This is a genomic window from Myxococcus llanfairpwllgwyngyllgogerychwyrndrobwllllantysiliogogogochensis (genome assembly GCF_006636215.1).
Taxonomy (GTDB): Bacteria; Myxococcota; Myxococcia; order Myxococcales; family Myxococcaceae; genus Myxococcus; species Myxococcus llanfairpwllgwyngyllgogerychwyrndrobwllllantysiliogogogochensis.
In genome coordinates this window covers 1-49,636 of the sequence record NZ_VIFM01000059.1, presented here as the reverse complement: position 1 = coordinate 49,636, position 49,636 = coordinate 1, and the positions used below count along the sequence as shown (strand labels likewise).

At 69.0% G+C, this 49,636-nt stretch carries 39 protein-coding genes and 1 pseudogene; 20 read left to right on the top strand and 20 right to left on the bottom strand.

Annotated elements, in window-relative coordinates:
* Positions 1-528, top strand: a pseudogene (locus tag FJV41_RS52275) (hypothetical protein); the annotation flags it as partial.
* Positions 529-818: 290 nt separating this feature from the next.
* The gene (locus FJV41_RS17125) at positions 819-1,586 is read left to right on the top strand and encodes a MerR family transcriptional regulator (RefSeq protein WP_141643568.1); all 768 of its coding nucleotides are present in this window, start codon (positions 819-821) and stop codon (positions 1,584-1,586) included.
* Between the two features lie 6 nt (positions 1,587-1,592).
* Here FJV41_RS17125 and FJV41_RS53695 read toward each other — a convergent pair whose 3' ends face one another.
* From FJV41_RS53695 to FJV41_RS17090, 6 genes are all read right to left on the bottom strand, one after another.
* Positions 1,593-4,349 carry a YfhO family protein gene (locus FJV41_RS53695; RefSeq protein ID WP_246137250.1) on the bottom strand — a complete coding sequence of 919 codons (2,757 nt, stop codon included), beginning with the start codon at positions 4,347-4,349 and terminating at the stop codon, positions 1,593-1,595.
* Positions 4,346-5,854, bottom strand: a complete 1,509-nt coding sequence (locus tag FJV41_RS17110; RefSeq protein WP_141643567.1) for a hypothetical protein — start codon at positions 5,852-5,854, stop codon at positions 4,346-4,348. The genes FJV41_RS53695 and FJV41_RS17110 overlap by 4 nt, the downstream gene beginning before the upstream one ends.
* A 554-nt stretch (positions 5,855-6,408) precedes the next feature.
* Positions 6,409-6,717: a hypothetical protein gene (locus FJV41_RS17105; protein WP_141643566.1), complete on the bottom strand. Its 309-nt coding sequence runs from the start codon at positions 6,715-6,717 to the stop codon at positions 6,409-6,411.
* A 399-nt stretch (positions 6,718-7,116) separates the two neighbouring features.
* Positions 7,117-8,058: a hypothetical protein gene (locus tag FJV41_RS17100; RefSeq protein WP_141643565.1), complete on the bottom strand. Its 942-nt coding sequence runs from the start codon at positions 8,056-8,058 to the stop codon at positions 7,117-7,119.
* A gap of 183 nt (positions 8,059-8,241) precedes the next feature.
* Positions 8,242-8,652, bottom strand: coding sequence for a methylglyoxal synthase (locus FJV41_RS17095; RefSeq protein ID WP_141643564.1), 411 nt, complete (start codon positions 8,650-8,652; stop codon positions 8,242-8,244).
* Positions 8,653-9,405: 753 nt separating this feature from the next.
* Positions 9,406-10,158, bottom strand: a complete 753-nt coding sequence (locus tag FJV41_RS17090) for a hypothetical protein (RefSeq protein ID WP_141643563.1) — start codon at positions 10,156-10,158, stop codon at positions 9,406-9,408.
* Between the two features lie 1,794 nt (positions 10,159-11,952).
* On the opposite strand from FJV41_RS17090, the gene FJV41_RS17085 reads away from it, so the two are divergent.
* Genes FJV41_RS17085 through FJV41_RS52270 form a run of 5 tightly spaced genes read left to right on the top strand, consistent with a single transcriptional unit; the run spans position 11,953 to position 17,343 of the window.
* The gene (locus tag FJV41_RS17085) at positions 11,953-13,278 is read left to right on the top strand and encodes an amidohydrolase family protein (RefSeq protein WP_141643562.1); all 1,326 of its coding nucleotides are present in this window, start codon (positions 11,953-11,955) and stop codon (positions 13,276-13,278) included.
* Positions 13,279-13,292: 14 nt separating this feature from the next.
* The gene (locus FJV41_RS17080) at positions 13,293-14,267 is read left to right on the top strand and encodes a class I SAM-dependent rRNA methyltransferase (protein ID WP_141643561.1); all 975 of its coding nucleotides are present in this window, start codon (positions 13,293-13,295) and stop codon (positions 14,265-14,267) included.
* A gap of 36 nt (positions 14,268-14,303) precedes the next feature.
* Positions 14,304-15,587 carry a serine/threonine protein kinase gene (locus FJV41_RS17075; RefSeq protein WP_141643560.1) on the top strand — a complete coding sequence of 428 codons (1,284 nt, stop codon included), beginning with the start codon at positions 14,304-14,306 and terminating at the stop codon, positions 15,585-15,587.
* Position 15,588: 1 nt separating this feature from the next.
* Positions 15,589-16,386, top strand: a complete 798-nt coding sequence (gene truA, locus FJV41_RS17070) for a tRNA pseudouridine(38-40) synthase TruA (protein WP_141643559.1) — start codon at positions 15,589-15,591, stop codon at positions 16,384-16,386.
* Between the two features lie 21 nt (positions 16,387-16,407).
* Positions 16,408-17,343, top strand: a complete 936-nt coding sequence (locus FJV41_RS52270; protein WP_181790704.1) for a hypothetical protein — start codon at positions 16,408-16,410, stop codon at positions 17,341-17,343.
* A gap of 65 nt (positions 17,344-17,408) precedes the next feature.
* Here FJV41_RS52270 and FJV41_RS17060 read toward each other — a convergent pair whose 3' ends face one another.
* Together FJV41_RS17060 and FJV41_RS17055 are read right to left on the bottom strand one after the other, a co-directional pair.
* A complete protein-coding gene (locus tag FJV41_RS17060; RefSeq protein ID WP_141643558.1) occupies positions 17,409-19,010 on the bottom strand; it encodes a Na+/H+ antiporter in 1,602 nt (533 codons plus the stop codon).
* A gap of 99 nt (positions 19,011-19,109) precedes the next feature.
* Positions 19,110-19,991 carry an ATP-grasp domain-containing protein gene (locus FJV41_RS17055; protein WP_141643557.1) on the bottom strand — a complete coding sequence of 294 codons (882 nt, stop codon included), beginning with the start codon at positions 19,989-19,991 and terminating at the stop codon, positions 19,110-19,112.
* Between the two features lie 364 nt (positions 19,992-20,355).
* Between FJV41_RS17055 and FJV41_RS17050 the strand changes: the two genes are divergently transcribed.
* The gene (locus FJV41_RS17050; protein ID WP_141643556.1) at positions 20,356-20,934 is read left to right on the top strand and encodes a hypothetical protein; all 579 of its coding nucleotides are present in this window, start codon (positions 20,356-20,358) and stop codon (positions 20,932-20,934) included.
* Positions 20,935-21,003: 69 nt separating this feature from the next.
* On the opposite strand, the gene argC is transcribed toward FJV41_RS17050, so the two are convergent.
* From argC to FJV41_RS17015, 7 genes are read right to left on the bottom strand one after another with little or no spacing between them, the layout of a single operon-like run.
* Entirely contained in the window at positions 21,004-22,071 is a 1,068-nt protein-coding gene (gene argC, locus FJV41_RS17045) for an N-acetyl-gamma-glutamyl-phosphate reductase (RefSeq protein ID WP_141643555.1), read from the bottom strand.
* Entirely contained in the window at positions 22,068-23,129 is a 1,062-nt protein-coding gene (locus FJV41_RS17040) for a P-loop NTPase family protein (RefSeq protein WP_141643554.1), read from the bottom strand. Before FJV41_RS17040 ends, argC begins: the two co-directional genes overlap by 4 nt.
* Before the next feature lies 1 nt (position 23,130).
* Positions 23,131-24,324, bottom strand: coding sequence for an argininosuccinate synthase (gene argG / locus FJV41_RS17035; RefSeq protein ID WP_141643553.1), 1,194 nt, complete (start codon positions 24,322-24,324; stop codon positions 23,131-23,133).
* Between the two features lie 26 nt (positions 24,325-24,350).
* Complete coding sequence (gene argH / locus FJV41_RS17030) at positions 24,351-25,700, bottom strand: argininosuccinate lyase (protein WP_141643552.1); 1,350 nt, start codon at positions 25,698-25,700, stop codon at positions 24,351-24,353.
* A complete protein-coding gene (locus FJV41_RS17025) occupies positions 25,693-26,754 on the bottom strand; it encodes a M20/M25/M40 family metallo-hydrolase (RefSeq protein WP_141643551.1) in 1,062 nt (353 codons plus the stop codon). The genes argH and FJV41_RS17025 overlap by 8 nt, the downstream gene beginning before the upstream one ends.
* Positions 26,751-27,677 (bottom strand): acetylglutamate kinase, encoded by a 927-nt coding sequence (argB, locus tag FJV41_RS17020; protein WP_141643550.1) that lies wholly within the window; start codon positions 27,675-27,677, stop codon positions 26,751-26,753. Before argB ends, FJV41_RS17025 begins: the two co-directional genes overlap by 4 nt.
* 51 nt (positions 27,678-27,728) lie before the next feature.
* Positions 27,729-28,739, bottom strand: coding sequence for an N-acetylornithine carbamoyltransferase (locus tag FJV41_RS17015; RefSeq protein WP_141643549.1), 1,011 nt, complete (start codon positions 28,737-28,739; stop codon positions 27,729-27,731).
* 170 nt (positions 28,740-28,909) lie between these two features.
* Here FJV41_RS17015 and FJV41_RS17010 point away from each other — a divergent pair, with 170 nt between their 5' ends.
* From FJV41_RS17010 to FJV41_RS16965, 10 genes are all read left to right on the top strand, one after another.
* On the top strand, positions 28,910-29,344 hold the full coding sequence (locus tag FJV41_RS17010) for an arginine repressor (RefSeq protein WP_141643548.1): 435 nt from the start codon (positions 28,910-28,912) through the stop codon (positions 29,342-29,344).
* A gap of 232 nt (positions 29,345-29,576) precedes the next feature.
* Positions 29,577-30,134, top strand: coding sequence for a Uma2 family endonuclease (locus tag FJV41_RS17005; RefSeq protein WP_141643569.1), 558 nt, complete (start codon positions 29,577-29,579; stop codon positions 30,132-30,134).
* Positions 30,135-30,233: 99 nt separating this feature from the next.
* On the top strand, positions 30,234-31,472 hold the full coding sequence (locus tag FJV41_RS17000) for a vWA domain-containing protein (protein WP_141643547.1): 1,239 nt from the start codon (positions 30,234-30,236) through the stop codon (positions 31,470-31,472).
* Positions 31,473-31,481: 9 nt separating this feature from the next.
* Positions 31,482-32,189 (top strand): response regulator transcription factor, encoded by a 708-nt coding sequence (locus FJV41_RS16995; RefSeq protein WP_141643546.1) that lies wholly within the window; start codon positions 31,482-31,484, stop codon positions 32,187-32,189.
* Positions 32,186-33,943 (top strand): sensor histidine kinase, encoded by a 1,758-nt coding sequence (locus FJV41_RS16990; RefSeq protein WP_141643545.1) that lies wholly within the window; start codon positions 32,186-32,188, stop codon positions 33,941-33,943. The genes FJV41_RS16995 and FJV41_RS16990 overlap by 4 nt, the downstream gene beginning before the upstream one ends.
* Positions 33,944-34,311: 368 nt before the next feature.
* On the top strand, positions 34,312-34,863 hold the full coding sequence (locus tag FJV41_RS16985) for an ECF-type sigma factor (RefSeq protein WP_141643544.1): 552 nt from the start codon (positions 34,312-34,314) through the stop codon (positions 34,861-34,863).
* A 266-nt stretch (positions 34,864-35,129) separates the two neighbouring features.
* Entirely contained in the window at positions 35,130-37,319 is a 2,190-nt protein-coding gene (locus FJV41_RS16980; protein WP_174485710.1) for a hypothetical protein, read from the top strand.
* A 129-nt stretch (positions 37,320-37,448) separates the two neighbouring features.
* Positions 37,449-39,365, top strand: a complete 1,917-nt coding sequence (locus FJV41_RS16975) for a HEAT repeat domain-containing protein (protein WP_141643543.1) — start codon at positions 37,449-37,451, stop codon at positions 39,363-39,365.
* 51 nt (positions 39,366-39,416) lie between these two features.
* A complete protein-coding gene (locus FJV41_RS16970) occupies positions 39,417-41,189 on the top strand; it encodes a hypothetical protein (RefSeq protein ID WP_141643542.1) in 1,773 nt (590 codons plus the stop codon).
* Between the two features lie 50 nt (positions 41,190-41,239).
* Positions 41,240-41,959: a hypothetical protein gene (locus FJV41_RS16965; RefSeq protein WP_246137248.1), complete on the top strand. Its 720-nt coding sequence runs from the start codon at positions 41,240-41,242 to the stop codon at positions 41,957-41,959.
* A gap of 103 nt (positions 41,960-42,062) precedes the next feature.
* On the opposite strand, the gene FJV41_RS16960 is transcribed toward FJV41_RS16965, so the two are convergent.
* The 5 genes from FJV41_RS16960 to FJV41_RS16940 all read right to left on the bottom strand — a co-directional run bounded on the left by FJV41_RS16960 (position 42,063) and on the right by FJV41_RS16940 (position 47,730).
* On the bottom strand, positions 42,063-43,805 hold the full coding sequence (locus tag FJV41_RS16960; protein ID WP_141643540.1) for a DUF885 domain-containing protein: 1,743 nt from the start codon (positions 43,803-43,805) through the stop codon (positions 42,063-42,065).
* A gap of 22 nt (positions 43,806-43,827) precedes the next feature.
* Positions 43,828-45,144 carry an amidohydrolase gene (locus tag FJV41_RS16955; protein ID WP_246137247.1) on the bottom strand — a complete coding sequence of 439 codons (1,317 nt, stop codon included), beginning with the start codon at positions 45,142-45,144 and terminating at the stop codon, positions 43,828-43,830.
* Between the two features lie 103 nt (positions 45,145-45,247).
* A complete protein-coding gene (locus tag FJV41_RS16950) occupies positions 45,248-46,336 on the bottom strand; it encodes an SDR family oxidoreductase (protein WP_181790701.1) in 1,089 nt (362 codons plus the stop codon).
* Between the two features lie 82 nt (positions 46,337-46,418).
* Complete coding sequence (locus tag FJV41_RS16945) at positions 46,419-46,991, bottom strand: TetR/AcrR family transcriptional regulator (protein ID WP_141643537.1); 573 nt, start codon at positions 46,989-46,991, stop codon at positions 46,419-46,421.
* Positions 46,992-47,046: 55 nt separating this feature from the next.
* Positions 47,047-47,730, bottom strand: coding sequence for a spermidine synthase (locus FJV41_RS16940; protein WP_141643536.1), 684 nt, complete (start codon positions 47,728-47,730; stop codon positions 47,047-47,049).
* 159 nt (positions 47,731-47,889) lie between these two features.
* Between FJV41_RS16940 and FJV41_RS16935 the strand changes: the two genes are divergently transcribed.
* On the top strand, positions 47,890-48,480 hold the full coding sequence (locus tag FJV41_RS16935) for a hypothetical protein (RefSeq protein ID WP_141643535.1): 591 nt from the start codon (positions 47,890-47,892) through the stop codon (positions 48,478-48,480).
* Positions 48,481-48,637: 157 nt separating this feature from the next.
* Positions 48,638-49,636, top strand: a 999-nt coding sequence (locus FJV41_RS16930; RefSeq protein WP_141643534.1) for an eCIS core domain-containing protein, incomplete at its 3' end; no start/stop codon positions are given.

The following is a 49,636-nucleotide window of genomic DNA, read 5'->3' as shown; positions in this document are numbered from 1 at the left end:
GGGGTGCTGGCGGAGCGGCGGGGGCTGCATCATCCCGGTGCGTTGATTGCCTCCGAGCCCTTCACCGGCCACGCGTGGTTCAACCGCGCGGAGGACCAGATGCTGGGCAACCTCGTGTTCGCCACGCCGCGCTTCGACGGAAACCTGTACGTCGAGCCGACGGATGCGCGACTGGCGCAGGGGCCCGAACCCTTCACCTACGCGCCGACCCGCGCGCTCGTCATGCTGGCGGAACAGGCAGGAGGCGTGACGGTGGAGACGTTGCCGGCGCTGGAGGGGAAGATGTCCAGCGTGGTGCTCGCCAAGGGGGAGCATGCCCTGACGGCCACGCGCGCAGAGCCCGCCATCGTCTACGTGGCGGAGGGTTCGGGCTCCCTGGATGCGGCGGACGAGCGGCCGGTGAAGCCGGGCCAGCTCTGGGTGCTACGCCGCGACGCGACGGTGCGCGTGGCGGAGGGGGCCTCGCTGATGATGTATGTCTTTCGTCCTCCCGTGGACGCTCCGCCAGACGTGGCGCACGCGCCCTGAGGCGCCCGAGGCTTCGTTGCCTCGCGATGAACGCCCGAGACTTCGCGGTGGATGGCCCGAAGGTCCACTCCACAACGGCCGGTGCCGAGGCGCGTTGCATGAAGGACTCGAGGGGCGCGACTCGCACGGAGACCGTGCTCCCAACCCGCCCGATGATGTTCGGAGGGCCGCCCGAGCCCCCATTTGAGGGAGCCCGTGACAGGTTGCCCGCTTCATTCGTGGCGTCTCGACGTGGCGGGGTTGACCCTCACGCGGCGTGAGGCCTTAGACATCTCATCCGAGGTGAAGAGATGGCTCTGACGGTCAGCCAGGTGGCCCGATTGGCGAAGGTCAGTGTTCGGGCGCTGCATCACTACGACGAGCTCGGCCTGCTGTGTCCTTCGGGGCGCAGCGAGGCCGGGTATCGGCTGTATACGCAGGCGGACCTGGAGCGGTTGCAGCAGGTGCTCTTCTTCCGGGAGCTCGCCTTCCCGCTGGAGGAGATCCGCCGCATCCTGGGTGACCCTCGCTTCGACCTTCGCGCGGCCTTGCTCATGCAGCGGCAGTTGCTGACCGAGCGGGCCTCGCGGCTGGACGCACTCCGCCACGCCGTGGACGCGGCGTTGGACGCACTGGACCAGGGGAAGACGATGGACAGCGAGAAGATGTTCGAGGCGTTTGGGGACTTCGACCCCTCGAAGTACGAGGCCGAGGTGAAGGAGCGCTGGGGCGACACGGAGGCCTACAAGGAATCGGCCCGGCGGACCTCGCGCTACAAGAAGGAGGACTGGAGCGCCATCAAGGCGGAAGGGGACCAGCTCATGAAGGCGCTCGCGGAGCACCTCGGCGCAGGACGCGCGCCGACAGAGCCCGACGTGCTGGCGCTCGCGGAGGCGCATCGCCAGTACATCTCGAAGTGGTTCTACCCGTGCTCATACGTCATCCACCGGGGGCTCGGGGAGATGTACGTGAGTGACTCCCGCTTCACGGAGAACATCGACAGTGTGAAGCCCGGGCTCTCGCGGTACCTGCGAGACGCCTTCGTGGCCAACGCGGAACGCAACGGCGTGGAGTCGTGACGTCCGTCACGCCCGGGCGACTGGACGTCGTCTCGCCCTGAGCCACACGAAGCCGAGCCCCGCCCAGCCGAGCAGGGACAGCAGGAGTCCCGCGCGGAAGCTGAGCGGGGTGTAGTCGAAGCGGACGTGGTGCTCACCGCGTGAAAGGCGCACGGCTCGCAGCGAGTGGTCCGCGCGGTGGATGGGGGCGTCCTTGCCGTCCACTGTCGCGCGCCATCCCGGGTAGTAGCTGTCCGAGACGATGAGGTAGCTGTCGTCGCAAGCCCTCACGTCCAGTGCCAGGTGCTGGGCTCCGCTGCTGGAGGGCCGCACGGAGCCTTCGCAATCGGGACGTTCGAGTGGCTCGCCCGAGGCGAGAAAGGCAATCTCCCGGAAGGGCTGGTCGGCATCCAGCACCGCCTCCAGGGCTTCGTCATCCGTGACGACGCGGGCGCGCTGGACGAGGAAGGCTCGGGGCAGGGCGGTGCGCGAGCGGGAGAGCGTGGTGCCGTCCTCGGCGCGGTGGAGCAGCTCCAGGTCGTCGAACGGGGGCGGGCCCTGGCGGAGATAATGTGTGACTCCAGCCAGGTCATAGACGCTGCGCTCTCCGGCGAGGTGGAAGCGGTCCGAGCGCACGGGCTCGGGGGCGCCGTAGCCTTCGAGTGCGGGCAGTCGCTCCTCGACGAACCTGTTCGGCATGAGGCGGTCGAGGCTGCGCTCGATGGTGTTCGTCACCACGGCGCGAGTGGGGTCCTCGGGGCCTTCGATGTCCGCGCTGATGCGTCCCTGAAACGGCTGGGGCAACAGCGTGCGTAGGGAGAAGGGCTGTCGCAGCGAGTCCCAGGGCGTGTACTTGGGAATCCCCAGCAGCGAGTGTGCCGCCGCGAGTTCGAGGACGGCGAGAGCCGCGAGTCCATGGCGAACGCGGCGCGGGCGCGCGAAGGACCACGGCAGGAGGAAGAGGATGAGGGTGGCGAGCCCGAGCGCGAAGGGCACCCAGGGTGCACCGGCCTCGGCGGAGGCGCGCATGGGGAGCATGCGCACCACGGGGCCGATGGCTGCGATGGCTGCGCCCATGGCGACGAAGGCGATGGCGGCCTTCAGTCGGGAGGGAGGCAGCTTTCGTGCGAGCCGGCCCAGCGCATCCAGCCCGAAGGCCGAGAGCACCGCGAGGCAGAAGGCCGCGCCCACGAAGTACTTCGCGGGGTAGCGGAAGAGCGAGAACGGCGGCACGGACTGGAGGACCCAGGCCGAGGGAGGAAAGTGCCGCCCCAGACTCAGCATCACCAGCGTGAGGGCCCCTACGATGAAGGGCCGTGCGCGACGCGGGCCATGGAGTCCGCCGACGATTGCGAGCGCACAGGGCAGGGTGCCGAGAAACAGGTTGAGGATGAACCACTGGTCCTCGCCCCAGTACCTGTCACGAGGCCAGTCCGCGAGCGGCCACACAGAAGACAGCACTTGCGGCCAGGATACGGACCAGGCGAGCTGCTCGGCCCAGCCGCGCTGGGAGCGCAGGGAGTTCCGAGCGAACTCCGCCGCAGGGAACAGCGCCACCGACGCGAGCACGGCGGACAGGATGAAGCCCCCGGTGATACGCGCCACCGCGAGTCCCCGGGCCTGGAGGCGGGTCCGTGCGTCGCGCGTGCTCGAAGGCGCTACCGACGAAGGAACGCCGTGGAGCTGAGAACGGGGGACCGCTTCGCGACCCATCGATGGATTCCGCGCGGCCGTACCGTGCTCGGCGATGTGCTCATGCGCGAGGAGGTGAGGTTGTTCGAGTCCCGCGTCCGAGGGCCTCGCGGCTCTGGCGGCAATCAACTGTTCCGCACGGAGTGGTCGATGGCCCTCCTCCGTCAGTTCCGAGGTGGCGCCGAACAGAGGCTGGCTCGACCGCGCGACTTCGGAGTGATGCGACGCTGCCGCGGTCAGTACCGCGTGGGGCTGAAGGGCTCGGCTCGCTGCTTCAGAATCGGAGCGGACCTGGGTCCCTTGCTCGCTCGCGGTCGATGTGTCGGCGTGTGGCCCCGCCAACGTCGCGACCGAAACAGGGGGAGGCGTGCCAATGGGTAGCGGCTGAGCGGCTGCATGCGCCTCGGGCGTGGGCAACCCACGTGTCGCCGAGGGCCCTTCATGCGCCCGACGCCTCGACGAATCCGTGAGGAATGCCACCAGCACCGCGACGATTCCCTGCCACAGCGTGGTCTCGGGCGAGCCCGCGAAGAGAGACAGGGCAGAGAAGATGGAGAGGCGAGCGAGCGGACCGGGTCCGGGCCGGTGCGCGAGGTCATGCGCCGCGAGGAGGATGAACCCGCTCCATGCTGCCGCGTCCACGACGTTCTGCTGGATGCCCAGGTCCGTCATCATCGGTGACAGGCCGAACATCGCCCCCGCGACGAGTGACGCGGGCCACGAGGCTCGCAGCTTCCTGGCGAGCAGGAACACTCCCACCGAGGCGAGCGCCGCGTGCGCGATGTGCAACACCGTCATCGAGACGATGGGACCGGAGACGAGCACCGCCACCCATCGCGGTGGATAGAACACCTGCGAGTAGAGCGTGGCCGCGAACGGTTGCCCCAGTCGCAGGTACGGCGTCCACAGCGGCAGTTCGCCCGCGCGCAGGGACTCCAACAGGAAGGCGGAGTCAGGGAAGAAGATGCGGAACACGTCTCGACCGGCGAGCAGCTCTCCGCGCAGCACCGGGCTGTAGGCGAAGGCGAGCATCGCCACGAGCCCCGCGACGGCGAGCCCCGCCTTCTTCACTTCCGTCCGCCGCGCGGTCATGGATGGCCCGTCGCGGTGGTGCGCTCACGAATCCACAGCACGTAGTTGCCGTCACGAGCCTCCTCGCGCCAGCCGCCGAGCACCTTCAGGTTGTCGAGCAGGATGTTGCCGGGGTTCTCGATGTCCCAGAGCAGGTAGTCCGGGTCATAGCGCGTCAGGGCTTCTTCCCAGCCGGGCTCGCCCCAGACGAGCTTGTCGTAGTCCTCGTGGACCGACATGGGAAACGGGTCGTTCCGGCTGTCGATGAACACCTTGTAGTCGGCGCCCGCGAAGAACGAGATGGGCCCGCCGATGACGAAGGGGTTGAGCACCTTGCCCGGAGGATGTTTGCGCAGCGCCTCGAAGACCGGGATGGGGATGACGGAGCGCTTCACGCCCTGCTCGAACGGCAGTGGGCTCTGCGCATGAATCAGGACAAGTCCCAGCAGCGCCAGCGTGGGCCAGAGCCCGCCGCTGGCCTTGTCGTTCCAACCAGCCGTCAGTCCATCGAACCGTGACCAGAAGCGCTTCCACGCTCCGACCGGCGCGTCCGTTGCCACGGCGGTGTCCCGGCTCAACGCGACATGCTCCAGGAGGGCGAGCGCCAGCAGCACGGCGGCGAAGGGGGCATGGCGCTGCACCTTGATGGCGGCGAGGCCGAGCACGAAGGTGGGGAGGAGGATGGCCACTTTGCGCACGCGAGCCTGTCCCACGGCGAAGCAGGCCGCGCCGCCGAGCGCGAGGTAGGCCCAGCTCGAGGCAAGGTCCAGGTTGAGCGGGCGCCACTCGACGATGGTCTGCGTGGACGGCAGCAGCGAGTGATGGAGCGGGTACAGGTAGATGTTGAGCCCGTCCGGACCCAGTCCCGCCATGAGGAACGCGGCGACGCTGAAGCCGATGGCGCGCAGCGAGCGCCGGCGCGACTCCGGGGTGCCCTCGTCCAGGGCCTGTCCGACAGCGGTCGCGCCGAGCAGCGCGGGGCCGAGCAGCCAGCTCCCGTGGACGTTGGCCCAGACGGCGCCGAGGAAGGGGAACACCCAGAGGATGCGGTCATTGCCCGCGCGCCAGGACTGGATGGCGAGCACCGCGAGGGTGAAGAGCAGGTGGCCCAGATGGTAGGGGCGCTCTTGAGGCCACGTGGGCGCGTAGACGACGAGGAGGGCCGCGAGCGTCGCCACGGCGAGCAACCCACGCCGCCCCGAGGCCGCGCGCTCCAGGACGGTCCACAGGAGCATGAGGTTGAGGGCGACGAGGCCGGCGACCAGGAGAGCGGGCCCAGCGGCGCCGAGCCAGCGGACCAGTGCGACGCAGAGGACGCCGAAGCCCCACTCATGAGGGACCCAGCCGGCGGTGCCCGTGACGCTGAAGGGGTCGATGCGAGTGAAGCCGTTCTTCAAGACGAACTGTCCACCGGCGAGGTGGAAGAACAGGTCGAAGTTCTTGAGCGGCGACATCCCGAGCCGCACGGTGAGCACCAGTGCCGCCAGGGCCGCTGGACCGGGAAGGAGGAGGGACCGCGTTCTCATGTGGGCCGCAGGCTACTTCGCTCCTGGCGCCCTGCGAAGGCATGCCTGCAGGGAAGGACAGGGGGCGAGTAGGGTCCTGGGCGTGGCAGGGTGCTGCCTGTGCCGCGAAAGCCGTCGGGATGCGGCAGGACGAAGTCCCCGGGGCTCCTGCGAGGAGCGGTCCGAGATGGAGATCACATGAGTCGTGCCTATCGGCTGTCGTGGAGTGCGGTGACGCTGCTCTTGCTGACCTGGGGGGTGGCAGGCTGCAAGTGTGAGGCGAATGGGAGCGACCCCGACGCGAAGATGCTCGCGGTCATCGGCACTCGTTGCGCGGCTCCGAGCGATTGTGGCCCAGGCCTGGTGTGCGCCGGCGGGACGAACTTCGCTCACACGGATGGGGGCTCGACCTGTGAGCTTGCCTGCAACCCGAGAGGAAATGACTCTTGTCCTGAAGGGTGGAGCTGCGTCATCACCAGAGATGGCCCTGGCTCCACTCTTCCAGGACATTGCCGCGACATTCGTCCGTGAAGTTGCACGTGGGAGGGACTCGATTCGCGAGGTCTGGGGTGGGTTCAGTCCACGCGTCCAGTGAGTCGTTGTTCCAAGAGGGTGTCGCCAGCCAGTTGTGCGTACCGGTGAAGGCGCTGCATGATTGCAATGTTGGTTCGTTCATCACGAATCAACCAATCAACAGCGTCCGTCAGCGACTCATGTGCGAGGTCATTCTCGACGGCCAGCGCCAGCAGTGCATAAGCCAAGGTTCGTGCGGCGTCGGGGTCACCCTGGCCAAGGGCGATTCGGATCTCACGGGCGAGCGACTGCACTCCTTGGCGAGGCTCGACCATCGCTTGATGAATCAGTTCACGAACGTCCAGGGTCATGGGTCGCTCAATCCTATGGGAGGGCTCCAGGCTACTTTGCCCCTGGGACGCCTGCGAAGAAGGATGGTTGCTGGGGCGCAGGAGGAGACTGAGGCATCGCCGGTCCCGAGGCCTGGTGGGGCAGCGGGGTCAGTGCTCGCAGGTGCTCTGTTCATGGTTCCAGGCGCCACCCGAGTCGAGGCACGTGTCGATGCGCCACCACCGCCCGCAATATGGCACTCCGAGCGACACAGTCAGCCCCAGGAGCACAGCCATGGTGGCATATCGCCAACGGGTCGCGAGCCAATCACCGAGGGTTCGTGGGTTCATGATCGTCAGGTGCTTCGAGATAGGGAAAGGGCATTGGAGCGAGGACTGGGGCTTGTCGCAAGCCTTTGGCTCTAGTTTGCGAACACTCCCCTAGCGCATGTTCAACGCGGCGTTCAGGGCCGCCGCAGCCGCGCAGGCCCAGCGCCGGCCGATGGCGACATAGCCTGGCGCGTGGATGAAGGGCGGAAGATCCTCCTGGGACCTGCGGTCGACGTCCATGTTCAGGGGCCAGGCGTCCTGCGAGGCTCTCGCCAGTCGCACCGCCCGCCACGACGCGCCCGCAGCCTCCAGGACACTCAGGTAATCGTCCCGCACCAGCCAGCGTGCGGCATTCTCCAGGATGACGGGCCGCATCGCCCTCGTCGCCGGTTGGACGGGGTGCCACTGCTTGGCCCGCCGGCGATATTCCTTCAACTCCTCCTGGCGCAGCGCGATGAGCCTCTCCCGAAAGGAGTCCTCCGTGTCCTCCAGGAGCTCCAGCGTGGTGCGCCCTTGCTTCGCGTAGAACATGTCCGTCGCGTCATCCGCTCGGGCCCTGGCTTCCACGAACGCGACATAGTCCCGGGTGGCCGCAAGCAGCTCCCGCTCCGCCTCTTCCAGAGGGGTGATCGTCGCCGGCCGCGACTCCTCAGGCACCTCGACGAAGCACTCCTCATAGGGTCCGCTCAGGCCTCGCGGGTCGAGGCTCGAATGCTTGTAGCGGTACCAGGCGACGCGATCCGGGAAGACGAGGGCGAACTCCGGCAACGGGGGCTGCCGTGGTGGCGGCGTGTGGAGCGCCCAGTCACCGGGATCGACGGTGCACAGCGTCCGGATCGCTTGCAGGCCCCGCACCCGCTGGAGATCCAGCCATGCATAGAACGAGGGCTCGAAATCCCCCTCGCAGGCGAAGCCGCGAAAGACGTCCCCCTCCCTCTTCGTCACGCCCACCCACGGGTCGTCGAGCACTGCCGCTCGCAGGTCGCGCCCCCCGAGCCGCGCATTGCCGACGATGACGGCCTGCCATGCATAGAGATGGACCGAAACGAGCATCCCCCTACCTTCCCGAGCCCGCACGCCGGTGACAAGCCCCCACGCGTCGTACGGTTCCGGTAGTCGCGGAGGTCACTGTCGCGTGAGAAGGTTCAGGTGGCGCCCCGCCCCCACGGCCCAGCGCGCCGGGCGGCGGCAGGTCCACCTTCACCAGGTCCATGGATACAGGACCGCTGACGCGGTTCATGCGGATTCCCTTCCTCCGTTGCTCATTTGTGCCGCGCGTTGCTCGAGTTGAGTCAACACCAGATGTGCGGACGCCACGTTGGTCGCGCACGGCGTATTGTGCACTTCGCAGGCGCGGACCAGGGCGTTGATGTCCGGTTCGTGCGACTGCGGGGTCATCGGGTCGCGCAGGAAGATCACGCAGTCGATCTCACCTTCCACCAGCAGCGAGCCGATCTGCAAGTCGCCGCCAAAGGGGCCGGAGTGCTTGCGGTTTACTTCCAGCCCCAGCTCGTTGGTCAGGCGGCCGCCGGTGGTGCCGGTGGCGGTCAGCGTGCAGGTTGAGAGGAAGGCTTTGTATTCAGCGGCCAGGGCGAGCATGTCGTCTTTTTTCGTGTCGTGAGCAATCAATGCAATGCGGAGTTTCATTCGGGATTCCCTAGGTTTCTAGACGGCGGATAGAGCCAGGCCCGCACAAGGGCGATGTTGGATATCCCCGCGATACCCAGAACCTACCCACCATCCATCTCGGCTCAACCCCTAACATCGTCCTCCGCGAATTCGCGAGTTATCACCTGCTCCTCTCGCACAAAAAAGACATCGACACTGTCCCTCCGGACAATGGGCCTCATGTTCACGAAGACAGCGGATATGCGGGATAGACGCCCTGTTGAAGGGAGAGGGTGGAGCGGGGTTGAGGAAGTCCCCTGAGAGATGCTCCCGGCCGGCGTGAGCGGGCTGACCTGCGGGGCCGCATGTCCCCCCAGTGAGCCCCGCAAACGGGGACGAGAGCGGGGCAAGACGGGACGGGCGGCACAACGAACCGACGTGAGCCCAAGGCGATAGTGGATAACGCGCGCATGCCCGGATCGAGCATCCTCGGCCCATCGCTGAAATGCCTGAGGGGTCGAAGGGTACGCGCTTCGATGCACTCACCTCGCGAAGCAACGGGCACGGCCGTATGTGAAAGGCCCGTCGAGTTGGCCTCCGCGGAGGCGGTGACGGTGGCTCGCATCAAGCAGGACGAGGAAGCCTCGCGTGTCGTCACATTGACTCGGCGATTCTGTGAAGTCGCGCGCTCGCGAGGCGCTTCACAGGGCGCAAGACCCACGAGGTCTTGCAGGCCCTGTGAAGGTTTCACCATTGCGCTCCAGGCCCGCTACCGTCTTCGGGGTACCTCGGTCAGTTGAGCCACTTGCTCGAGGGAGCGAGCTTCACGATCGCGGCCTCGATCTCGCCATCCAGGTCGCTGCGCAGTTGTTCGCGATCAGCATCCACGGTGGCGGTCGTGGTCGTCTCGGTGACCGTGGTGCGGTTGCGGTTACCCACCCGTCGCGTGCTCACGCTCTTCGTGGTGTTGCTCACCTGGTCGCGGCGGCCTTCGCTGGTGAACGAGATCGGGAAGCCTCCGATGGGCTTTCCGTCGGCGAGGTCGAAGGCGACGACGTCGCCCTCGAAGGAGCGCCCCTTCACCTCACGGGTGCGCAGCACGAAGACGTAGGCGAGGTTGGCGCAGGCATCGAGGTACTCGATGGCGACGTTGGCGTGCACGTTGGCGGCGGTCTGCATGCCGTAGGTGCCCTTGGAGAGGAGCTGGCCGCAGGCCTGAATCAGCCCCGCCTGCCTCACCCGCATATTGTAGTGCGGAGGCTCGTCCTTGAAAACCGAGAGGTCGTCGAGGTCCTCGGCGTAGACCACGGTGCCGGTGCGCAGCGGCGTGGTCGTGAGGAAGGCCATGACGAGGGGCGCCGCGCCGAGCGTGAGCGAGCCCTCCTTCACCGGCGGCAGCGCCCGCGCCTGGTCCGCGATGGATGTCACCTTGGCGAGCTTTGGGGCCACGGCCATGCGGCGCTGCTCGATGGCCTTCTTGGCCTCACTGCCGCAACCCGCGGCCAGGACCGCCGCCAACAAGAGTGCTTTCTTCGTCACGCTCAATCTCCTGTCTGCTGCACCGCGGGACCGGCGGGATGTCGGATGAGCAAGATGACCTCGCTGGTGCGCGACCTTGAAGATCCGCGTTCCACGACGCATGGCTCATGCGACAACTATAGGCAGCCCCGCCGCCGCTCGGATAGGGCTCCAGGAACACAAACCAGCCCGTTGTCTTCTTGTCTCGTGCAGCGTCCTGGACTCCTTCCCGCCGCCGACCTCGCCCCGCTACGCGAAGTCGCTTCGTCACCCACGGCGAAGCAGGGAGCCGTCCGCCGCGTCCGCTTCACTCCAGCACTCGCCTGTTCCTCGAATGAAATTCGCTTCGAGACAGCTTTCGAAGACATGAGCCCAGGCTCGGCGTTCAGATGGAGGCCGACGGAGCATATCGAATGGACGCACGGTCTAAATCATGGCGACGTCATGGTTCGACGTTGCTTGCGTGGAACGTGTTTCTCTCGGTGCGGTGGAGGTCAAGGGTTAGGATGGCCTCTCACGAGAAGCCCCAGGGAATGGAGCGGAAATGTCTGTCCGGAGAAGCCTCATTCACGGCGCATGGGCGGTGATGCTCATCTCGGGTTCTGCCCTGGCCGAGGACGCTTCAGGAAAGAGTTGCGTGCCCGTCCACGTGGCGGGTCGTGTCCTGACAGAAGTCTGCTCGGAACCATGGGGAAGCGCGGCCGGGACTCCCCCCACGGGAACAGCGGTGCTGGCGGGGCGGTCAGGGAGTGTCTGGCTCGAGTTTCTCTCGGTCGGGCAACTCGCTCTGATGTTCTGGGGTCGTGCTGAGTCCAGCGCTTCGTGCGAATCGCGGTCCGAGGTGCTTGCTCATCTGCGGCGTGAGACGGGTGTTGTCCTGAAGGGCCCCCGCATCGAGCATTGGGGTAACTGGCCCAACTTCTCCTGGAGGGAGTGCCATGACGGTGCTGTGGCTGGAGACAGATTGAGCGTTTGCTGCGAGCGGAGGGCTGGCGCCAGCAAACGTGGCGTCGTCACGCTCCAGGTCTTACTGCGGACCCGCCACCATGAGCGATGGATGGAAACTCAGCCTCAATCCCAGGGGGAGCAGGTCATCCCTTGAGTGTCATGACCAGGGGGAGGACCGTGATTGGGGACATGAAGATTCTTCAGGGCATGGGACTTCTCCTCGTGCTGGCTCTATGGGGGTGTTCACACTCGGTGGTGCCTCGCGATGTCGCGCATGCCAGGAAGATATCTGAGTGCCTTGTGTCTGCTGGCCGTGAGGAACTTCTCGACCCGAATGATAATTGGGAGCTCTCGCCTGAATGCCGCGAGACATGGTGGGCCGCCGCCGCGGAGATCGAGGAACTCTCAACCTGTCAGGTCGATGACGACTGCTCGCTCGTTGCGTTGCAGCCTGTTCCGTATGATGCGTGTTGGCTGGTCGGTTCGAAGAAGGTGGTGAATGAGGAACTGCCACGTATCAGCCATCTCGTACACGCTGCTTGTGGCTACTACTGCGTCATGTGCTCGGACTCGCCTCGAGTTCGCTGTGTCGCAGGGAGGTGCAGGGCACCGGGATACCCTCGGATACCCGTCCCCTCTGAGACGGAATGTGATGCGCCGCCTCCCTGATTCGTTGGCGGGTACAAGGCCCCCACTCCTCAGCGGGGACGGAACCGAGGCGGTGGGTCGTGCGGTCCATGGACCCCTTGGCTCGGCGGAGCGGGGCGCCCTGCCCTGAGTCGCCTCCTCTGGCAAGTCCTCGTTGCCGACCCCGGATTCCTGGACTTACCCCGCTCCCACCCCCATTGACCCGTGCTATGACAGTTGCCGGACATGGAAGGTCGCCTGCTGCTGAAAAACTGCGCTGTGTTCCGGGCGGATGGCCGGGTCAGGCGCGGTATGGCCGTGGTCGTCGAGGGTGGTGTCATCCGCCGCGTTGCTCCGGACGCGCAGGTGCCTGTCCTTCCAGGTGACTGGGAAGTGGCCTGTCGAGGCCGCCTCGTCGCCCCCGGGCTGGTGGACAGCCACTCGCACCTCGTCAACGGCCAGCTCCTGCCGCCCAATGGCCAGTTCCTCCTCCTGCCGCCTCGCGAGCGACTGGAGCGCATGCGCCGCGTGGCCCGCCTCGTCTCCTCCGAGGACATCGAGGCCCTCACGCGCTTCGCCGCCGCCCGCGCGCTTCGAGATGGTGTCACCCTCGTCGTGGAACACCTCGCCTGCGCCGACGTGGCCGGTGGGCTCACCGCCCAGGCCCGCGCGGCCGAGAGCGTCGGCCTCCGACTGGTGACGAGCCACGCCACCCACAGCATGGATGGCGCCGCTCAGGCTGATGCATGGCTCGACGCCAACGCGGACTTCGCCCGCCGCTACGCGAAGCACCCCCTGGTGCGCGGGGCCCTGGGCTTCCACGCCTCGTATACCTGCGAGGATTCGCTCCTCTCGCGCATCTCCCGGCTCAGCGCGGAGCTCGAAGTCCCCACCGTCTTCCACCTCGCGGAGAACGAGGACGACCTCAGCACCACCTACGCTCGTCACGGTCAGCGGGTGGTGCCCCGGCTCGACGCGCTGGGCCTGCTGGGTCCTCGCGCAATCGCCGGCTACGCACGGGCGCTGGACAGCTCCGAGGCCGCGCGCCTGGAGCAGACCGAAACCTTCGTCTCGCTCGCGGCCCGTGGCGTGCGGACCCTGGAGCGCGGCACGGACCCGATGGAGGCCATCCTCCTGCGGCTGCACCTGCTTGGACTGGGCACGGGCGGCCACGGCACCCTTCAGGACGAGCTGCTCGCGGCCCTCGTGGGCGTGCTGCGCATCTCCCGCGCCGGGCACCTGCCGGACGTGGACAGCACCCTCGCGCACCTGCTCGTCAGCGGCCCCGCGGAGCTGTGTACCCGCCTGTTCGGCCTGCCCTCGGGCACCGTGGAGGAGGGCAGCCTCGCGGACCTCGTCGTCTACGACTCCGTGCCCGCGGCCGACCCCGAGACGGGCTACTCGCCGTATCTCATCGGCCAGCTCGCCCGCTCGCCCGCGGCCTGGACCATCGTCGATGGACGCGTCCGTGTGCGCGAAGGCCAGCTGTTGGGCTCCGACTACGTGGACCTGTCCCGCGCCGCCACCGAGGCGCTCGAGCGCGTCTGGTCTCGCGCCCGACTGGGAAGCTGATACAGGGAGGGCCCATGCCCACCCTCGTGGACACGCTTCGGACCGCGCAAGCCCGGCGCGGCCCCCTGTTGACCGACGCTCGCACCACCGCCTTCCGCGTCCTCCACGGCGAGGCCGATGGCGTCCCCGACGTGACGGCGGACCGCTTCGGTGGCCTGTATGTCCTCAGCCTCTACCGCGACTTCTCTCCCACGGAGGAAGAGGCACTGCTCGACGCCGCGATGACAGCGTGGGCGCCGACGAGCCTGTATCTCAAGCGCCGTCCCCGCGAAGCACGGGTCCTCGCCAACGTGGCGAAGGAGACGCTGGCCCCGGAGACCTCCGCCCGGGGCGAGCCGGTGGAGTCCCTCACGGCCCTGGAGAACGGCCTGTCCTTCCTCATCCGCCCCGGACAGGGCCTCTCCGTGGGGCTGTATCTGGACATGCGCGACACTCGCGCGTGGCTCTTGAAAGAGGCGCGCGGCCTCACCGTGCTCAACCTCTTCGCCTACACCTGTGCATTCGGAGTGGTGGCGAAAGCGGGCGGCGCGAAGCGGGCGCTCAACCTGGACGCGAGTCGCCGCGTGCTGGAGTGGGGTGAGGAGAACGCCCAGCTCAATGGCCAGCCCGTGGACCGCTATGACTACGTGGCCGGTGATGTCTTCGACTGGCTCAAGCGTCTGGCGAAGAAGGGCGAGACGTTCGACCTCGTCATCGCGGACCCTCCGTCGTTCTCCAACACGAAGGAGGCCCGCTTCTCCGCCGCCCGTGACTATGCCCGGCTGGCTGAGGCCACCGCGCGCGTCGTCGCCCCCGGGGGACGGCTGGTCGCCTGCTGCAACCACGCGGGCCTGCCCGCCCGGCGCTTCGAGGCCATGGTGTCCGAGGGCCTCTCCCTCGCGGGGCGGCAGGGCAGGGCGGTGGATTCCTCGGGTCCTTCTTCCCTCGACTTTCCGAGCCCTCCGGGCCAGGAGCCGGCCTTGAAGGTCCACGTCGTCCAACTTCGTTAGCGCCAGGGCCTCTGGCGCGGGTAAGGTCAGGACGCCATGTCTCCCGCCGCACCGCAGCAGCGCGAAACCGGTCGCTTCGGCAAGTACCGGCTCATCGACCGCATCGCCGTCGGAGGGATGGCGGAGATCTTCCTCGCGCACCAGGAAGGCGAGGACGGCCGCGAGTCGCCCGTCGTCATCAAGCGCATCCGCCCGCACCTCTCCAAGCACGCGGCCTTCGTGAAGATGTTCCTCAACGAAGCCCGGCTCGCCTCCCAGCTCAACCACCCCAACGTCGTGCAGATTCACGACCTGGGGAAGATCGCGGAGAGCTACTTCATCGCGATGGAGTACGTGGCCGGCCGGGACATGCGCCGCGTCGTCCCCAAGGCGGAGGCGCTCGGGATTCCCTTCCCGTTGGTGTACGCGGTGAAGATTGCCTCGTGTGTCTGCGCGGGCCTGCACCACGCGCACACGAAGGCGGACCTGTACGACAGCCCGCTCAACATCGTCCACCGGGACGTGTCGCCAGAGAACATCGTCGTCGCCTTCGACGGCTCGGTGAAGATTCTCGACTTCGGCATCGCCAAGGCCGCCAACCAGGTGGGCCAGACGCGCACGGGCGAAATCAAGGGCAAGCTCAGCTACATGAGCCCGGAGCAGTGTCTGGGCAAGGCGCTGGACTGCCGCAGCGACGTGTTCTCGCTCGGCGTGGTGCTCTACGAGTGGCTCACGGGCTTCAAGCTCTTCACGGGCGAGTCCGAGGTCGCCGTGATGCGCAGCATCACCGAGGGGAAGATCTACGCGCCCTCGTACTTCCGCGAGGACCTGCCCGAGCGCGTGGAAGTCATCCTGATGAAGGCGCTGGAGCGAGACCGCGACAGGCGCTACCAGACGGCGGCGGAGATGCAGAAGGACCTGGACGCGTTCCTGGACGCGTACGACTTCACGCCCACGCCGCTGCACCTGGCCAACTTCATCAAGCAGCTCTTCGAGGAGGAGCTCCAGGAGGAGCAGCGCCGGCTGCGCAGCCGCAACGCCACCGCGCCCACCGCCGAGGAGGCGCTGGAGCTGTCGGAGGTCGTGGCATCCCTGGACCCCGGGATTCCTCCGGCCCCGGTGTCCGAGCCACCTCCCGCCGTCACCGCGCCGCTCACCATCCCCCCGGGCATCGCCGCCCTGGCGCCAGGGGGCCCTGACGAGCGCACCGAGCCGCGCATGCTGGCCGTGCCCCTCTCCTTGGACGTGCTGGAGGCGGTGGAGGCGGTGGCCCGCCGCAACGGTGTCCCCGCGGGGCGCATGGTGGCGGAGCTCCTCGAGTCCTGGCTCAAGTACCGCTGACATGCCTCGGCTGAAGCTGACGCTCGAATACGAGGGCACTCGCTACGTGGGCTGGCAGGTGCAGCCCAATGGGCGCTCGCTCCAGGCGGTGATGGAGGAGGCGCTGTCGCGGCTCTTGAGCGAGCCCGTGTCCGTACGGTCCGCCGGGCGCACGGACTCTGGCGTCCACGCCACGGGGCAGGTGATCTGCTTCGACACGGAGCGGGTGCTTCCCATGAAGGCGTACGTCATGGGGCTCAACGGCCTGCTGCCGCACGACGTGGCGGTGGTGGACGCGGTGGAGGCACCCGAGGGGTTCGACCCGCGCCGCTGGTCCCGAGGCAAACGCTACCGTTACCGTCTGAACAATCGCCGCACGCGCTCCCCGCTGCACCGCACGACGCACTGGGAGGTCTTCGCGCCGCTGGATGTCGAGGCGATGCGCAGGGCGTCAGCGCACCTGCTCGGCCGGCATGACTTCTCCGCGTTCCGGGCCGCGGACTGTCAGGCGAAGCACGCGGTTCGCGAGGTGCGGAAAATCACGGTGGAGGGGGAGGCCGGGGGCGCCATCTCCATCGTGGTGGAGGGCACGGCCTTCCTGAAGCACATGGTGCGCAACCTCGTGGGGACGCTGGTGGACGTGGGCAAGGGGAAGCGGCCCGAGGCGTGGGTGGCGGAGGTGCTGGCCTCGCGCAACCGGAAGCTCGCGGGACAGACGGCGCCGCCCCAGGGGCTGGTGCTGGAGCAGGTCTTCTACGCGGATGGCCCGCCTCCTCGGACTCCGGGGGGGGAAGCGGACGTTGACGAGGACGAGGGCTGAACTGGGGTAGGCTGCCTGCCCGTGAGCCCCAAGCCGAGTGTCCTCGAGCCGCTGCGTGTTCGAATCCGCCGTTTCCAGTTCATCGTTGGACTGGGTTTCATCTCGCTTGTCCTGGGCTCGGCCCTCAGCGTGTCGCTGACGCTGCGGCTGAATCTGCGCGTGCAGGCGCTGCCCTTCCACTCGTTGAAGGTGCTGGTGGCGGTGCTGCTGGAGAACGTGTGGTTGGTCGGCGTGCTGCCGGTGCTCTGCTACGGCGCGGGCCGGGTGATGGAGCTGAAGCCCTGGCAGACGGCGGCTGGCGCGGCCGTGTCCGGCGCCGTCTTCGTGCTCGCGCTGGGCTACGTCCAGGGCGGCGTGGACTCATTGTGGCTGGGTGGGCTGGGCTCGGTGCTGAACGTCGCGGTGTTCGGGGCGGGCATCGTCGTCAGTGCGCGCGCGCTGAAGGCCGGAAGGGCCGCCGCCGCGCAACAATCCGAGAAGACCCAATCCAAGGCCGAGGAGCGCAAGTCCGAGTACGACGAGTTCCTCCGAGCGGCGGAGCAGGGCGGCGCGCGGCTGGAGCAGCGCGAGGCCGAGTCAGCCGCCGGGGCCCGAGTCGATACGTCCGCCGAGGCGCCCGGAGCATCCGCGAGCGTCGAGACGTCGAGTCCCGGCCCGGGCGAATCCGCTGCGAGCGCCGAGGGAAGCGTGGACACGTCGATTCAAAACCCGGTGTCGTCCGCATCAGGGGCCGAAGCACGGGTGGACCCATCGGTCGATGGTTCGTCATCGAGCGCCGAGGGACGTGTGGACACGTCCGTGTCCGCGGTGGAGTCCCTCGGGGCCGCGACCGCGAGCGCGGTGCAAGCGGTTCCCTCCGAGGTGGAGCGCCCGGACCCGGTGATTCGCCTGCCCGAGCAGTCGCTCTCCGAGGTGCCGCCCGCGACTTCGGATACCTCCAAGACGCCAGCGGTCTGAAGGCCCGTAGAGCCCGCGTCACGGGAGCCCGCGAAGGCCGCCCGTGACGCGAGGCCCGCCTGACGTCAGGTCCCGACGGCCCCGGCGGGCGTGGCGGGCACCGACGTGTGGATCTCCGCGGCGTCGGCATGGGCGATGCGCTCATCCAGCTCCGCGGTGAGTCGCTCGAAGGCTTCCTTGCCGATGGCGGCGGATTGGTACGCCTTGAGCAGCGACTCCTTCTCCACGATAAGCATGCGGCGGACGGCCTCCTGGTGCTCCTCCTCGTGGAAGCGCATCGACTGCTGCTTGAGCTGCGCCAGCTCCGTCTCCGTCACGCGCTCCTTTTCCTGGTAGTCCTTCTCCAACTGGGTCAGCACGTCGGCGGGAATCTCACGCGTGCGACGCAGGGCCTCGAGCGCGGCCATCGCGGCGTGGATGGCGCCCAGCCGGCCGCGCGCCAGTTCGTACTGCTCCTGGTACGCGTCCTTCAGGCCGGTGATGCCCAGCTTGCGCAGGAGCGGCGCCATGGAGAGGCCCTGGAAGACGATGGACAGCACCACCACGCCGAACGTCATGTTCACCAGGAGCTCGCGGTGGTCGAAGTCCGCCGGAAGACTGAGCACCAGCACCATGGAGATGGCGCCACGCAGGCCGCTCCAGGTGAGCACCGCGCTCCAGGACCAGGGCATGCGCTCCGACGTGAGCCTCAGCAGCGCGGACACGCCGTACACCACCACCGCCCGTCCCACGATGACCGCCACGTAGGCCGCCAGAATCGGCTTCCACGACGCCAGCAGCGACGACAGGTTCACCTCCAGGCCGATGAGGAGGAACACCACCGAGTTGAGCGCGAAGGACCAGTACTCCCAGAAGCTCTCCACCGCGACGCGCGTGGTGGGGCTCATGCCCTCGTGCGTGGCCCAGTTGCCGCAGAGCATGCCGGCCACCACCGTCGCGATGACGCCCGAGTAGTGGAAGTTCTCCGCGATGACGAACGAGCCGTACGCCGCGATGACAGTGCAGGTGATTTCCACCATCGCGTCATCCACACGCTTGATGACCCGCGCCGCCGCATACCCCACCGCGCTGCCCACCAGCACGCCCATGCCCGCGACCTTGATGAAGTCCATCACCGCGCCGCCCACGGTGAACTGGCCTCCCATCGCCACTCCCACCACCAGCGTGAAGAGCACCACGGCGGTGCCGTCGTTGAGCAGGCTCTCTCCCTCCACCAGGATGAGCAGGCGCTTGGGTGCGCCGAGCGTCTTGAACAACCCCACCACGGCAATCGGGTCCGTCGAGACGATGACCGCCGCGAACACCATCGCCGGAATCATCCCGAAGCCGCTCACCACGTTCATTCCCTCGACCCACTCCGAGAGGATGAGCGCCGTCAGGCCCGCCGAGGCCGCCACGCCCGGAATCGCCATGGCGTGGATGGTCAGCTTGTTCTTCCAGAACTTGCGGAACTCGACGTGGAACGCCGCCTCGAACAAGAGGCCCGGCAGGATGATGGCGAAGAGCAGTTCCTTGGTGAGATGCGGCGGCTCGAACAGATGCACCGCACCCAACGTCAGCCCCGCCACCACCAGGGCCACCGTGTAGGGAATCTTGAAGTACCGCGCCGCGATGGCCACCGCGGTCGCGACTGCGAAGATGAGGACGAAGGCCAATTCGAAGTGCATCGTTCCTTGCCTGTTTTGACGTCAAACCTTTGCGCACCATAACCCAGGAGCGCGTCGCGAAGGTTGCTCCTGGGTGGGGCCGGCGTGGCGGGTGCCTGGCTACCCGGCCCCCAGCAGGGGCTCGAAGAGGGCGCGAGGGTCCAACCCCGGAGGCAGGCCGGAGACGCCGCCGTCATTCACCTCGACGACGGCCCAGCCGCCGTCCTCCAGCATGGCGACGTCGAGGGAGAAGAAGGGCGAGTCGATGCGGCGGCCCAGGGGCTCGAAGGCGGTGAAGTCCGGAACCTCGACGTCGAACTCGTAGTACGGCTCGGCCGCGAGCAGGCGGCCGTGTCCGAAGAAGAGTCGGAACTCCAGGTGCGCGGGGCCGGTGGGCGTCCTGCCGTAGACCTTGAGGGGCAGGTACTTCCGGACGACGAGTCCCCGCTCGAAGCGCTCACCGCGCTCCTCCACGAGGTTTGTGCACGTTCGCTCGAAGTCCTCGCGCGTGGCGCCAGCCGGGACGAAGCAGGCCTCCTCCCAGCGCTCCTTGGCGGACTTCACATGGTCCTTGAGGATGTACGGAGCAGGCCCGAGCTCCTGGGCGGCGCGCCAGGCCTCCTGGGCGTCCGTGTCTTCGGTCCAGACTGAGCGCGCGGTGTAGCGGGCGATGCGGGGGTACCAGTTCGGCAGGTACATTGCGGCGGCGTACTGCGTGGGGGTGGTCAGCAGCCGGTGGCCGCGCTCGGAGAGGGCCTCGTCGAGCGCGCCGTACTCCTCTTCTGTGAGCATCCACCCCCGGTAGAGCAGCCGGAGGGTTCCGTGTTCCGGTACCGCGTCGAGCGCGCGCTCCAGGTTGCCATGGAGCAGGGCGGCCAGGTCCACCTGATACGTGTCGAGGCCCAGGGACTCCGCGGCTTCGGCCTCCACGTCGAAGGTGTCGTACTGAGAGGGATTGCGACCGAAGACGAGGGCACTTGCAGGACGGGAGCGTCGAGGCATGGGCACCGCTTTCGTGGAGGGCACACGGCGGGGATTGCCGGGCGGGCCTCCTCCGACGCGAACTCGAGCGCGGCCTGACGTGCTCCCGGCGGGACGCTCGCCCGAGAATGGGCGGTGCCTGGGAGGAAGTGAGGGCGTTGAGTGAAACAGACGCAAGCACCAGGTGAAGCCTGACAGCGCTGATTGCGGGCAATGCCATGGCCCGCACTCTTGGCGCGGCGTTGGTGTACCCGTACCCTCGGGTTCAATTGCTGACGTCATTCCCAGTCGCCAGAGTGGCGCCGGGCTGGATGACAGTCATTGGGAGGGCGTCTGCCTTCGCGTGGGTGTCTTGGCCGGCCTGAACCCAGTCATTGGAGACATCATGAACATGGACGATGTGGTTGCCGGTGGAAACGTGCGCCGTCTCGGGAGCGTGCTGCTGAGTGGCGCGTTCCTGGCGGTCCTGCTCTCTCCGGTGGGCGCGGCCCTCGCCGCCGAGCCGGTGAGCGTCATCTGTGAGTTGGGGACGTCCACCCGGACCTTCTCGCCGGCGGCGACGATGAATCCGCAGAACATCAACGTGTCGACGGCGTCCGCGTTCAGCAACTGCCTGACGGTGCTCGGACAGGTGGTCCTCAACGGCAGCGTATCGACGGGCCCCAACCTCCAGACGGGGCTGACCTGTTCGAGCCCGCTGACGACGGGGGCCGGCGAGGCCACCATCACCTGGAACACCGGAGAGACGTCCCGGTTCGACTACACCTCGGTCGAGGTCGGCGTCGTGGGTCTGACGACGGTGGTAACCTATGCGGGCACGGTGCTGCACGGGAAGTACTACGGCTCCACCGCGACCTGGTCGATTGTCTACACGACGGCGCTGTTGAACCTGGCCTGTCTGAACCCCGCGGGTGTGTCCTCGCTGGGGGGCATCGCTCAGCTCACCATCACCCGCGTCCTCTAGCCCTCGCGGCGAAGCAGGCCGTGGGCCACCGCGCCCGCTCCGAGGCCACCGGAGCGGGTGCGGCGTCGTTCACGGGTAGCAGGCGGCCTGACGCAGCCCGGTGTCCTCGGGAAAGCCGAGGGACACGTTGAAGTTCTGCACGGCCTGGCCGGCCATGCCCTTCACCAGGTTGTCCAGCGCGGCCATGACGGCCACGGAGCGGCCCTTCGTCGCCACGGAGATGTCGCAGAAGTTGCTGCCGGTGACGGCGGCGACGCGCGGCGTGCCCTCGACGATGCGGACGAACTTGGAGCCCTCGTAATAGCGGCGGAACTTGTCCGTCAGCGACTGCGTCACCACCGCGCCGCCGTGCTCGGGCCACTCGAACTGCACGGTGGCGAAGATGCCGCGCACCATGGGCGCCGAGTGCGGCACGAAGGCCAGCCGGTGGCGCTGCGCGCCGTGGGCCACCAACATGACCTCGACTTCGGCCTCGTGCTGGTGCTCCAGCGGCTTGTACGCGCGGAAGTCATGCGCGCGCGTCGGGTGGTGCGTGCCCTCGCCCGGCAGCGAGCCGGAGCCGGAGGAGCCCGTCACACCCGAGACGGCCAGCAGGCCCAGTCCTGGCGTGGACGCGATGGGCAAGAGCGCCAACTGCACCGCGGTGGCGAAGCAGCCGGGGTTGGCGATGCGCCGGGCGCCCTTGATCTCCTCGCGCTTCCACTCGGTGAGGCCGTAGGTGAAGGTGCCCAGCAGGTCCGGCGCGGGGTGCGGCTTGCCATAGGCGCCCGCGTACCGTCCCGGGTGGTCCAACCGGAAGTCGGAGGACAGGTCCACGAGCAGCAGGCGGTCGGCGAGCCCCACCTCGGCCCACTTCTTCTCCAGGCCGAGGAACTGCGTGGCCAGCTCACCGTGACCCAGCGCGCTGAACAGCACGGGCTGCTGCGAGTCCGCGAGCCAGCGCCAGTCCGGCTCCGCCTCGAACTTCGCGTCGACCAGGCCGCGCAGATGCGGATGCACCTTGTGGACGGGCTCGCCCGCGTGGTGCCGGGACACGACGCGGATGCCGGCCACGGCCGGGTGCCCGGAGAGAATCCGCAACAGCTCGCCTCCACCGAAACCGGAGGCCCCCAGGATGTAGATATGCGCCCGCGTCATGACTTCCTCCCCGCGCCCAGCTTCGGCGAGAGCTTCTCCAGGATGAGACCACCCAGCGCCGCCGGGTCCGCGCGAGCGTTTCGCGCCGGCACGCCGACAACCTGCTCCACGAAGCGCACGCCCACCGCGTTGTCCGTGGCCGGACCGGCCAGCACGTCCACGTCGATGCCGTACGTCTCCTTCAGGTGCCGCACGCCGCCGGCCGCGCCCACCGGGTCGTTGGCGCACATCACCCACGCGCCCGCGAGGGCCTTGAGCTCCGGGTCCGCCAGAATCGCCTGGACGCCGTACTCACCCATGATGCCGTCGCCCGTCTCCGCGACGATGACGTCCACGTCGGACACCGCCAGCTCGGAGAACAGCACCCTGGCCACGCGCGCCGCCGTGCGCGGCCCCGTGCAGACGATGCCCGCGTCGGTGAAGTCCATCACCACGTCCGCGCCGGAGTCCTGCATGCTCAGCGTGTCCCGCATCAGCGACACGCCCGTGAGCTTCGCGCCGCCCACGCGGTAGCCCGCCTGCGCAAGCCTGCGCACCATGGCGCTGGCGGCGAACGTCTTGCCCGCGTTCATGCACGTGCCCACCACGTAGACGACGGGGCACTTCACCGCCACGTTCGTGCCCTTGAGCGCGCCGGACATCACGTGCGCCGGCTGCCCGTTGCGCGACATCAGCTCCGGGAACTCGAGCACCTGGCCCAGCACTTCCGCCTCGAAGGGCATGCCCACGCCGGGGTTGTGCGACGTGCACTTGCCGATGACGCCGCCCATGTTCAGCACGTGCAGCCGCTGACCCACGGTGACGGACTCCGGCACCACGCCCTCGTAGCCGTGCAGCGCGTTGCGGTGCCCCAGGGCGCCCACCATGATGTCGCCCGCGTGCAGCGTGACGAGGCGCCCGTGGACGTCCTCGAGCTGGTTGTAGACCGTCTTCTCACCGTGGATGCGGATGGCGATGACGGCGCCTTCCTCGGCCTTGACCTCGGGCGTGAGGTGCACGGTGCGCCCCAGGCCCAGGTTGCGGGTGACGCTTCCCACCTTGTCGACGAAGACCTTCATGTCAGCCTCCCTTCGCCCGGTGCGAGAGCATCTGCGCGACGCCGTACAGCTTGGCGAAGCCAGCGGCCTCCGAGCCCGTCCACAACACGTTCGCTTCCCCGTACGTCGCCACCTTCGCGTCCATCAACGAATAGGGCGAGCGCACGCCTTCCACCACGATGGAGCGAGGGTGCAACACGAGCCGCACCTCGCCCGTCACCCGGTCCTGCGAGGAGGTGAGGAACGCCTCCAGGTCCTTCACGAGCGGGTCGAAGAAGTGCCCCTCGTGCAGCAGCGAGCCGTAGAGGTTGCCCACGGTCTCCTTCCAGAAGAGCTGCTTGCCGGACAGCACCAGCTTCTCCAGCTCGCGGTGCGAGGTGATGAGCAGGTGCGCGGCCGGCGCCTCGAAGCCCACGCGGCCCTTGATGCCGAGGATGGTGTCGCCCAGGTGGATGCCCCGGCCGATGCCGTACTGGCGCCCCAGCACGTTGAGCGCCTCCACCAGCTCCACCGGCCCCAGCGCCTTGCCGTCCAGCGACGCGGGGATGCCTTGCTCGAAGCCCACCGTCAGGGGACGAGGCTTCAAGTCGGTGGGAATCTCCCCGGAGGGGAAGGCCGCCTCGGGCAGCGCGCTCCACGAGTTGAGCGTCTCGCTGCCGCCCACGGACGTGCCCCACATGCCCTCGTTGACGGAGTAGGAGCCCAGCTTCGGCGGCATGTGGATGCCGCGCTCGGCCAGGAAGGACAGCTCTTCCTTGCGGCTCAGGCCCAGCGTGCGGATGGGGGTGAGCAGCTCCAAATCACCGGCCAGCGAGCGGAACGCCACGTCGAAGCGCACCTGGTCATTGCCCGCGCCGGTGCTGCCGTGCGCCAGCGACTGCACGCCCTTCTCGCGCGCCACGCGGACGACCTCCACGGCCTGGCACGCCCGCTCCGCGGACACGCTCAGGGGGTAGAGCTGCCCGCGCAGCACGTTGCCGGCGATGAGGTAGCGCAGGTAGCCCTGGAAGAGGGTGCCTCGCGCGTCCACCTTGATGTGCTCCACGGCGCCCAGCTTCGCGGACAGGGCCGCGATGCTCGCGAGCTGCTCGGGCGGGAAGCCGCCCGTGTCCACGGTGACGGTGGTGACGGCGTAGCCCTGCTCGCGCAGGTACACCGTGCAGAAAGCGGTATCGAGTCCGCCGGAGAAGGCCAGCACCACGTTCTTCTTGCTCATGTCGTCACTCCTCACGGGGAAGGCGTTCATACGTCCCACACGCGCGCGGTGGCCGTGGCCAGGGCGCGGTGGGTGTCGTCGAGCCAGGCGCGCGCGGCGGCCAGCTCCTCACGGGCCTGGGGCAGCCCCAGGTTTCCGGCGCCACCCAGGTGGGTGGCCGTCAATGCCTCGCGGTCCGGGTGGAACGTGCCGTCCGAAAGCTCCCGGCCCACCTGCCGGTAGGCGTCGCGGAAGGCCTGTCCTCCGGCCACCAACGTGTAGGCGTGGTGGGCCGCGTACAGCGTGTCGTCGCAGGCGCGCGCGGCGGCGTCCGCCTTCACCTGGAGCACCGGCACCAGACGGGAGAGCACGTCCAGGAGCGCACGGCTGGAGGCCAGCGCCGCGAAGGTGGGGCGCTTGAGCAACTGGAAGTCGCGGTGGTAGCTGGAGGGCAGGCCGCCCGCCACCGCTTCCACCTGGTGCGCCAGTCCTCGCAGCTCGCGGCATCGCCCGCGCGCCAGCTCGACCACGTCCGGGTTCTTCTTCTGCGGCATGATGGAGGAGCCCGTGGTGAACGCGTCCGGCAGCCCGAGGAAGCCGAACTCGTCCGTGCTGTAGAGCTGCACGTCCCACAGCCACTTCTCCAGCGTGCCCGCGACGCTGCAGGCCCAGCCCAGCACCGCGGACTCGTGACGGCCGCGTCCGTTCTGCGCGTCGATGGGGCTTCTCTGCACCCGACTGAAACCGAGCAGCTGAGCGACGTATTCGCGGTCGATGGGCAGCGGCACGCCGAAGCCCGCGGCGGCGCCGAGCGGGCAGCGGTCCAGCCGTCCCCACACGCCGCGCAGCGCCTCCAGCTCCTCCAGCAGCCCCTCCGCGAAGGCCATGCCCCACATGCCGAACGTCGACGGCATCGCGCGCCGCAGATGGGTGTAGCCCGGCATCGCCACATGGGCGTGCGCCTGCGCGAAGTCCAGGAAGGCCTCCGCCAGCTTCACCGCGCCCGCGCCGAGCGCGAGGACCTCTTCACGCAGGAGCAGGCGCACCGCGAGCAGCACCTGGTCATTGCGCGAGCGCGCCAGGTGGATGCGCTTGCCCGGCTCGCCCACGCGCTCCACCAGCGCGGCCTCCAGCGCCGTGTGTCCGTCCTCCTGCTCGGGGCGGATGGTGAAGTGGCCCGCGCGCGCCTCGTCGTGCAGCGTCTTCAGCGCGCCGACGAGCGCCCGGGACTCCTCGGGCTTGAGCAGGCCCACCTTGCCCAGCATGCGCGCGTGCGCGGCGCTGCCCAGCGCGTCGTGCGGCGTCAGCGCCAGATCCACGACGGGGTCGTCGCCCACGGTGAACCGGTGGATGACCGCGTCCAGCGCGGCGCCCTTGCCCCACAGAGTCTCAGCCACGGGCCACCTCCTCGAAGTAGCCGCGCAGAAGGCGCGTGTAGAAGGCGGCGCCAGCTTCCAGCTCCGCCAGGGTGATGAACTCGTCCGCCAGGTGGCTTCTCAGCGTGTCGCCCGGGCCCACCTTCACCGTGGGCAGCTCGCCCAGGAAGGCCCAGTCGGACGTGGTGCTGGAGCCCACGGGCTCTTCGCCCGACGCGGCGATGGCCGCCCGGACGATGGGCTGATGCGACAGCGTCGCCTTCGGCAGATACCGCGCCGAGTGCACCTTCACCTCGCTCTTCAACACGCCACCGAGCTGGGTCGCCACCTGCGCGTGGTCCATGCTCGGCGTGGTGCGCAGGTCCACGAAGAACTCGCAGGCGTCCGGCACCTGGTTGCGCGCCAGCCCTCCGGAAATCTGCGTCACCTGGGCCCGCGCCTCACCCAGCAGCGGGTGGGACGGGAAGCGCAGCTCCGCCAGCGTGGAGATGTCTCCGGCCGCGACGTGGATGGCGTTCACCGCCTGCGCGTTGTGCGCGTGCGCGACATGCGAGCTGCGGCCGTGCGCGGTGCAGCGCAAGAGGAGCATGCCCCGCTGGGCGGTGCAGGGCTTGAGGCTCGTGGGCTCGCCCACCACCGCGGCGTCCAGCGGCCCCAGGTCCGGCAGCAGCGTGCCCAGGCCCTGGCCTCCGGTCTCCTCCTCGGCGGTGAAGGCGAAGACGATTTCTCCACCCGCGGGCGGACCTTCCTTCAGGAGCGTCCGGGCCGCGACGAGCATCCCCGTCACGCAGCCCTTGGCGTCGTTGCTGCCCAGGCCGTACAGGCGGTCCTCACGCCACTCGGGCGCGTGGGGCGCGTACGTCCACCCGGCGCACGGCTTCACCGTGTCCAGGTGCGAGTTGACGAGCAGCCGGCGTGGCCCGCTTCCCACGGAGAACCACACGTTGTGGCCCTTCCGCTGGACGCGCGCACCCCAGCCCGCCGCCCACCCGGACACCGTGTCCGCGATGAGTCGCTCGTCACCCGAAACGCTGGGGATGGCCACCAGCGCCTGGAGCAGCTCCGCCGCCTTCATCCCCCGTTCCCCGCGTTCTTCGGCGCCTTCTCGCGCACCACCATCGTCCCGCTGCCCTCGTTGGTGAAGACCTCCTCCAACAGCGCGTTGGGTGCCACGCCGCTCACCAGATGCACGCTGCCCACGCCGCCCACCAGTGCGTGGCGGATGGCGTGCGCCTTGGGACGCATGCCGCCGGAGATGGCGCCCGTGTTCTCCATGGTCGCCAGGTCCGTCAGGTTCGCCAGCGTCACCAGCGACGTCGGGTCATTCAAGTCGCGCAGCAGGCCCGGCACCTGGACGAGGAAGAAGAGCTTCTCCGCCGACAGGGCCACCGACAGCGCCGCCGCCACGGTGTCCGCGTTGGTGTTGTAGACGGCGCCGTCCGCGCCGCCGGAGAGGGGCGCGATGACGGGCACGTAGTCGGCCGAGCGCAGGTGCTCCACCACGCGCGTGTCCACCGCCTCGATGTCGCCGACGAGGCCGTAGTCCACCAGCCGGCCCTCGGTGGCTCCCGGCTCCGTCACCATGACGGGAGGACGCTTACGCGCCTTGATGAGCCCGGCGTCCACGCCGCTCAGGCCCACGGAGGGCACGCCCGCCGCCTGCAGGTCCGCGAGCAGGTCCGTGTGCAGCTTGCCGGCGAGCACCATCTTCGCCGCGTCCAGCACGGGCGCGGACGTCACGCGACGGCCCGCCACCTTCTCCACCGGCAGGTGGAGGGCGTCACACAGCGTGTCCAGTTCGGGCCCGCCGCCGTGCACGACGACGGGGCGGATGGAGAACGTCCACAGCAGGGCAATCTGCTCGCACGCGGAGCGGCGCAGACGCGGGTCGCTCAGCATGGCGCCGCCGAGCTTCACGACGAACGTCTTGCGGCGGAACTGCTGCACATAGCGCGCGGCGTTGCGAAGCGCGGAGTACGGGTCGGGTGACAAGGGCACGGGAGACCTCGAAATGAAGAGAAGGGGAGAGGCGCGCCTGGGTGGCGCCGCTCAGCGGGACTGCGAGCGCATCCAGTGGAGCAGGGCGCGCTGGACGTGGAAGCGGTTGCCCGCCTCGTCCACCACACGACTGCTGGAATGGTCCAGGACCTCATCGGCGACCTCCACGTTGCGACGCACGGGGAGGCAGTGCAGGAACGCGGCATCCTTCGCCGCGCTCGCCATGGTGCGCAGCGTGGGCATCCACCCGGAATACGACGCGAGCAGCGCGGTGACGTCGTTGGGGGAGAAGGCCGCGGCGGCCGTCGGGCCCCACGACTTGGCGTAGACGGCGCGGCTGCCGGCGAGCGCCTCGTCCTGGTCGTGGGTGTAGGTGATGCTGCCGCCGGTGGCCTTGGCGTACGCCTCCGCCTCCGCGCGCACCGCGGGGTGCAGCTCGAAGCCAGGAGGATGCGCCACGCGCACCTCACAGCCGGCCGCCGCCGCGCTCAGGAGGAACGAGTTGGGAACCGCCTTGGGCAGCGGCTTGATGTGCGGTGCCCACGTCAGCGTCACGGGCAGCTTCTTCGTGGTGCCGAACGTCTCGCGCAAGGTCAGCATGTCCGCCAGGCCCTGGCACGGGTGCTCGCGCGCGGACTCCATGCTGACCACGGGAACGGTGGCCCACTTGCGGAACGCGTTGATGATGGGGTCGACCTCGTCCTCCTCGTCGCCGCCACCCTGCGAGAAGGTCCGCACGCCCAGCATGTCCACGAAGCGCGAGAGGACGGGCGCGGCCTCCTTGAGGTGCTCGGCCCGGTCCAGGTTCATCACCGCGCCCTCGCGGTGCTCCAGCTTCCACACGCCCGAGCCGACATCCAGGATGATGGCGTTGCCACCCCCGCGCAGCATCACCGCCTCGAACGAGGTGCGCGTGCGCAGCGACGGGTTGAAGAACACCATCCCGAGGATGCTCCCCTCCAGATGACGACCCGGAGGCGTCTGCTTCCAGGCCGCTGCCTGCGCGAGGATGGCCTCTACACCCGCGGGGCCGAGATCCTTGATGTGCGTGACGTGCTTCATGGGCCTGCGCTCCCTGGCCTGGACCGGATGCATAGGTGGATGAATATGCACCAGCATGCGTGCATTTCCGCGAATGGGGCGCGGATATTATGCAGAAAGACGCGACGCGCAAGGGTAATGTTCCCGCAATCTTTCATGCGGGTTCCTTGCATGGAAATTCACGCGCATGCATGGTGGTGGGAATGAACCTGGACGACGAAATCCTTCGGCTCATCTCGGAGCGGGAGATCAGCGATCAGGCGGTCTTGCAGGAGCTGCTGGAGGCGGAAGGGCAGGCCCCGAGCCAGTCCACGCTGTCGCGGCGGCTGAAGAAGCTGGGCGTGCAGAAGGTCGGCGGGCGCTATCAGCGCGCGTCGATGGAGCCGGTGGTGGCCACCGAGCGGCAGCGCGTCAGCATCATCGAGGCTCCGCCGAACATGCTCGTGGTGAAGACGGGGCCTGGCTACGCGCCCGCCCTGGCGTTGGCGTTGGACCGAGAACCGGAGGTGCCGGGGCTCGCTGGCACGGTGGCTGGCGACGACACCATCTTTGTCGCCGTGACGGACCCCGCGCGGCTGCGCGAGGTGCGCTCCGTCGTGGAGCGGCTGATGCTCCGGAGCGCCTGAGTCGGCGGTGCCTGGTCCGTGGCGCTCACTGGCCGCGTGATTGCACGACGTGCACGTGCGTGGCCCGAGCCGGGTGGCGGTGTAGCGCCCCCTTGCGTCCGCCGTCCAGCCGATACAACCTGGGAGGGCGGTAGCGGCATGGACACCCTCACGCGTCAGACCCCGATGTTATTCCCCTCGCATGACCATGGAACTGGGGTTGGGCGGCGAGGCCTATGGATATGGGGACGTCATGGACAAGAAACCGGCCACCTATGAGGACCTGGAGGCGCTTCCCGAGACGGTGGTCGGGGAGCTCATCGATGGGGAACTGCACGTCAGCCCTCGGCCAGCACCGCGGCACGCGCTGGCGTCGTCCCGGCTGGGAGGTGAGTTGAGCGGACCGTTCGACCGGGGACGGGGCGGGCCTGGAGGCTGGTTCATCTTGGACGAGCCGGAGCTTCATCTGTTCGGGGGAAATGTCCTCGTCCCGGATGTCGCGGGCTGGCGACGTGAGCGGATGACAGAGCTTCCGCAGACGGTCGGCTTCACGGTCGTCCCGGACTGGGTCTGCGAGGTGCTGTCCCCCTCCACGTCGCGACTGGACCGCTCGTTGAAGCTGCCCCTGTATGCCCGCGAAGGCGTGCGCCATGTCTGGATCATCGATCCGATAGCCAGGACGTTGGAGGTCCATCGCCTCGATGGACGAAGCTACGCCCCACCCGTCATCCATGAGGCGAACGCGAGGGTTCGCGCGGAGCCCTTCGAGGCCTTCGAGCTGGAGCTGGGTTTCCTCTGGGACGCGCGGTAGCCGCGCACCCGGTTACACGGCGGTTACACCTTTCGGACGGTCTCCATCGTTACTGTCCCAGCGTGCTCTTCAGGGCACCGCCGTACGAAAGGACTCACGATGAAACCGGCCCTCAAGCTCCCTGTCATCCTTGGCTCGGCCACGGTGCTCGCGCTCTCCGCGCTCCTGCTGGGCAAGCCCGCGTCCACCCCGCCTCCTCCCGAGGTGCCGCGTCCCGCCCCCGTGGCGGTGGCCCCTCCTCCTCGCGTGGAGGTCCCCACCCCGACGAAGCCCGCGCCGGCCGATGCCTCGGCCCCCGTCATCCAGATTGCCCTGCTGCTGGACACCAGCGGCAGCATGGACGGCCTGTTGGACCAGGCCCGCACGCAGCTGTGGAACATCGTGAACCGCTTCTCTCAGGCCCGACGTGGGGGCGCCGCTCCGAGGCTCGAGCTGGCCCTCTACGCCTACGGCTACGCCGGGGAGGGCGCGGGCTCGAATGAGATTCGCCTGCTGACGCCCTTCACCACGGACCTGGACGCCATCTCCGAGCGCCTCTTCGCCCTGAGGACCTCCGGCGGCTCCGAGCACTGCGGCGAGGTCATCCAGGAGGCCAGCCAGAAGCTCGCGTGGAGCACGAACCCGGACGCGATGCGGCTCATCTTCATCGCCGGCAACGAGACCTTCACCCAGGGCCCCGTCGACTTCCGCGAGGCCGTGTCCGCCGCCAGCAAGCGGGGCATCACCGTGAACACCATCCACTGCGGTGGCTACGAGCAGGGCATCTCGGACCAGTGGAAGGCGGCCGCCACGCTCGCCGATGGCAGCTACATGAACATCGACCAGAACCAGAAGGTGGTGGAGCTGCCCGCGCCGCAGGACGAGGAGATTGCCCGGCTCGGCACCGAGCTGAACAAGACCTACGTCGTCTATGGCGGCGCCGCGGGCAAGGCGAGCCAGATTCGGCAGCAGGAGCAGGACAGCCTCTCGCGCGGCGTGTCGGTGCAGAACATGGCGGCGCGCTCGGTGGCGAAGTCCTCCGGGAACTACTCCAACGAGAGCTGGGACCTGGTGGACGCGGTGAAGAAGAACAAGGTGGACCTGGGCGCGGTCGCCGCCGATGACCTGCCCGAGCCGATGCGCAACCTGGACGGCGACGGGCGCAAGGCGTGGCTGGAGGCCCGGGAGAAGGAGCGGGCGGCGCTGCAGCAGCGCATCCAGGAGCTGGGCCGGCAGCGTCAGGAGTTCCTCGCGGAGGCTCGCAAGAAGAATCCCACGGAGGAGGAGTCCACGCTGGACGGGGTCATCGGTCAGGTGGTGCGTCGCGAGGCGACGAAGCGTCAGTTCACCTTGGAGTAGGATGCCGTCATGGCCGCGCGCCGAGTACTCGTCGTCGAGGATGACCCCGCCATCCGGCGCGGAATCGTGGATGCGCTTCGCTTCGAGGGCTACGAGGTCCTCGAAGCGGGCGTGCGGGAGGAAGGCCAGCGGCTGGCCGAGCGCACGCCGGTGGACCTGGTGCTGCTGGACCTGGTGCTCCCGGACGGTGACGGGCTGGACCTGCTCCGGGCCGTGCGAAAGAGCCGGCCGACGCTGCCCGTCATCATCCTCACCGCCCGGGGCCAGGAGGAGGACCGGGTGATGGGGCTGAAGCTCGGCGCGGACGACTACGTGGTGAAGCCCTTCTCGGTGCGTGAGCTGCTGGCACGCGCGGGCGCGGTGCTCCGACGCTCGGCGGAGCGGCCCCAGGGCGCCTCCCGCGTGGACTTCCCCGGAGGCCACTTCGTGGTGGAGCGCCGGGAGCTGAGCTTCGACGACGGCTCCCGGACGGACCTCTCCGAGCGCGAGGCCGAGGCGCTGCGCTACCTGGGCGACAACGCCAACCGGGCCATCTCCCGGGAAGAGCTGCTGGAGCGCGTCTGGCACCTGCCCGCGAGGAGCGTGCAGACGCGCACGGTGGACATGACGATGGCGCGCCTCAGGGAGAAGCTGCGCGACGACTCGGCCGAGCCCCGCGTCATCCTCACGGTGCGAGGCAAGGGCTACATGTTCTCCGCGCCGGGCGGCCCGGGATGATTCGCTCCTGGCGTGTCTGGCTCGCGGTGAGCGCCTGTCTGCTGCTCGCCCTGGCCGGAGTGGTGTGGCTGTCCGTCTTCGCCTTGCGGTTGGACCGCACGGACCGTCAGGCACGTGAGAGCGCGGCGCGAGAGGAGAACGTGCGGCTGGCGCTGTGGCGGCTCGACTCGGAGCTGCTGCCGCTGGTGGCACGTGAGAGCGCGGTGGCGGTGGAGTCGTATGCGGCCGTGGCTCCCGCGCGCGGCATCCTGGACGGACAGCGGCGTCCCCTTGCCAGGGGCCAGGCCTGGGTGGCCTCGCCCCTGCTCTCGGGCCCGCCGGAGCACGTCCTGCTTCACTTCCAGATGGGGCCTGATGGCGAGGTGTCCTCGCCCCAGGTGATGGAGCCCGAGCTGCGAAGCCTGGCCCACCTGGCGCACCCGGGGGTCGACGCGGACGTCCTGCGCGAGCGGCTGGAGCGCGTGTCGCTGCTGCTGCGGAGCGCCAACGTGAGGGAGGCGCTGGCGATGCGTGCGCCCTCGGATGGGGAGCCCGTGGCGCGGCGGGCGAGTGGGAACAAGCTGGGGGACGCGCTCCAGTGGACGAAGAACGCGAGCGAGTTCGATGCGCGCTCCCGCAGCGCGCGCCAGGCCGCGAGCCAGAACCTGGTGGGCTACGGCAACATGGCGCCGGCGGAGAACGTCGCCGCCCGCGAAGTGGTCGAGGAGATGCGGGCCATCTGGGTGGGGGATGCCCTGCTGCTCGGCCGGCGTGTCCAGGTCGACGGTCAGGAATATCTCCAGGGCTGCTGGCTGGACTGGCCCGCGCTTCAGCGCTGGCTGCAGGGGAAGGTGGAGGACCTGCTGCCGGGCGCGACGCTGGAGCCGGTGAAGGGCTCCGAGACAGCGAAGGGGGAGGGGCGACTGCTGGCGTCGCTGCCGGTGCGGCTGGTGCCGGGCGCGGCACCCGGCGAGGAGGGCTCATCCGGCGCGCTGTCCTCACTGCCCCTGGTGTTGATGGTGGCGTGGAGTGGCGTGGTGCTCGCGGGCGTGGCCGTGGTGTCGCTGCTGGGCGGGGTGATGTCGCTGAGCGAGCGGCGGGGCGCGTTCGTCTCGGCGGTGACGCATGAGCTGCGCACGCCGCTGACGACGTTCCGGATGTACACGGAGATGCTGTCGGCGGGGATGGTCCCCGACGCGGAGCGCCGCCAGGAATACTTCGACATCCTCCACCGCGAGGCGGAGCGGCTGAGCCACCTGGTGGAGAACGTGCTGGCCTATGCCCGCATCGAACGGGGACGCACCCCCGCGAGGCTGGAGCGGGTGGCGGTGGGCACGCTGCTGTCCCGGATGGAGGAGCGGCTCTCTCAGCGCGCGCTCCAGGCGGGCATGTCGCTGTGCGTGGAGGTGCCTTCCGACGTGGTGGTGCTGACGGACCCGTCGGCGGTGGAGCAGGTGCTCTTCAACCTGGTGGACAACGCTTCCAAGTACGCGGCGAGCGCGGTGGACAAGCGCATCCTCGTGCAACTGGAGCGGCGCGGCGCGACGGTGGGGCTGGTGGTGAGGGACCACGGGCCGGGCGTGGACGTGGCCACGGCGCGCAAGCTCTTCGAGCCGTTCTCCAAGTCCGTGCAGACGGCGGCGAAGTCCGCGCCCGGCGTGGGACTGGGGCTGGCGCTCTGCCGTCGGCTCGCGCGGAGCATGCGCGCAGACCTTCGCCATGAGCGGGTGCGCGGGCGCGGCGCGCGCTTCGTGCTCTGGCTTCCCGCCGCCTGACGTCCGCCGCGACGCGACTCCCTGGTGGCCGTGGGCGCCTGCCCGGTGCGGGAGGCGTTCGCCTGTCGGGCGGTCGACGTCGTCCTCACGCCCGCAGCGGAGCCCGCATGGGCGCCCGCGCCGCGAACGTATTCCAGTCATCCTTGGAAATGTAGATAAACAAGAAAAATAAGAAATACTTGCGAGCGCGCATTGCGCCAACCCACCTTGAGAGCACAGGTTGGGTCATCCCACCGGGCAGGGAATTGTCGGCATCCTCGAAAAACAATTCTTTGTTCTCAAGATTTGCGGGCGTCCTCGTTCGAAATCGTAGGCAGACGTGGCGAAGCGACTCGATGGGATGTGAGACCCAGGAGGACACCATGGGCATGTCGGAGATGACATCGCTGCTGGACGGCGCTCGCAACGGGAACGCGGAGGCTCGGGATGCACTGCGGTGGGTGGCGTACCAGGAGCTCCGAGAGATGACGCACTCGGACATGAATGGTGAGTCACCCCGCCTTTCCATGCGTCCGATGATGCTCCTGCGAGACATCTGGCTGCGTCTCGCGGGGGACGTGGCGGATGCGGACCGGCGCAAGCACTTCCTGGGCGCGGGAGCCCAGGCGATGCGCCGGGTGCTGGTGGAGGGCGTGCGGGTGCGCAATGCCCGGCGGAGCGATGCGCGGCGCGAGCCGCTGTTCCTTCGCGACGAGGTCTTCGAGGTTCCGGTCGGCGTCGACATCGACGTGCTGGACCTGGAGCGGGTGCTGGTGGAGCTGGAGGCGTTCAAGCCCCGGCTGGCCCGGGTGGTGGAGCTGCGCTACTTCGCGGGCCTGGGCATCCAGGAGACCGCGGCGGTGCTGGGCGTGGTTCCCGCCACCGTCCGACGCGACTGGACCTACGCGCGCCTGGGCTTGTGCGAGCGCGTAGGCCACTGATTCCCTGAACCCATGCGTGGCTGGCGGAGCCCGGGCCCTCGAACCGAGAGGCCCGGTGCCCACTCATGTCGTCGAGGCCTGGTGCCTCGTCACGCGTGGGGTGTTGCCTCGCAGGCAACGGCCCCCATCGCCTTGTTGTCCCGGGGTCCTCGTCTGGCCCGCGTGTCTGCTCGTGTCCCCGAGTGAGAAGCGCGCGGCACAGCGTGTGCTCTCTGGCTGCGCGGGCCGTGCCCGAAGCCGGCCTCACACCAAGGACGAAGCTGCATATGACCAAGGGGATGAAGGTGGGTCTGTTGGGGAGCCCGCTGCGTTGGGCCGGATTGTCGGCGACGATTCTGGCGGCGCCCGCGAGTCTCGCGGCCGACTGCCCGACGCCGGTGCTCGAGCAGTGCGCGAACGTGGACTACCGCTCGAGCAGTTGCGGCCAGGCCCACGACGCGTATTGCCAGGACCTCACGGAGTCGGAGTGGAAGGCGCGCTGGGAACTGGCGGCCAAGAAGGTAGTGCTGTTGCCGGAGGAACTCGGTGGCAAGACGGCGACGGTGGCGACCCAGCCCGTCAAGCTGGGCACCACCCGCTTCACCGGCATGGACCAGGGGCTCGCGGGCCAGGTGCTCAAGGGCCAGGTGCTCTACCGCAAGCGGCTGGAGAACCTGACCAAGGCGGAGAAGGCGTACCTCATCCAGTTGGAGGCCTGGGACAAGAACGGAACGCAAATCACGTCGTGCCAGGAGTTCGTGGACGAGAAGTACCTGGGCTACAGCCGCTTCGAGCGGCTGGCGGGCCAGTACGGTGATGACTACCGCGCGCTCTTCAACGCGGCGTACGGCGCGAACGGAATCGCCAACCGCACGCTCTACAGCCGCGACCAGAAGAAGCTGGCGCCCATCTGGGCGGACCAGGCGGTGGCCAAGAACGCGTACTTCGAGTTCGCTCCGGGCCCGTACCCGGACGGCATCAATGGCTACGAGTTCACCAGCGAGGCCGCGTCCCTGGCCAACAACGAGGAGGCCCGCAAGTGGGCCACGCCGACGGACGCCTGGCACGAGTCGATGAGCAAGCAGCTCAGCAAGACCCCCGATGACGTGCTCACCGTGCGTCAGGAGGAGCAGGAGGTCTTCACCGCCCTGCTGCGCCGGCGCGAGGCCGTCTACGCCGAGTGGCAGCAGGCCGTCCTCATCTTCAAGAAGCAGGACCAGGACCCGAAGGAGCTGAACAATCAGGTGGGCGAGCACCTCTACATGCTCGACAAGGCCATCGAGGAGCGGCTGGTGAAGGCCCAGGAGCAGGGCTGCCTGGACACTTCGAACGTGACGTCCTGCGACTGGAGCCCGCGCCGCTACAAGGGGCAGCTCGAGGCCGCCATGGCGCCGCGCCGCGCCGCGGACCTGCAGGCCTGTCTGAACCTGACGGGCAACGACTTCAGCGAGCAGAGCTTCGTTCGCAACGCGGACCTGCTCAAGCTCTCCACGCTGAAGCAGAAGGACTACACGCTCAGCTCCTCGCTGCTCACCCAGTACCTGAACATCTACGGCGCGCACATCGCGGCGCTGGATGTGCCGGTGGACCCGTCCTCGGGCCTGGTGCGTCACGGCGGTGAGCACGGCGACAGTGGCTACTCCGGCGACAGCATGTTCGGCGGTGGCTACGACTACAAGGCGGGCTGGGAAATCACCGCGCCGGGCGCGGACCTGAAGGCGAAGGGGTTCGGATTCGCGGGCCCGTGGTGTGACTACAACGCGCGGCTCTACGCGGAGTTCAACGCGTATGTGAACGTGTTCAGCCCCACGCCGTTCGAGGTCGTCCACGTCCACGGCGGCGCGGGCACCGAGGGCAACGGCATCCGGCTCCAGCTGGGCGCTCGCGTGCTGGGCCTCAGTGTCTACAACCACGACATGCACTACCCGCTGCGCATCACCTTCGCGGAGGACAAGCCCTTCTTCAAGAGCGACGCCGCCCAGGCGTCCACCACCTTCCTGGTGTGGTTCATCCCCGTCACCGTCAAGGGCGGCGTCTCCGCGGAGACGGGCATCAAGATTTCCCTCGGCGGGGCCGTCACCCGTGACTGCGCGGCGGACCTGCTGGGCGTGGACCTGTTCGGCACCGTCACCCCCTACCTCACGGTCAACGGCTTCGCCTCCGTGGGCATCGGCATTCCCCAGTTCCAGGTGGCCGTGCGCGGCGAGGTGGTCCTCACCCGCGTGAACCTGCCGCTCTACAGCGACATCGGCCTCTACCTGAGCTCGGGCTCGCACCCGACGAACCCGAACACGCTGTTCCTGCGGCTCACGTCGAAGCTCGACATCGAGGCGCGCTTCCTCGACGGCCGCATCATGCTCTACGCCGAGCTGGGGCCGGCCCACGCGGAGTTCCCCATCTTCAGCTGGAGCGGGTTCGGCATGAAGCACAACATCTACACCCAGCAGGTGACCGTGCCGGTGGCGCAGCTCTTCTAGCCACACGTGCGGGTCCGGGTCCGGTCCCTCCCTTCGAGAAGGGGCCGGACCCCCTTCCATCCACCCCGGTGCGGGCATGCCGGGGTGGCTCCTTCCCAGTCCTCTTCAGTCTGATTCCTGGAGTCCTTCATGCGTCGCCCGAGGCTCGCCGTCCGCACGGCCGTGCTGTCCACCCTGCTGCTCACCGGCTCGCTGTCCGCCTGGTACTTCACGCGCCCCACCACGCCTGGCGCCGACACCGCGTCCGTGGTGAGCGACTCTCGGCTGCCCCTCTACCAGTGGACCCAGGGCGAGGAGCGCGTCTACCGCTTCGTCTGGGACGACCTCCAGCGCGTGTCGCTGCCACTGCCCTCCGCCGGCGAGTCCTCGACGCTCGATGGCACGCTGCACCTGGAAGGCTCGCTGACGCTCCAGGCGCTCGAGGTGCGCCCCACCGGCACGCGCCTGCACCTGGCGCTGAAGTCCCTGGAGCGACACGAGGCCGTCCTGTCCGGCCAGGTCCTCCTGCCCGACGCGGCCGCCGTGGCGGCGCACCTTCCCCAGACTGCCTCCGCGTGGGTGGAGCTGGATGCGCGGGGCGCGCTGCTGGCCGTGCGCTTCTCGGAGGCCGAGCCGCCGATGTTCCGTCAGCTCACGCAGACGCTCGCCGCCGAACTGTTCCCCACCGAGCTGCGTGACGCCGCCGAGTGGAGCGCCGTCGAGTCCACCCAGACGGGCGACGTGGAGGCCCACTTCCGCTTCGAGGGTGACGGTGACGCGCGACTGACGCGCCGTCGCTCGCGCTACCAGAAGCTGCGGGCCGCGGGTGGCAACGCCCCCTTCCAGCAGGACCTCCGCTCGCTCACGCGTTTCGAGCGCACCCCGGAGGGCCGCATGGCCGGCGTGTTCCACGACGAGTCCCTGGATGCCTCGCGGACCGACGGCGGCGCGCTGATGTCGCGCCGGATGCGGCTGCGCGTGGAGTTCGCCTCCCGCCAGCTCAAGCCGCTGCTGGCGACGGGTGGGGAGAAGACCATCATCCGCCAGCCCGCGCAGATTGCGTTCGAGGGGGACCCGGAGGTCGCCCTGCTGCGCAGCCAGGCCGATGGCATGACGATGGACCGGGTGCTCCAGGTGCTCTCCTCCGCGACGAGCGCCGAGGCCATTGCCGGCCTGGACGGCTTCGTGCGCCGCGCCATCGCCGCGCTCAAGCTGGAGCCCGAGCGTGTGCGGGAGCTGGCGGTGCGCTTCCAGCGCAAGGGGGTGTCGCCAGGACTGCGCGAGCTCACCATGGACCTGCTGGCGGGGGCGGGCCACGCGGAGGCCCAGGCCACGATGCGCGCGCTGCTCCAGTCGCCGGCGGCCCGTGAGCACGAGGCTTCCTTCGGACTGATGGTGCAGCGCGCCGGCTTTCTCCGCGAGCCCGAGCCGGAGACGGGGCGGATGCTCACCGCGATGAACGCCCAGGCGCGCGCGGCGAACGACGTGGGAACCGAGCGGGCGTCCGCGTACGCGTTGGGGGGCGTCATCTCGCACCTGTCTCCGGGTGACCCGGAGGTGGCGACGTACGCACGTCCGCTGGAGGCCGCGCTGCGCGATGCACGCAGCGACGAGGACCGCACGCATGCGCTGCGCGCGCTGGGCAACACCGGCCTGGAGTCCGTGCTGGACCAGGCGGGGCCCCACCTGCGCGCGGAGTCGGCGGAGGTGCGCGCCGCCGCGGCGGAGTCGCTGCGTCGCGCGCCGCAGGAAGTGGCCACGCGCATGCTGCTGGACTCGCTCGGCTTCGAGAAGGACCGCGCGGTGCAGTCCGCGCTGCTCGACGCCCTGGATGCGCGCGCGCTGGACGCGGCGGACCTGGAGCGGCTGCGGGCCTGGGTCGTCTCCGGCCAGCTCGCGTCCGGCGCGGAGTCCACATTGCTGAACGTCATCACCCACCGGCTCGATGGCAGCGCGCCCATCTACCAGATGCTCCAGGCCCTCGCGCTGCGCCCGGGGCAGCAGTCCTCCCTGCGTGCTCGCATCATGTCCCTCATGGCCCAGTCCTCCGCGCAGCGCGACGGCTGAGCCTCGGCCTTTCTCTCCCTGTCTCAATCACTCCACGCATTCGAGGTCTTCATGAAACGCATTTTGAACAGGCTGGGCCTGCTGGCCTTGCTCGGCCTCTGGTTGACTCCGGTGGCCCAGGCGGACGTCCTGGATGACGTGCGGCGCGGGACGAACGTGCGCCTCAACGCGGCTCGCATCCATGTGAAGGGCAATGACTACGCCACGGGCTACTGGCTGCTGCCCAAGGCGCCCGGGTCGCTGAACCTCAACGTCCCCGCGCGCGACTTCGGCATCAACTCGGACCTGGTGCTGCACCTGTACGGCTCGCGCTCCGGCAACGTGCTGACCTGGACCTTCGACGACACGCTCCCGAGCCCCTATTACCTGGGAGGCGCCAACAGCGTCACGCGAGTGCGCGGCACGCTGAAGGCCTTTGCCCGGCAGGTGCGCGGCGCGGATGACCCGTTCTGTGCCCACTCCTCGTGTCCGCACAACGTGGAGCTGGTGCTGACCTCCGGCAGCCAGGTCTGGGTGGACGGCTACACGGACATCATCATCAAGGTCGGTTGGACGGAGCCGGTGACGGTCCGCCAGTTCGTGGCCTACGCGGGTGTGCCCCGTCCGCGCCTGGCCTCGGTTCGCGTGCTGACGTCCACCAACCGCTGCCAGTCGCCGGACCCGACGGAGCTGATTGGCGAGGTGACGCTGAGCAGCCCCGCGCCCACGGGAGGGGCGCTGGTGGAGTTGCTGAGCGTGGACGCGAGCGTGGGCGTGCTCAACGTGCGGGTCCCCGAGGCCCAGCGCACCGCGCGTTTCACCATGCGGCTGCCCCCGGACTGGTCCGGTCCCACCGTCATCCAGGCCTCGTCGGGAGGAATCCGCCAGACGCTCAAGGTCGCGGTCTTCAAGTGCATCGTCGAAGTGTTCCCCTTCAAGTACTGGCAGTTTCTGCCAGCGTCCTCCATTCCGCGCTTCCTGCTGAATGGGGGTGCGTTGGTGGCGCGGCTGGCGAACCAGGAGTCGGACACGCTGATCACCGCGAAGTCGGTCGCATATCCGCTCCAGGAGGTGCTCAAGGCGGACCGCGTGGAGGTGAAGGGCGTCAATGGCAGTGGCGATGTCTTCGGCACCGCGTACACGTCCAAGGGCCCCAGCGCGTTCCGCCTGAAGTCCAGCACGGTGAAGTCAGGCGCGGAGCTGTGGGTGGACGGCTACGAGGCGCTCCTGGGCAATGCCCATGGCACGCCGCTGGTGCGCTGGCCGGATGACAAGGACACCGTGTACCTGGTGGACGAGGTGGGCCCCATGAAGCACGAGGGGCTGGCGGGGCTCGCGTCCGGCCGCATCTTCTTCAACGCCCTGGGCGAGTCCGCGTCGACCGTGGCGACCAGCAAGGGCGCGCGCGCGGTGCGAATCGTCCGCAAGGAGCAGCAGGTCCTGGTGGACGAGGAGTCGGAAGTCACCGCGCTCAACGACGTGGGCCAGGTGCTGGGAACGGTGCGCGGCTCCGACAAGAAGCTGAGGCCCTTCCGCTGGTCCTCGAAGGAGGGCGTGCAGTGGCTGCCCCTGCCCGAGGGCTTCGTGTCGGGGAAGGCCGTGTCCCTCAACACCAGCGGCTGGGCCGTGGGCACCGCTACCTCCGAGGATGGCAAGACGCAGGCGGCCTTCATCTCCACGCCGGACGGCAAGAAGAGCGTCCCGCTGTCGCAGGTGGCACCCGAGGAGCTGACCAAGGCGGGCTATCGCTTCGTGGAGGCGCTGGCCGTCTCTGACGACTTCGAGGTCCTGGTCCGCGCCATCGATGGCCAGGGGCAGACCGTGCATCTGGTGCTGCGCCCATGAGCCCCACCGACACCGTTCTCCCATCGACTCTGCGAATGAGGAATCCCATCGTGAACCTGAATTCACCCCTGCGGGGGCTGTTGATGCTGTGCATGGTCGTCATGGCGGGCTGTGGAAGCTGCCAGGGGAGCACCCCGAGCTGCGACCCCAGCCAGGCGGGAACCGAGGGCTGCGCGTGCCGCACCGATTCCGCGAGCTGCAACGCGGGGCTGGTGTGCAACAGTGGGGCGTGCATCTCGTGTGGCGCCGAGGGCCAGGAGTGCTGCGTCAGCGGCGCCTCCGGGGTCTGCGGCGGCTCCCTGATGTGCGTGATGGAGTCGGCCGGCGAGGTGTGCCGCAACTGCGGTGACCTGGGGGAGGCGTGCTGCAACTCGTCAGGCGCGCAGGTGTGCAACGCGGGAGGCAACTGCGTGGGCGGCGCTTGCCAGTCCGTGACGGGCGGGGCGTGTGACCCGGGGGGCTCGATTTTCACCGTGGGCATCCAGGACATGAACCTGTGCGCGGTGCGCGTCGTGGAGGTCCGCGCGACGACGGCCGCGAACGCGATGACGTGCGCGACCACCAGCGGCATGCTCAATCCGGGCGAGTCGTTCTTCGAGGTTCCGAACACGCCCATCGCCGACTTCGACATGTGCGTGGAGACGGAATCGGACGGGCGCCGCTCCACCTCCGTGAGGGCCTTCGGCGACTTCGAGGCCCGGCGATGCACGCTCTTCACCCGCTGCGGAGCCGCGGGCTGCGTCAGCGTCCGTCCGGGCATCTGCACCTAGCCCGAGGGGCGTGAGGAACGCGGGCGTCTTGGGGGACGCTCGCGCTCCCGCGCGTCGCGGCGAGGGTCTTCCGGCCCGAGGCCCTCGTCGCGGCACGCGGTCTTCAGCGCAGGAGCAGCCGCCGCACCAGCGGCAAGGGGAGGCTGCCCTGGGCGACGAAGGCGTCATGGAACTGCTTGAGGCCCGGACCCTTCGCGGCCTGGTAGTCCTGGGCCAGTCGCTGCACCTCCAGCTTGCCGAACGTGTAGTAGAGGTACGTCGGGTTGTAGGCGCCGCGCCGGGCCTCTTCGTAGGCATTGGCCGGCTGCTGGAAGCACTTCTCGCGAAACAGGCGCGCGGCGTCCTCCACGGTCCACCCGGCGGTGTGCAGCTTGATGCCGGCCACGTAGCGGCAGTCGCGCAGCAGGGCCTCGGACAGCTGCGCCAGACGCGGCTTCGGGTCTCCGTTGCCGAAGCCCTGGTCCAGCATCATCTGCTCGGCGTAGTGCGCCCAGCCCTCCGCGTTGCTGCCCACGGCGACCAGCTTGCGGACCTTCGTGGGGAAGCGGGGCGCGTAGAGGAACTGGAGGTAGTGGCCGGGCCACATCTCGTGGATATTGATGACCGACACGACGGGCGCGTTGTAGAGGCTCAGGTGCTCCTCCTGGTGCTTCGCGTCCCATTCGGGCTCCACGGGCGTGACGTAGTAGAACGCCTCGGTGGCCTTCGTCTCGTAGGGCCCGGGCGTGTCCATGGAGGCGAACGAGCCTGAGCGTGCGTAGGGCGGCGTCTCCTCCACGCGGGGGCGCACCTCGGAGGGGATGGTGACCAGGTCCTTGGCGACGAGGAACTCGCGCACGCCTTCCACCGAGCGGCGCACCGACGGGATGAGGTCCTGGGCCGTGGGGTGGTCCTCTTCCATTCGGGCCATCACCTGGGCCGGCGTGAGGCGCGCGTCGATGCGCTTCGCGGTGGCCACGAAGTCGCGGTAGTCCTTCTCCAGATTGGCCTCTCCGCGCGCGAGCAGCTCCGGCAGGGGCAGGTCAATCATCTCCTCGTAGCGCAGCTTGGTCAGGAAGCGCTCCTCGCCCAGCGCGTACTTGCCGGTGGAGCGCGGCAGGAGGTCCGTCTCCAGCCAGCGCGCGTAGTCCTTCACCGCGGCCACGGCGGCGCGGTTGGCCGCGAGGAACGAGGACTGGAGCACGGCGTCGTTGCCCGCGGCGTCCTTGGCCCATGTCGCCACCGAGCCCTCGAAGAAGCCCACGGAGCCCTTCGCCATGCGGAGGGCCAGGTCGGTGAACTCGCGCGGCGGCGTCTGGACGTTGGCCTTGCCGGCGGCGAAGACGGCGGGCACGGCCTTCAGGCGCGCGATGACCGAGCGCAGCCGCTCGGCCTTCGGCGCGAAGTCGCGCTTCATCAGCCCGTCGATGGCGCCACCGGGCAGCCCCGCGTACAGCATGGGGTTGTGCTCCCAGCCGCGCACGACGCTCAGCTCGAAGTGCTCCGCGAGCAGCTGGCTCTCCACGGCCTCCGCGTCGATGGTGTCGTCGAAGGAGAGCGAGGCCCGGTCCACGGCGCGCAGTCGGGCGAGGAGCGTTTCCAGCTCGCGGATGCGGGCCTCGACGCGAGGCCGGCTCAGGTCCTCCAGCTTGCTGTCATAGGCATGCAGCCCCACCGCCGTGCCGTTCGACGGAGAGAAGTCGAACGAGGCCTCGAAGATGGTGTCCACCAGCTTCGCGAAGCTCTCGGGCGGATGGGCACTCCCCGAGGGCGACTCAGGGGTGGTGGAGGGCACCTGCCGCGCGCAGGCGCAGAAGAGCCAGCAGGCGGTGAGAAGCAACGCGCGAGCGGGAACGGCTTTGAGCATTCCGCCGTTCTAACAAGGCGATTCAGGGCTTGCCCAACAGCTCCATCGCCGACGTTGTCAGTGCGGTGACACCCGTGCGCAGCGTGCGCTCGCGGTCCGGGATGAAGCCGGAAGAGTGGAGAGAGGGGAGCGGCTCGCCCCCCGAGCGGGACTGGGTGAAGCGCTGGGGCTCCACGGCGCCGAGCCAGAGCATGACCGCGGGGACTCCCGCGCGGCCGTACTCGGAGAAGTCCTCGCCGCCCATGACGGGCTGGGCCTCGCCCACGTTCTTCTCGCCCAGCACTCGCACCACGGCGTCGGTGAGTCGGCGGGTGAGCGCCGGGTCGTTGTACGTGGCGGGCGTGCCCTCCGTGACTTCGACCTTGGGAGGACGGGGGGCGCCCGAGGCGAGGGCCTCCGCCTTCGCGACGCGGTCGATTCCGTCGAGCAGCGCCTTGCGCACCTCCGGCTTGTACGAGCGCACGGTGAGCTGGAGGCGCACCTCGTCGGGGATGATGTTGTGCTTGGTGCCGCCCTGGATGGAGCCCACGGTGATGACGCCGGGCTCCAGGGGATGCTTCTCCCGGCTGACCACCGACTGGAGCGCGAGCACGGTGCGCGCCGCCATGACGATGGGGTCCACCGTGGTGTGCGGATACGCGCCGTGGCCGCCCTTGCCGTAGAGGGTGATGTCCACCGAGTCCACATGCGCCATCGCGTAGCCGGACACGTACTCCACTCGTCCCGCGGGAGCGGCGGTGGTGTTGTGGAGGGCCACCGCGAAGTCGGGCTTGGGGAATCGTTTGAAGAGGCCGTCGGCCAGCATCTTCCTCGCGCCCGCGCCAATCTCCTCCGCGGGCTGGCCCACCAGCATCAGCGTGCCGCGCCACTGGTCCTTCTTCTTGGACAGCAGCGTGGCGGTGCCAAGCCACACCGTCATGTGCACGTCATGTCCGCACGCGTGCATCACCGACACCGTCTGTCCCTCGCCGTTCTTCACCGTCACCTTGCTCGCGTAGGGCAGGCCCGTCTTCTCCTCCATGGGCAGCCCGTCCAGGTCCGTGCGCAGCATGACGGTGGGGCCCGGTCCATTGCGCAGCAGCGCGACGACACCCGTGCCGCCGACCCCGGTGGTGACGTCGAAGCCCAGCTTGCGCAGGCGCTCGGCGAGCTTCGCGGCGGTCTTCTCCTCCTGGAACGACAGCTCCGGGTTCTGGTGCAGGTCCCGGTAGAAGATGTCCAGCTCCGGATAGAGGCCATCCAAGGCCCCCAGCACGGTGGAGGGCTGCGCTGCGAGGGCACGCCCCACGGGCGCGGTCAGGAGGACGACGAGCAAGGCCAGCAGGGAAGGGCGGTTCACCAGGAGGTCTCCGGTCCGTGTCGAGAGCCGCGCCACTACACCACAGGACGAGGCTTTCGGTGGGAGGAGCGCGCGCGGCGCTCCTGGCTCCGCTCGGCGGGGGTCAGGCTGGACGCACCGATGCGGTGCGGGCCCGCGAGACATCGGGGGCGAAGTCCGTGGCGCGCAGGAAGTCGAACCAGCGGTCCAGCACCGTGGCGACCGGAGGCAGCTCCACGCCCATGCGCCGGGCCAGTGCGAGCGCCGGTTCCACCGGGTAGCGGGCCGTGTCGAGGAAGTCGAGCGACTCCGTGGCCGCGCCGAGCAGGCGCTCCGGCAACCAACGCACCCACGAGACGGGCAGGGCGAAGCGGGGTGCTCGTCGACCGGAGCGCTCCGCCGCCCAGCGCACGAGCTGGTGGAGTGGAGGAGTGCTCGGGTCCAGCAGCGTGTACTCCTGGCCCTGCGTCTCCGGCAGCTCCGCCACGCCGGCGAGGAAGCGCGCCAGGGTGTCCACTGCCACCACGGGAACGAAGGTCTCCGGCGTGCCCAGCAGCACGGGCATCGTCCCCGCGTGGACGCGCTGCAAGGTGTCTCCGAGGCCCAGGCTCTGCACCGTCGCTCCGGTGCGACTGTCGCCGATGACCGAGGACGGATGCACGGTGGTGACGGGAACACCGAGTTGCGCGGCGGTCTCCAGTGCCACCCGATGCGCGAGCGCCTTCGAGGCCTCATAGGCGCCCGAGCCCGTGAAGCCCAACGTGGGCGCGGGGACGACTTCGCCCGAGGCATCGAGTCGAGGACCGATGCGATATCCGCCCACGAGGACGAGTCGTCGCAGCGCGGGCAGTCGGGAGGCCAGCTCCACCACGGCGCGGGTGCCCTCGACGTTGGTGCGCCGAGCCGCATCGGCGGACAGGTTCCAGGCGAAGCGAGCGCCCAGATGGAACACGTCGCGCGCGCCCTGAAGCACAGCCTCATCCTCGGCGCTCAGTCCCAGTCGTGGCGCATCCAGGTCGCCCTCCAGGAACACGAGCTGCTCGGGTGCGCCTCCCAGCCCGGCCACCCAGTCCCGGTACTCCTGGGCCCGAGCCCGCGCGTTGCGTGACAGCAGGGCCACCCGCTGGCCCCGCCGCGTGAGCTCCGGCACGAGCCAACGCCCTATCAATCCCGTGGAGCCGATGACGAGCGCATCCGGTGATGTCGCGTTCATGATGACCTCGATATATCTAGACCAGTCTACATATTCTGGAGTCGAGCCCACGCGGCCCATCCGCGTCGGCTCGGGGCCGCTGTCAGTCCAGTGAGAGCAGGCGCTCCAGTTCCTTCGAGAGCTCCTCGACGGGAGCCCGACTTCGGTGGGCGCGCATCAGCAACAGGGCGCCTTCGATGGAGGAGAGCAGCAGGGCCGCGCGTCGCCGCGACTCGGTGGGCGTGAGGCCCTCCGCGCGGAGTCGCTCGGTGAGGAGCTGTTGCCAGGCGCGCAGGGCCTCGGCTGCGGCGGCGCGCACGGGTTCAGGGGTGGCGCCCGATGAGAGGACCACGGCCGAGACAGGGCACCCCTTTTCGAAGCCGGACGCCTCCGCCCGGTCCGCCAGCGTCGCCAGCGCGCGACGCAGCCCGGCGACGAGTCCCCGCTCCGTGGCGAGGTGCGCGTCGAGCAACCGGGTGACTTCCGAGGCGGAGACCTGGAGCGCCTCCACCGCGAGCTGCTCCTTGCCGCCAGGGAAGTGGAAGTAGAGCGAGCCCCGAGGCGCCTTGCCGGCCTCCAGCAGCTCCTGGATGCCCGCGCCCGCATAGCCCGAGCGCTCCAGCATCTCCGCCGCCGCGGCGATCATCCGCCGGCGTGTGTCTTCTCCCTTGCTCACGAGGAGATTAATATACCGGTCGTCATATTCTGTCGAGCCCTTCTGGGGCCGGACTTCAGCGGCGGCTCCTGCCCAGCTTGCCGATGAAGAGGACGTGGCGAGGGCCCTTGGTGCCGTGGGCGTGGGGGTGGAGGACCTCGACGGTGAAGCCGCACTTCTCCATGCGGCGCTCGAAGGCGGGGGCGGGGCCCGCGCTCCAGACGGCGAGCGTGCCTCCGGAGCGCAGCGCCCTGGCGGCGTTGGAGAGCCCAGGCAGGCCGTAGAGGCCTTGGTTGTCCGGGTGGGTGAGGGCGCTGGGCCCGTTGTCCACGTCGAGCAGGATGGCGTCGAAGGTGGCGGAGTGGTGGGCCATCACGTCGCCGACATCTCCCTCGATGACGGTGACGCGCTTGTCCTCGAGGGGAGCGCCGGCGAGGGGCGCGAGGTGGGGTCCCCGGTTCCAGGCGACGACGGTGGGCAGCAGCTCCACCACGGAGACGCGGACGCCCGGGCCCACGGTGTCCAGCACGGCGCGCGCGGTGTAGCCGAAGCCAAGCCCTCCGACGAGCACCCGCCCGGTTCCGGACGTCACCACGCCAGCGCAGCCTGCCTTCGCGAGCGCTTCCTCCGAGCCGTGCATCCGGCTGGACATCAGGGTCTGTCCGCGCACGCGCAGGACGTACTCGTCCCCTCTGCGGACCAGGGTCAGCTCCCCCACGTCCGGAAGGTTCGCGCTCTCGAGTGTCTCCCAGGGCTTCATGGGCACGGCTCTTCGCCCGGAGCCGGCCCGGGGTCAAGCACTCCGCACGACACCTCGTGCCCTCGTGCCGTCGCCTGTGCCCGACGCCAGGGGTCATCCGCATCCATACCCTCGCGAGCCGCCGCCACCGAGCGGCGCGGCCCAGGAGGAACCCAGACCATGAACGAGCGCGAGGCTTACCTGCAGAAGATGGACGCCGAGAAGAAGCGAATCGATGCGCGAATCGCCGAAGTCGAGGCGCAGTCCGACATCCGCAAGGCGGACGAGGAGGTGAAGGAGCTGCATGGCGTGAAGCAGCGGCGCGAGGCCTTCCGCGGCAAGCTGGAGGAGTGGCGCCAGCGCGGCACGGAGGACTTCGAGCGGGGCAAGAAGGAGCTGCTCCGGGCCTGTGATGACACGAACAAGTCTCTCGTCGACGCGGAGGAGAAGGCGGGCGTGAGGCGCGCGACGTACGAGCGCAAGCGCGAAGCCGAGCTGCGTGAACTTGGCGCGCAGTTCGACGGTTGGGAGGCGAGCATCTCCCAGTCGCGGGCGGAGGACTCGCTGCTCACGAAGCAGGAGCTCCAGTTCCTGCGCGGCTCCTTCAAGAGCACGGGGGATGCCCTGCGTCGCCTGATGTCGGCCAAGGGCGGTGAGTGGTCCAGGCTGCGAGGGGAGTACGAGGCCTCCTGGAAGGAGCTGCTGGACAACTCGCGCAAGATTCGCGCGGACGGCGCGGATGCGTCGCAGTCGCCGCCCTCTCCGTCGTGAGTGGACGCGCCGGGACGTGGGGACTCCACCCTCCACGTCCCATGCGGGGAGGAGACGTCCCCCGGTGTGACGCCGGCTGACGCGCGCGACACCCGGGGCATCCTGTCAGCCCCTGAAGCGTGCACGCTACATTGCGTGTCTCCAGGAGAGACATCGCATGGGCGTGTTCGTGCAGGAGTCGCTGTCCACGCGGGACGAGTCACACGCCGCCGCCTCCTCCGGAGCCACCGAGGGAGGAAACTCCCGGACGCGCGCGCTGGGCCAGCTCCAGCAGACCTTTGACGCATCGCCTCGGGTGGTCGCCCAGGCGAAGCAGGCCCAGACGCTCCAGCGCCGTGCCGCTCCGAGCAACGACACCGGACTGCCCGACGGCTTGAAGTCCGGAGTGGAGGCGCTCTCCGGCATGGCGATGGACGACGTGCGCGTCCACTACAACTCGTCCGCGCCCGCGCAGCTCCAGGCCCTGGCGTACACGCAGGGCTCGGACATCCACGTCGCGCCAGGGCAGGAGAAGCACCTGGCCCACGAGGCCTGGCACGTCGTGCAGCAGAAGCAGGGGCGCGTGCGTCCCACGACGCAGCTACAGGGCGAGTCCCTCAACGATGCGCCGGGCCTGGAGTCCGAGGCCGACCTGATGGGTTCGCGCGCCTCGGGCCTGAAGCTGACCGGGCCCACCCTCGACTCCGAGCCCTTTCAGCGCAAGGTCGCTCCCGTCTCGGGCGACACGTCGCTCGAGCCCATCCAGCGCGTGGCGGTTCAACTGGGGATCAACGGGGCGGGGAACATCAACAACGTGAACGTGGGCGGACGCGCGGGCTCCCTGTGGCCCCAGGAGCGTCACCACACCACACCCTGGCAGACGTACCTGGACACGCTCGACCGGGCGTTGCTCAACCGGAACTTCGCCCAGGCCCTCAACAACATGAACACGCTGGATGGCCACCTGCGGAATCTGCCGGGATGGGACCTGGTCGACAGCCTGGAGGCTGGCAAGCAGGAAGAGGCCGAGGCGGAGATTGCCGAACTGGCGGCCCGACGCGCGGCGGCCAACGCCGCGGCCGCGGGCACACCCGCGCAGGCCTTCGCGATACAGGCCTACGCCCAGCAGTGGATTGTCGTGCGCAGCAAGCTGCCGCTGTCCCAGGCGAACTTCGGA

Excerpts from the sequence above, each read along its gene's own strand:
- FJV41_RS16940 (WP_141643536.1), bottom strand. The coding sequence starts at position 47,730 with ATGAAGCCCTGGGAGACACTCGAGAGCGCGAACCTTCCGGACGTGGGG.
- FJV41_RS53695 (WP_246137250.1), bottom strand. The coding sequence starts at position 4,349 with ATGACCGCGCGGCGGACGGAAGTGAAGAAGGCGGGGCTCGCCGTCGCG.
- FJV41_RS17010 (WP_141643548.1), top strand. The coding sequence starts at position 28,910 with ATGGTGGTGGGAATGAACCTGGACGACGAAATCCTTCGGCTCATCTCG.
- FJV41_RS16985 (WP_141643544.1), top strand. The coding sequence starts at position 34,312 with ATGTCGGAGATGACATCGCTGCTGGACGGCGCTCGCAACGGGAACGCG.
- FJV41_RS16975 (WP_141643543.1), top strand. The coding sequence starts at position 37,449 with ATGCGTCGCCCGAGGCTCGCCGTCCGCACGGCCGTGCTGTCCACCCTG.
- FJV41_RS17015 (WP_141643549.1), bottom strand. The coding sequence starts at position 28,739 with ATGAAGCACGTCACGCACATCAAGGATCTCGGCCCCGCGGGTGTAGAG.
- FJV41_RS17050 (WP_141643556.1), top strand. The coding sequence starts at position 20,356 with ATGAACATGGACGATGTGGTTGCCGGTGGAAACGTGCGCCGTCTCGGG.
- FJV41_RS17085 (WP_141643562.1), top strand. The coding sequence starts at position 11,953 with ATGGAAGGTCGCCTGCTGCTGAAAAACTGCGCTGTGTTCCGGGCGGAT.
- FJV41_RS16960 (WP_141643540.1), bottom strand. The coding sequence starts at position 43,805 with ATGCTCAAAGCCGTTCCCGCTCGCGCGTTGCTTCTCACCGCCTGCTGG.
- argG (WP_141643553.1), bottom strand. The coding sequence starts at position 24,324 with ATGAGCAAGAAGAACGTGGTGCTGGCCTTCTCCGGCGGACTCGATACC.
- argC (WP_141643555.1), bottom strand. The coding sequence starts at position 22,071 with ATGACGCGGGCGCATATCTACATCCTGGGGGCCTCCGGTTTCGGTGGA.
- truA (WP_141643559.1), top strand. The coding sequence starts at position 15,589 with ATGCCTCGGCTGAAGCTGACGCTCGAATACGAGGGCACTCGCTACGTG.
- FJV41_RS17055 (WP_141643557.1), bottom strand. The coding sequence starts at position 19,991 with ATGCCTCGACGCTCCCGTCCTGCAAGTGCCCTCGTCTTCGGTCGCAAT.
- FJV41_RS17025 (WP_141643551.1), bottom strand. The coding sequence starts at position 26,754 with ATGAAGGCGGCGGAGCTGCTCCAGGCGCTGGTGGCCATCCCCAGCGTT.
- FJV41_RS17000 (WP_141643547.1), top strand. The coding sequence starts at position 30,234 with ATGAAACCGGCCCTCAAGCTCCCTGTCATCCTTGGCTCGGCCACGGTG.
- FJV41_RS17105 (WP_141643566.1), bottom strand. The coding sequence starts at position 6,717 with ATGACCCTGGACGTTCGTGAACTGATTCATCAAGCGATGGTCGAGCCT.
- FJV41_RS17110 (WP_141643567.1), bottom strand. The coding sequence starts at position 5,854 with ATGAGAACGCGGTCCCTCCTCCTTCCCGGTCCAGCGGCCCTGGCGGCA.
- FJV41_RS16935 (WP_141643535.1), top strand. The coding sequence starts at position 47,890 with ATGAACGAGCGCGAGGCTTACCTGCAGAAGATGGACGCCGAGAAGAAG.
- FJV41_RS16990 (WP_141643545.1), top strand. The coding sequence starts at position 32,186 with ATGATTCGCTCCTGGCGTGTCTGGCTCGCGGTGAGCGCCTGTCTGCTG.
- FJV41_RS16970 (WP_141643542.1), top strand. The coding sequence starts at position 39,417 with ATGAAACGCATTTTGAACAGGCTGGGCCTGCTGGCCTTGCTCGGCCTC.
- FJV41_RS17080 (WP_141643561.1), top strand. The coding sequence starts at position 13,293 with ATGCCCACCCTCGTGGACACGCTTCGGACCGCGCAAGCCCGGCGCGGC.
- FJV41_RS16980 (WP_174485710.1), top strand. The coding sequence starts at position 35,130 with ATGACCAAGGGGATGAAGGTGGGTCTGTTGGGGAGCCCGCTGCGTTGG.
- FJV41_RS17095 (WP_141643564.1), bottom strand. The coding sequence starts at position 8,652 with ATGAAACTCCGCATTGCATTGATTGCTCACGACACGAAAAAAGACGAC.
- FJV41_RS17060 (WP_141643558.1), bottom strand. The coding sequence starts at position 19,010 with ATGCACTTCGAATTGGCCTTCGTCCTCATCTTCGCAGTCGCGACCGCG.
- FJV41_RS16995 (WP_141643546.1), top strand. The coding sequence starts at position 31,482 with ATGGCCGCGCGCCGAGTACTCGTCGTCGAGGATGACCCCGCCATCCGG.
- FJV41_RS17040 (WP_141643554.1), bottom strand. The coding sequence starts at position 23,129 with ATGAAGGTCTTCGTCGACAAGGTGGGAAGCGTCACCCGCAACCTGGGC.
- FJV41_RS17075 (WP_141643560.1), top strand. The coding sequence starts at position 14,304 with ATGTCTCCCGCCGCACCGCAGCAGCGCGAAACCGGTCGCTTCGGCAAG.
- FJV41_RS17125 (WP_141643568.1), top strand. The coding sequence starts at position 819 with ATGGCTCTGACGGTCAGCCAGGTGGCCCGATTGGCGAAGGTCAGTGTT.
- FJV41_RS16950 (WP_181790701.1), bottom strand. The coding sequence starts at position 46,336 with ATGAACGCGACATCACCGGATGCGCTCGTCATCGGCTCCACGGGATTG.
- FJV41_RS17005 (WP_141643569.1), top strand. The coding sequence starts at position 29,577 with ATGGACAAGAAACCGGCCACCTATGAGGACCTGGAGGCGCTTCCCGAG.
- FJV41_RS17100 (WP_141643565.1), bottom strand. The coding sequence starts at position 8,058 with ATGCTCGTTTCGGTCCATCTCTATGCATGGCAGGCCGTCATCGTCGGC.